This window comes from Amycolatopsis sp. NPDC058278 (assembly GCF_042881395.1).
Taxonomy (GTDB): domain Bacteria; phylum Actinomycetota; class Actinomycetes; order Mycobacteriales; family Pseudonocardiaceae; genus Amycolatopsis.
Genome location: NZ_JBHVXZ010000021.1, coordinates 1 through 57671 on the forward strand (window position 1 = coordinate 1; position 57671 = coordinate 57671).

Below are 57671 nucleotides of genomic sequence, written 5' to 3' on the forward strand. Positions count from 1 at the left end.
GAACTGGAGACCATCGACAAGAAGATCAAGGCCGCCGCCCAGCCTACCCCCGCCAGGATCGCCCCTTGACATAAAGGGGAGCCATGACAGCGCGTTCTGGCCGCCCGCTGCCGACCGGCTCGCAGCATGAGCGGAAGTCGCCCGTCAGTCCGTCGACGCAATGGCGTCTTTGATCGCTTGCGCGTCGCTGTCGAGGAGCGACCTCTCGCGTTTCAGAGACTTGGCTTTGACGGTCCAGCCGTCTCCTGCGTAGCGAGGGATGACGTGAAGGTGGAAGTGGAAGACCGTCTGGAAGGCGGCTTCGCCGTCACAGAGGAGGACGTTGATTCCCTCGCAGCCCATGCGTGAGCGTCGCAGGGCCTGTGCCATGTCATGACCGACCGACCAGACATGGGCGCTCGTGACTCGATCGAGGTCTTCGAGGCCCACGGCGTGCTTGCGTGGCACGACGAGAAGATGGCCGGGCGTGACGGGGTTCAGGTCCATGAAGACGACAATGGTCTCGTCCTCGTGCACCACGCTGGCCTCGGCCTGCCGCACCGCAATGGCACAGAAGATGCACCCCTGCGCCGCCGACCTCGCGTTCCGGGCCATGCCCGCGATAGTGCCAATCCGTCCGGACACGTGCAATTCAGTTGTTGCTGCAGCCTGACCTCCACCGACCGCTCGTCGGCATGAGCGGGCATCGGCGCGTCGATTACCGGCAGTCTGTCGCAGCCGATGGTGGCCGCAGGCGGATCATCGGTGATCCATCAGCCGCAGAAACGTTGGAGGGATCCGATGACTGTCGGAAGTGAGCAACGCCGTCAGGCACGCACACCCCGCATTGAGGCACAATTCTCGTCTGCAGACGTCGAGGCGGCGCTCGATCTGCTGCACCTGGCGGACATGGCGTGGCATGACTGCTGCGGCCCGCGCGAGCTGGAGCTACCGTCGCAGGTTCTCGAGGATGTGCTGCTGCTGGCACAGGGTGATCTCGCGAGCTTGATCCGCATCTCTCGAGCGGCCGTCTTGGATTTCCGAGACGTCCGAGTGGCCGCGGACGACGAGCGTGCAAGGAGCCGGTAAGAACCTTCCCGCCGCGGGCTCGGTATCTCCTCGGTCATCAACTGGCCAATCCGGTCATTCACATCGCCCCGGCCTGGGGGGCGCTCGCCGGTCGAGGTGCTGCCAGAGTGGTCCGCCGGGGATACGCGCTCTCTGCGGCATGTGAGGACGTTGCAACGCTCGGTCAGCGGCATGAGAGTGCGTTCACGCAGAGCGATCGGATATGTAACGGTGAGGAGTTCGAGGCCACTACTCACACGCCGAAGCTGAGGGTGGAGCCCACAGTCATGATCGACGAACTATGACATGGGAACTCGAAGGCTTCATGCATCGCAGGGGCGAACGGATGCTGAACCGGGTAACCCACCTCGGAGGTAGCCGACTCCGAGGTGCGAATCTAGTATAGTAAGAAGAATGACCACCGAGCCTGCGCCACATCGACGTCTGAAGTTCTTTGGTCCCGCGGACGTCGGAAACTATTTCCAGGCGGGACGCGCAGCTGAGGTTCTTAGTCGATTCGACGCATCAGTCACAACGTACACTGCTTCTGACGTTCTCGAACTATATAATTGCCGACTCTTCGTGGAGAACGGGTACTTTCCCGCATCCTCTTCCGAGGAGCAGCGCGCGGCATTTAAGGCGCTCATTCCCGGATTGCATGAAGTCGAGTCCAAATTCTTTGGCTCTCTGACCGACGAAACGCTGAGTTGCCGGATCGCAGGGGTCAGTCATGAGTATCACGCGGACTTGCTGGAACTCCTGTCACGACACAAGGTCTACCGCCGTTGCTCCGCCGCGAGCGTGCTGGCAATCCTAGACAGCCTGAATGTCAGTACGGGCACGATGCTCTCGTGTGGAAGCCTTGTGCGGGTTTACGATGAAGAGATACGTACGCGTCTTGTTTCGAACGTGGCCAACGCCGAGCATGTGATTCGGCTATATCTCAGCGGTGATGATCGCTCGCAGATGTACTTGCCGCAGAGCTTGAAGAGTTCGGACAAGCGCGCACTGCTTGACGCATACATAGATAGCGAGGAGGCGCATCCGAATCTTCTCGAGCTGATCTCTGTCGCGCGCGTCAACACAGCTGCTGGAATCGACGAGAAGATGAAGCTCAAAGCGAAGCGCAAGCATGAACGATGGACGAAGGAGTTCTTTGAGTCTAACGGTGGCGGAATGGTGATCGGCTGCGAGGTTACTGTTAGCAAGGGGCAAGATGAGCCTGTGGAGGAATCAAGGGACGGGCTCGTGACGAAGTACTCCTACAGTCGCGAGTGGTTCGATGAGAACCTCGATTACCCTACGGTCCTCAACAACTTTCTCTATGTGTTTGAGTTCGTAGATCGTCACATGCTGTTGACGCTGCCCTCGTATCAGGCGGAACGCGGAGCGCTTGAGCGTGCGATGGGACCCGTAGGAAAGGATGCTTATCCAGCGGGTTTCGCCTTTCGCCTTAAGGAGCAGAGTTCCTTCCTGCAGGTCTCTATGTATGAGCGACTTCTCAGACACAACGATGTTGAACTTGAGTCGGTAATCGCGTGGTTCTTCGCGGACTACTTGAGAGGTAGCTTTGGTGTGACGAATCTACGGTTCGCGCCTTCAAGTAGGACTGCAACATACCTTGAGAAGAGTCGTCATCTGTTCGCCGAGATGGAAAGTATCGTCATGCAGTTCTCGCTCTACGTGGAGAACGGCGAGTTTGATCCTGAGCTGCTGGCTATGATGTCTTCCCAGGTCAAGTATCGAGACGTACCGAGCTGCTTGGTCGGCAAGTATGTCTATGTAGGCGAGAGCCCAAACATCCACAACGTCATGCACCTACTCTTCTCGGATCAGTCCGGCTTGGGGTACATAAATGAAAGGATCAGGGCTGACAACGGTGCTCGACTACTCATCGAGCACGATGTTTCTTACGGTGACTTCCATGACTACCAGAAGGGTCAAGTCGACTACCTAATCGCGCACGGCGTAGCCGAGAACACTGGAGGCCATATCCGGCTAGCAAGTGCCGACCAGTTCGTGGTGCTGCGCGATCTCTACGAGTTGGAAGCGGCAAGTTACTACCATCACCGCAAAGGTGCGCGCGAAGCAATCGATGAGATGGTCACAAAGGGTTGGCTTGTGCGGGCCGAGTCACTGTTGTCTAAGCCTGAAACAAACTACTTCAACTACTGCCTCAATCATCAGGACTTCAGCGATGGCCTGAACCTGCGCAACAGGTACCTGCATGGCGCAATTCTTGACGTCGCGGATGAAGAGGAGCACTACCGTACCTACATCACCGCGCTCAAACTACTGGTTGCGCTTGTGATTAAGATGAACGATGATCTCTGGCTGCGCGAGAGTGAGGAGCTCGCTAACGGAACCGAGGCGACTCCGTCTGAGCAGGGCTGTTAGCCCGGATCTTTCGCGTGGGTGACGGCCTGGCTTGAGACTGCGGTCGGTGGTTGTTGCGTGTCGCCCTGCCGGTGCTCGGGATGGTTGAAGTGGCCCGTTGTCGGGTCGGGTTGCCGCGTGGTTCCATGCCCCAACCGAAGACCCGGCCGCGGCCACCGTGTCGTGGTGGCCTGTACCTCCCCGGCGACCGCGGACCTGGCCGCGGCGCGCGGGTTGCCGATGCTGCTGGGCCTGCACATGACCGATGAGCAGAAGGCCGCGATGATCCAGCGGTGCGCCGCGACGGCGCACGCGGCCGGTCACGACCCCGCCGGCGTCGACCACGTCTCGGCCATGCTGGCGCACACGGCCGAGACCCGGGAGCAGGCTCGCTCCGATTTCCGCACCGCGCTGCCCGGCTGGCTCGCCGACGGCCTCGCCGGTTACCGGCCGGCTGACGGCAAGCCCCACCAACCGCGCGATCCCCTGGCGTACGCAGATTTCCTCAGCGATGTGCACGGGGACTGTTCCAAGATCGGTGTTTCCGGCCCGACACGCCGGGCTGAGGTCCGGCGGGATGGGCACTGTGAGTGATGACATCGGACCTTGTGAGTCCACGCAAGAGTGAGTCCAAGCCGGCGCGGGAGCTGTCGCCGGAGCAGGCCGCTGCGGCGGCGATGGTGGCCGAGGCGAAGGCCCGCGGGCTGGTGTTGACCGGGCCGGACGGGTTGCTGAAGCTGTTCACCAAGAACGTGCTGGAGACTGCGCTCAACGAGGAGATGACCGAGCACCTCGGGCATGAGAAGAACCAGGTCGACCCGGATCGTGAGTCGACGAATGTGCGCAACGGCACCCGGCCGAAAACGGTGATCTCGGACGCCGCGGGCGAAGTCGGAATCAACGTGCCACGGGATCGGGAGAGCACGTTCGAACCGCAGATTGTGAAGAAGCGGCAGCGTCGGCTCACCGAAGTGGATGAGATCGTGCTGTCGTTGTATGCGAAGGGAATGACGAGCGGGGATATCTCGGCGCATTTCGCCGAGATCTACGGGTCCTCGGTGAGCAAGGAAACGATCTCGCGGATCACCGACAAGGTCGTCGCCGAGATGCAGGAATGGGCCAGCCGGCCCCTCGATGCGGTGTACGTGGCTGTGTTCATCGACGCGATCCACGTCAAGATCCGTGACGGCCAGGTCGCCAATCGGCCCGTCTACGCCGCCATCGGCGTGACCATCGACGGTCACAAGGACGTCCTGGGCCTGTGGATGGGCACCGGTGGCGAGGGCGCGAAGTTCTGGATGAGTGTGCTGATCGACCTGAAGAACCGCGGCGTCGGGGACGTGTTCTTCCTCGTCTGCGACGGACTCAAAGGCCTGCCCGACGTCGTGACGAACGTGTGGCCGAAAACTATTGTTCAGACCTGCATTGTTCATCTGATCCGCAACACCTTCCGGCTCGTGTCCCGGCGGGACTGGGAGGCAGTGAAACGCGACATTAAACCCATCTACACCGCACCCAGTCCGGACGCCGCCGCGGCGGCTCTCGACGAATTCGAAGAGAAATGGGGAGCGAAGCATGGGGCGGTGATTCGTTTGTGGCGCAACGCTTGGAATGAGTTCACTCCGTTCCTCGACTACGACGTCGAGATCCGGACGATGATCTGCTCCACGAACGCGATCGAGTCGTTGAACGCCCGCTACCGGCGGGCGGTCCGCGCACGCGGGCATTTCCCGACCGAGCAGTCCGCGATGAAGTGCCTGTACCTTGTGACCCGCAGCCTGGACCCGACCGGGACAGGCCGCGCTCGATGGACGATGCGTTGGAAGCCAGTGATCAACGCGTTCGCCATCACGTTCGGTGACCGCTGGCCGGGAGCCGAGACCTACTGATCAACAACGCCGGAAACACCGATCACGGGATAGACCCCTCGTGTTGACCGGCCTGGCTGTGTGGTGCTGAGGTTCGTCGCGGGTTCCGCCGCGATGGGCGGTTGCAGCAGCAGGAGAGATGCGTGCCGGTTGAGTTTCTGCCCGAAGATCAGGCGTCGCCGTAGTATCCGCCGAAAATCGGGCGGATATCCCTGACCTGCCGTTATGTGTTGGTCAGGATCAATTCTGATCGCCGTGATGCTGGGCTTGGGCTCCCTGTGGAAGTGAGCTTTTCCGAGTAACTGTCAGTTGCTGTGTGTGATCATGTGGTGCGGTCGTGGTTGGTGTGGAGCAGGACGAGGGCTGCGGCGGCGATCTTGCCGATGTGCCAGGGACAGAATCTGATGTTGCGCAGGGCGGCGGCCGTTCAGTTCCTGGTCAGAGCATTGACCGGGGGGTTCGTGCGATCCGCCAGTGGTTCAACCACCCAGATCACCGATCTCCAGCCCAACCCTCTCCACCTCTGCAGCAGCATCGAGGACGAGTCGCGAGAACTCGGCGGTGTGGGTCAGTGGCAGGTAGTGCCCGGCGCCCGGCACGATGAGCAGCCGTCCGTCGATGCAGGCCTCGAGAAAGCGGCGCTCGTGGCGCCGGAAGTGGTCGCGGGCGCCGTTGATCAGCCAGGCCGGGCCGGGATACTGCGCGAGTTCCGTGAGAACGTCGAAGTCGTCGAAGGCCTTCGCCACATCCGGGATCACCTCGGTCGCGATCCCGCCTGCCACGACCGCGTCCGCGACCGGTCGCGGCAGAGCGGCGTTGAACTGCCAACGGCTGATCCGCTCACCGCGGTCCGGAAGCCGCATGAACGCGCGGTGCGCCAGCCGGAATGGCGTTTCCAGTGTCCGCCCGGGAATGAAACTCGAACCGGCGACGACCAGTCCGGCCACGCGTTCGGGGTACCGGGCGGCCGCGGCGATGGCGACGTAGCCGCCGAGCGAGTGGCCCACGACGAGGGCCGGCTCGTCGATGGCGTCGACGACTGCTTGTACCGCATCGGGAAGCGTGAACGGCGAGCCGCGATGGGCGCCGTGGCCAGGTAGGTCGATCGCCCTCGCGGGATGCCGCGTACCCACTCTCTCCACCTGCTCGACCCAAGCCGAGCCGCTGATGCGGATGCCATGAACGAACACGACGGGAACCATAGAACCTCCAGACGCAACGCACCGTTGCGTTGCAAAGTACCCTGTCGATCCGACACAACGCAACGGTGCGTTGTATTGTTGGCTGGTGAGCACACGGAGCGGTCCCCGCAAGGAAGAGGCGATCTTCGCCGCGACCCTCGAACTGCTGGCCGAGCACGGCTACGACAGGTTGGCCATCGAATCCGTCGCCGCTCGATCCGGGGTCAACAAGACCACCCTGTACCGATGGTGGCCGTCGAAGGACGCGCTCCTGGCCGCGGCGCTGACCAACTCCGGGCTGCTCAGTATCGACGTACCGGACACCGGCGGCCTGCGCACCGATCTTCTCGCAGTGGCTCGGCATATCGCCAGGCTGCTCACATCCGAGCGCACCGCGCCCATCGTCACGGCGGCACTCACCGCGGCACCGCGCCGACCGGAACTCGCCGAGGTCGCGCGATCGTTCTTCGCCGACCGGATGGCCCGCGAACAGCCGATCTTCCAGCGGGCGCAGGAACGTGGCGAACTCCGTCCCGGCATCGACCCGGTTTCGATCATGGACCTGCTCGCCGGAGCGATCTGGTTCCGCCTGCTCCTGCGCGGCGGTGAGGCGTCACCGGCTTTCCTGGCGGAAACCGTGGACATCGTGTTGGAGGGCGCGACCGATCGCTGACATCTCCGGACCCGCTTCCTACGGACCCGTAGGCAGAACACGAACAGCGCACCGGCGGCGAGCACCGCGTCGCGCAGGACCAGGGTCAGTGCGGCGAGGAGCAGGACGTTCAGCGGCGACGTCGCGGTGTTCGACGTCTCCGTCGCGATCAGCCCCCAGTGTCCTGGAAGGCGAGGTTGCGGGCGTAGGCCAGCGTGATGAACGTGTCGTCGACGAGGTGCCGGCGCACCACCGCGAAGACGACGGCGGACACCACGGCGACGGCGCCGGGCAGCACCCAGCGCCGCGGCCGGGACTCCCGGGCCGCGATCCCGGCTGCGGGGTCCGCGCCGCTGTGCCACGGTTACGGTTCGCGGGTGAGGGTGAAGTGTCCGACGCCCCTGGCTGCGGAGTGCACCTGCCAGCTGTCCGGCCCGGCCGCCGGCCCCGAGCCGTAGTGCAGCCGGTAAGCCGGTTTGCGCGGGGTGATCGAGCGGTCCAGCCAGTGGTAGTTCACCCGCAGCGCAAGGCTCATCAGCGGGCTCGCCGTCGCGATCCGCTGCTCGACCAGCTCCTTCGCGTGGCCGCGGTCGGAGAACTCGTCGATGATGGCGCACTCGCAGTAGTACGCGAGGGTGCCGATCTCCCCGGGACTGGCCACGCTCGCGCCGGCCAGCCGCGCGCCCAGTTCCGTGCCGACCCGCGCGTAGTCCTGCGCGCTGGCCCAGTTCCCGAAGATGACCGGCGACTTCCACGGGATGCCCTGGGCGGCGTCGACGGCCGCCGCGCTCAGCGCCAGCAGCCCGGTCAGCCCGAGCGCGAGCAGCGGGGGAACGGTGCGCAGCGCCGTCCGCTCACGTGCCTGCCCGAACCACGCACCGAAGGCCGCGACGGCGAAACTGGCCAGCGTTGTCGTCGGAGCCACGTAGTACCAATGGAACGGGCCGACGCCGATGAACGAATAGGCGACGAAGTAGAGGACTCCGCCGGCACCCAGCGCCGCCACCGCGCCGAGCGCGGGGAACTCCGGCCGGCGCCGAGAGAACCGCGCCGCGGCCCACACGGCGAGCGCGACCACGCCGATCAGTGCCGGGATGAACGCCACCAGCACGGTCACCGGGTAAACGTTGTAGTACATCACCGGCCCGGTGCGGTAGGTCCACGGTGCGAACAGCCCCGCCTGTGTCTGCTTGATCGCCAGCGTGTCGGGCACGAACGAGCCGAAGGCGACCCAGCTGAAGACGAATACGAGCTGCGCCAGGCGCCGTGGTGAGTGGTCAGCAACACGGCCGCGAACACGGCGACGATGAGGGCGTTGGCGGCGGCGATGACGATCGCGCCGACACGCAAGGCGGTGCTCGGGTGGTTGCGGTTGATGATCAAGGACGTGACGGCAAGCCCGATGGCGCCGACGGGACAGCACAGGAGGGTGGCGACCGCCGCGGCGATACCCCAGGCCGGCTGGCTTCCGGAGAGCCGATCGAACCATGCCCTGGCCGCGGTGCGATACGCCGCTTGCATGCGCGGTTGCGACACCAAATGCCAGGTCGCCGGATCGCGCACGCCGGCGAACCGGTCGATCGAGCCGGTGCGCCCGTCCAGGGTGATGACCGGCCACAGTTGCAGCCAGCTGTCCTTAAGCTTGTGCCGTAGCGAGGCGATCACCTGCTGGACCGTCGATGTAGCGGATGTCGACCGTAACGGTCAGATCGCCACGCACAGCGTCGACAATGGTCGAGGTGGTCGGCTCTCGGCGTTCATCCGAGGTATCGGTTGCGGACGAAGCGGCGGTCATGGGTGGGGAGCCGACCGGTCATCGCCATCTTCCATTCCGTCCTGTCTAGCCCTACCGGTCGGTAGTTGTGACGATCTCGATGTTGTTGATCTAGCGCTACTATCTGCCGCGTCTGGTCCGGAGCGGCTGGGACCGTTCGGAAACAGGACACCGATCATCAAGGGTTTGGAGGCGGGGCTTGGCTCAACCACTTCCCTGGTGACCAGCGTCTGTGGATCCCAGGATGTGTTCGGCGTTGTTCGTGGTGATGGGTGGGAGGACATCTCCGCATGAGGTGGAGGTTCAGGGTCAGGTTTCCGGTCAAGGGAACGTCTCTGATCAGGCAGTTGACAGTTGCCGGTACCGTCGCTCTGGCTGCGGCCACGGTGCTGATGGTCGTGCTGGGCGTGATTGCGGACGCCACCTCGATTCTGGACCGGATAGGATGGTTAGGCCTCGTTTCGATCGCCGTGGCGGTGTTCGGTGTGAGTTGGCTGGCCGGGCAACTACGCGCGAAGGCAACGGACCGCAGCCGACCCCAGGTGATAAGCGCAGTCGTCGTTTTCGTCGTTGGCATAGTCGGCGTAGTCCTGTGCGGACAGCCTTTGCTGACACCGAAAGCTCCGGAGGCCGTCGTAGTGCCCTCGCCAACTCCGGGACCGCCGGACAGCCGTACCGCCAACAGTGGGCCGACATCTGGTGCTGGTAGAGCGGGGCCATCGGAGCCTCCGGTCGCTGCGGTGACGTCGTACGCGGCCATAGGCGGCCGGTCCGGTTGGGTGGTGCCCGACCGAGGTGACGATCCAATTCCCTACCGTTCACCTTCTGCCCCGCCTTCGGCCGAGGCCGTGTTCAGCAGCGGTGGCGAGCTCACCGTGACAGTGCAAGGCCTGGTCGGGAGGTCGGTGGTGCTTCAGTCGATGACGGTCGATGTCGTCCGCCGTTCCCCGGCAATGACCGGTGTGTTTCTGCCGGTCGGCGTCCAGGGAGGGGTGCCGCCCAGGAAGTTCCTGCTCAACCTCGATGCGACTGCGCCCAAGATTGTGCCGGAACCCGACACCGTCTCGTTTCCGTACAAGGTCAACGAAGTGGAACCGGAGCAATTCGTCATCACTCCCGAAGTCACAACAGGCGATATCGAGTGGCGGTTGCTCCTCAGGTGGACCTCCGGCTCTGACGAAGGGACGTTGGTGCTGCCCGAAGCCGGGAAGCCACCCTTCCGCACCACCGCGACCACTGCCGTACGGCCGTTCTGCTTCGACTTCAACCATCGGACGTGGAAGCCATCATGCTGAGAAGGCTGGTTATGCCCCTGGTGCTTGTGGTCGCGACATCCTGCGCCGCCGGTCCCGCACCATCTACACCACTCCAGACGACCTCACCATCCGCACCTCTGGCATCACCCACAGCGTCTGGACAACCGCAACCATTCGAGCCTCCGAAGTGGATCAAATCGCCGCCCAGCACGGCGATCACCGCTAAGTCGGGGCAACAGCTGGCGGGATGGGACGGTGGCGTTCTCCTAGTCAGCAGCTCCTGGGATGGACCCTTCACGGTCTTCACGTCCAAGGACGGCAATGACTGGCGCTCTGCGGCACCGGAAGGCGTAATGCACCCCACCTCGTGTTGTAGTCGCGAGGCAACGGGGTACGGCGCAGCTGGCTATCTCCTCGGCTGGAACTCCCGAGGACTTACCGTGTGGCGCACCGAAGACGGCGCACGGTGGGAAGCGATCCCGCTGGAACTCGGTGACCTCAAGGTCAAATTGTGGCTGGACCTCGACGTCACGATCACGGCGGGACCGCGGGGTGTGCTCGTCGTCGGCAACTACAACAACGGCGTCTATGTCTGGCACTCGGCTGACGGCCGGTCCTTTGGGGCCATGGTGCGAGTCCCCAAGCCAGCCAATGAGTTGCCCTTTCGTGCTGAAGCGTCGGCGACCCCGAACGGCTTCCTCCTCGGCATGAACGACAACAGCGGGACGATGCTGCTCTCGTCTGAAGATGGCGTGCACTGGCAGAACATCAGCGCAGGGCTTCCAAAGATCAACGGCATCGATCACGTAAGCGGCAACGCATCGACCTTGGTGCTGTTCACCTACTACCCGCAACCTGACCAACCGCACGGAAAACCACGGGCCTGGCACCGACGTGACGGCACATGGCAGCCCGCCACGATAGACCCAGGTCGGCTCCCCGACGCCGGCGTGGTTCCGGCCGACGAGCTACGTGTCAACGCGGTACACAACTGGGGTACTGGATACATTGCTGTCGGCAACACGTTCGGTGGCGACGGTCGGGAGACCGCCGGGTTGGTCTGGTATTCAGCCGATGGCTCCGCGTGGACCCGGATGCCGGTCCGTGACAACGGTTTCGATACCGCCTCGGAACTCAACGATGTCGCGGTCAGCCAGGAAAAAGCAGTGCTGGTGGGCTACCCGTCAGACAGCTCGGCCAAACTTCTGACCTGGCAAGCCAAAGCCCCTTCGCTGCCGAATCGCTAACCGCGGACATCACTCTCGGCCAGGACGGCATCAAGGCCGGCGCGTTCCCCGCCGACGTCCTCGACCGTGCCTCACTGACGGATGCCCTGGACGGTGTGAAGGCCCGCTTCGGCGGCATCGACGTACTGGAGTACTCGCCGGCCCCGCATTCCCCGGTACCCGGCTTCACCATGGCCGCTTCCTCGGAGGTCACGGTGGAGAACCTGCAGCCGCAGGTCGAGTACAGCTTCTACGGCGCCGTCGCCGCGGCCCAGGCCATACTGCCCGCCATGCGGGAGGCCGACGCCGGGACGCGTGTGCGCGGCCTTCTGCGGTTGTCCGGAACCGTGAGGTGGCGAACGGTCGCGGGTCTGTGTGTCACCGTGCGCAGTTGTGTGTTCGCGTACAACATCCCGCACGCGTCGCAGAAAACGCTTCAGTGCCCGGGCCGACCTGCTTTCGGAGCCACTGCGCGATCCGCTCTTGCCGAGGCGACAGGGCTTCGGCGGGCGCCATCGGATTCACCAACGTCATCGGATCTCCGTCCGGTGGTTGCCCGAAGGAGCATCACAGTGCCGGCTGTACCCAAGGTGAACGAGCCAGGCCCGGGATCCGCCGGTTGGTCCGGGCGGGCGCCAAAATGCCTTCGTGGATTCGCCCGTTAGGACGCCCGGCTGGAGCAGTCCCCGGCGGTGAAGCGAAATGGGGTCACGGCCTGCTCCAGGTTTGCTCCAGGTACCAGCCGGTAGCTGAAGTTGTTCTTGATAAAACTCAAGATCTGGCACAACGAAAAAACCGCCCTACCTGGATCTTTCGACCCGGCGGGCGGTGTTTCGTCAGGGTGGAGCTAAGGGGACTCGAACCCCTGACCCCCTCACTGCCAGTGAGGGTCGATCATGGCGCTGACCTGCAACGATAGAGAATCGCCTAGTGAAATGATGCGCTTCGGTGCTGTTGCTTGCAACCGTGTGTTGTTCAGAGCAGTTGTAACAGGGGGTTTGCCCCAGCTATGCCCCAGTAAAATTGGTGAGAGGACTGCGGTGCCCTCGTTTCGAACATGTGGCGCATCTGCAGCCAACGGGAGTTCGATGCAGCCGATCAGGATCAGCCGGGGCCGTGTAGTCCGGCCGGACGAGCGTCATGATCGGCTTTGTGAAGGGGGCCTCCCGCATTGAGGCCGCTAAGGGCAGCTCGTGGGACGCACGCTGTGCGTTGGCCGCAGACGTCGTCGCATGGTCATCTCATACCGATACCACCAACAAAGGGGTCGGCTGCTTTCGTGAACGAGGTGCCAGCCGAAGGTGACCGACGCACACCCAGCCTTCGCGAAATCGAGAGCAGACTGCTGGGCTGGAAGACGTTCGGATCCTCGGTGCCGGTGCCCCACCCGCGGTCGGTGAAGGTGTTCACGCCGAAGTGGATGAACGCCATCCGCTCCAGTCGCTGCCAGGCCAGCTGCCGCGGAGAGGGTACGACGTTCGCCGCGTTCGCGATGATCGTGGCGGGCGAGTCGGTCGCCGCCACGGGATGACCGGCGCCGGATTCGCCGCGAATGCGGTACCCGTGGTGAGCGCGGCCACGGCGAGGCACACCACCGCCAGCACGGCCTCGGCGAGAGCTTCGTCGGTGGTGTCGGCAACGACGGGCGTGAAGCCTTCGCCGAGTTCTCCCTGACCCTCGCGCAGGGTGTCGGCGTCGCGGGCGATACTGACGACGTGGGTGCCCGCGGCGACGAGCGCGGCGGCGATTGCGCGCCCGAGGCCGCGGCTGGCGCCGGTGACGACGGCGGTCTGGATGGGACTCAGCGGCTGCTGAACCCGGCGGTATGAGACGAGGGCGCGGCGATGGCCGAGATCCGGCGGTCGCGGTCTCCGGGCCGGTGCTTGCGCAGCGGGGCTGTGCAGGCGGTCAGCTCGTCCCGCAATCGTCCGGGGCGGCGGTCGCCGACTGGAGCAGGGCGATGGCGATAGGGCGGTGGGTGCGCAGTGCGGTCCAGCAGGCCGTGACGTGCTCGCGGATCGGGTCGTCGCCGGCCGGGCATCGCTGTCCCGGCGAGTTCGCTGCGCAGGACGGCGAGGAAGCCGACGGCGCGGCAGGCCGCGGCGGCAATGTCGATGATCTTGGTGTCGAGGTAGCCGCGTTCACCGAACAGTCGCTTCGCCGCGGCCAGCAGCTCGGTACGGGGTCCGGCTCCTGTGTTCGTTCCGCGTGCTCATCGGCCCGCGAGGTGGGGGAGCAGCCGGGCCGAGGATTCGTGGAGCTCGTCTCGCACGGTGTCGAGGTCGACGTCGAGGAGGGGTGTGGTCGCGTTTGCGCCAGTGCCGGCGATTATAACCGCTTCGATGTCGCCGGCGGTGGCGTGCAAGGCTGCGGCGACCGGGTTTCAGCCCCGGTGCGTCGATGACGATGAGGTCGGCCTTCCAGGGGCTAGCCGCCGGCGGTGATCTCGGTGGCTTGTCGAGGGCGCCCGGGCACTCGGCCTCGCCGACCGTATCGGCCGACTCGACGCCGCCTGCAAGTCACGATGAGCTGATGACCGCCGCGACCTCCGGGCACCGCAGGTAAGACGCGACCGTGTGGAAGTCGTTCTTGCCGATGACCACGTCCACATCCCGCTCCACACCGACGAAGTAACCCGACAGCCCGGTCCGCGGGATCGCGACGATGTCACCGACGTCCGCGATGTTCACCCAGCGCCGGACCCGCGGCGGCTTCGACGCGCGGTCCGGCAGGAGACGCGGGAACACGACACTCGGCATGGCGAGCGGGCTGCCCAGCGTGACGAGCAGGTCGACGTCGTGATCCTGGTGCGCCCACAGCGTTTCGTACGCCACGACGCTGCCGAGCGAGTGCGCGACAACGACATCGGGCCGGTGCGCACCGATCGCCTCGGCGACGGTCTGCCGGGCGGCGAGACGGCGTGGCGAGTCCGGCTTGCGCAGGTAGGTGTGCACCTCGCGGCAGAACGCCATCGCCAGCAGCCGCACCGCCTCGCCGAAGTGCCGGGTGAGCCAGTCCGCGGCCGCCCGCACACCCGCCGTCCGCTCCCCGTGCGCGAAGGCGGGCTGCCCACGCAACTGGTCGACCCACGCGACGAACATCTCCTGCGCCTCGGGTTCCAGGTGACCGTCCCCGTGGCTGGTGCCGCGGCGGAGGTGATGCGCGTAGTAGGACACCAGGAGGTCGACGCCGGGCAGGTTCGCCCGCCACCGCTCGGTCAACGCGGCCGCCGCGTCCGACGGGGAGCCGGACTCGTAGTTGCCGATCCCGTGCACACCAACGACTCGCCTCATTCACTCGCTCCAGTACTCGAACGCGATCAGCTCGCCACCCGCGTGAACTAGGAGGCGATTGCTCTTCTGCCACATGGTGATCTGCCACACGGGCCGGCCGACTGGGATCGTGTGGGTCAACGAGCGCGTCACGAGGTCCCACACCCGCACCGTCCCGTCCGTGCCACCGGTGAACACGACCGACCGCCCCTGGAGGTAGGCACCTGTGGCGACCGTGCACCCCTGGTGGCGGCCGAGCTGAGTCCAACTCGGTGTGCCCTCGGAAAGCCCCTTCAACAGGACCAGGTTGGTGTCCTGGTTGGTCACCACGACAACGAGGCCCTCCGGCGCGACGACATGAGCGGACAAGGTGTTCGGCGGCCGGAGCCAGTTACGGCTCACCTCGAGCACGCGGTTGTCTGAGTAACCGGCCCACAACCAGCAACTCGCATCCGCGGACTCGACCAGCACGCTCGGGGCGCCCCCGATCACCGTGCCGGCTATCCCCGTCACCGGTCCCGGCACAGTGAAGTGACGAGTTAGCCTGCCGTCCTCGGGCTCGACGAACCACACGGAACCGTCACCCCAGCCGACGGCCACCTCCTCGTCGACCGATCCGACGGCGGTGACGAGGTTCGGCCGCTCGTCGGGCGCACCGAGCAGCTCTGCCGGTCCGATCACCGCGAGTTCGCCTCCGACCTCGACGATCGCGTCTTCGTCGGCCGCGATCCGCAGCAGCACACCAGCGCACGGAGACGGCATCTCGGTGTCCACCTTGTCCGTCGATACCTCCAACAACGGCTCATCCACCTCGACGCGATCACCGACCTGCTTCAGCCACCGCATCACAACGCCTTCCGTGACAGTTTCCCCCAAAGAGTCCAAGCGCATAATGCTCGGCGACGACAGCACCGCGGGCGTCACCACATCGCGGATCTGGGCGTAGACCTCGACGTTTTCGGCGATCGCGCAGAGCTGCCCGCCGACAGGCACCTCCTTGCCCTCGCCCACGAGGATCCGCGCCACTACCCCGGCCATGGCGGACGGGATCTCGACGTCCACCTTGTCCGTCGATACCTCCAGCAACGGCTCATCCACCTCGACGCGATCACCGACCTGCTTCAACCACCGCGTCACCGTGCCCTCGGTGGTCTGCTCGCCCAGCTCCGGCAAGGTGACAGGCTTGAAGTTCGTGTGCTCGGGCGTCGGCTGCTCCGGGCCGGGATCGCCCAGCACCCACCTCGGCCGCCACACCAGCCCCGCCTGGTCGGCGGCGTGTTGGGCCAACTGCAGTAGGCCGGCCCGCACGGCGATCAGGGCCGCGTCCTCCGGAGAGGCGCCTTCGGCCACCAGCCGCCCCAGGAATGCCAGCTCGTACGAGGCCCGGGACTCGTCGGCGTTCTCCGCGAACCGCTGAAAGGTGGGGTGCAGCAACAGCGCGAAGTCACGTTCGATCTCGGCCAGCCGGCCGGCGACCTGCGCGTGGTCGGCGACGAACCGGAAGACGTAAGGCTCCGCCGCGTCCCAGCAGCGGTGACTGGCCGACCCGAGTGGAGCGATCAGCGCGTCGAAGTACTCCCCCGCCTGGGGAAAGGGATCGAGCGCCAGTGCCTCCGCGAGCCCCTGGTGGAACAGGCGGTAGAGGTTGCTGCGGTCGGTGTCCATGCCCTGCCGCAGGTAGAAGCTGGCGTCGTGCAGGGCGCCGCGGATGTCGGCGACGGTCGGCGGCGGCTGGTGCGGCGCGAAGACCCGCGCCACGCGCATGAGGACGGAGACCGGCATGCCGGCGCCCTGGGCGTAGGCGAGCGCGGTCATCACGGGACGCAGCCAGGGCCGGCCTGCCTGCATCTCCAGGTCCAGCTCGAGGATGTCCCCCAGCTCCACACGTACCTTGGCGCCGAGCTGGGCGGCCACCTCCGGGTCGGTCAGCGGCTCGTCCTTGTGCTTGTGGATCACATGACGGGTGTAGAGGCCGGCCATCAGGTACGGCCCCCACGGCCGCTCGGCGTCGCCGACCGGCACGAGGCGTTCGGCGACGTTGTGCGCGAACGGCCCGATCACCGCGGCCGCCGCGGCCGTGCAGTAATCCTGGACGCTGCGCATGAGCTTGATGACGTAGTGGAGGATCTCTTCGCGCAGCGCGGTGTGGTCGACGTCGTCGAGATCCACCACGCGGGCGTCGGCGAACAGCGATTCGAAGACGTCGTAGGGCCGCGTGCCGACCAGCAGCCGCACCGGCTCGCCCGGCTCGTCGCGGGAGACGAGCGGCAGAAGCAACTCGTTCGTGATCCGCACGGGGTTGTCGGCCTCGTCAAGCGCGTCGAGCACGATAACCGGTCTGCGTTGCCGCTGCCGCAACACCGTGATGACGTCCTCCGTGGACAGTGCCTCGGGCAGGTTGTACTGGCGGGCGATCGACGCGACGATGGTGGATACGCCACGTTGCCGTGCGTGCACAGCGGCCAGGTCGGGGTTGCGCATCGGCGCCTGCGCGACCTGCCGCCAGATTGGTTTGGTCGGCTCCCGCAGGTCCGGGCTGGCCGCGCAGACGAGCACCCCGAGCAGTGCGGACTTGCCGGCGCCGGGACTGCCGGTGACGATCAGCAGCGGTTCGTCGCCGTCGGACAGCCACGGCGCCACGTCCCGCAGCTGCTCCTCCCGACCGGTGAAGCAGCCGACCAGTGTGGTGCCGTCGGTGAGCCTGCCGAGCCCGGTCGCGCGCTCGAGGAAGTGCCGCACGTCTAGTCCCTCGTCGAGATCGTCGAGGAACGGCAGCACGCCGGGGTCGATGCCGGCGCGTAGCCGGGGCCGCGCACCGGCGTCGAAACCGCGGTTGGGGAAGAACGGCGGGTCGTCGTCGGCGCTGATATCCAGCATCGTCGCGGTGACGTGCTGCTCGTAGGCGTCGTCGGCCTGGACGAGCCGCTCGACCTCGTGTCGGATCGCCCTGGCCACGATGGGCAGCGGAATGTGCGCGAGGCCGCTGTGCACGTCCAACTCGCCGCGGTCGATCGCCTCGAGGACGTTGACCACGGCCTGGCTGAACCGGCCGTCAAACGTCGGCGCGCCCGGCCGGCCGCCGGCGATCACCCAGCCGCGGAACGGCGTCTCTAGCTGCTGTAGCCACGGCAGCCGCGCGACCGTGCCCGCGAAGCACAGGTCGAGCAGGAAAAGGGTGCGAGGCCGCCCGGCCGCCTCCTGCATGGTGAGCCAGTGCCCGATGCTCGCGCCGTCCGCGACCGCGCAGTCACACCCGAGCGCGAAGACGGTCGAGTCGCCGGCGCCCGCACGGCCGTGGGTAGTCAGGTGCACGATCGCGAGGTCGTCGGGCCCGCCCGACGCGAGGAACCCGGTCACACCGGCGCCGAGCTCCGCACTGGAGGCATTCTGGTCCACGACGTGTTCGACCTGGTAGCCGAACCGGGACAGGAGAGCACCAACCCGGTCGGCCAGCTCCGGCGCGTAGCCGAGGCTCTCGTGCCCGTCGAACTGGGCGAGTCCGATCACCGTGGCGCGTTGTGCGGGCACCTCTGCGCTGTCCTCTCGCTCTCGACTCCGTGGCTGGTTCATCGATCAACGGTCGGGGGCTCGTTACGTTTCGGCGCTAACGATTCGCGTCGAGGCCGTCCCGCACGCGTTCGCGCAGCGATCGCGACGAACGTCGGCGTGGACCGCAGTGCAGCGGTTGCGCGTCGACCTGGTTGCCTCGCCAAACGCAGATTCTGTCGTAGCGGGCGTTAAGTCCTGAGCCGGTGCGGAGCTGTGACGATTTGAGCATCTGACGACGCTGTGTAACGCCAGAAGCTGACTACGTATTTAGTAGCCTAATTTTCAGATCTTTTTAAAATTCGGTGCGACCAGGGCGGCCAGGGCGGCTCCTGTGACCATGCTTACGAGCTGGAAGAGGTTGGGTGGCTCGTGGAAGCCTGCACACGCCGCCGCGATCGCGACGAACGCTCCGATGATCGCAGGCGCGAACGGCCGAGCAATCGCGTTGGCTCGGATCAATCGTCTGCCCACACCCCAATTCTGCGATAGAAGGCGTTCAGCACGATAAAGCACTGGAAGCGGGTCTTCGACGTCGACTGACCTTGTAGGTGCGGCCCTGCGCTGTTCGGAGCCGCACGAAACTTGACGGTAGATCTTGGTACGTTTGGGGTACTGAGCGATCATGACTGTCGCGTCGTTCGTACTATCGGCTGTTGCCCTCCTGGTGTCGGGTTCAGCGTTCGGCTGGCAGGTTCTCTCCTGGTTCCTATCCGGTGGGCGCGTGAAGGTAAACCTCCTTCAAGGCGCTGTGGGTCGCGAAGGGATGTTGATCGCACCCAGGATGACAGCCGAAACGATGGGACAGCTTCGCCGCCAAGGGTACGAGGACCCCGCTGTCATCGTTGAGGTACACAACGCGGGACGTCTACCCGTCTACGTGCAGCAGTGGAAGCTCTCGACTGATCAGACCGACTACCTTCCTACAGGTGGCTTCCTCCACGGTCCGCCCCTTCCTCACAAGATCGAGGCCGGGGAACGAGTGTCCTGGGCACTGCACGGCTGGCAGGTTGATCAGCTTATTGCTGCGACACGGCTACTGGCGTCCAACGACGAGTTGCCGGAGATCGTGGCCGATGTAACTCTCGCGTCGGGCGTGACGAAGCAGGGGCGTGGTCGTATCGATCTACGTGGAGCCCTCGGGCAACGCGACCGAGGAGACGCCGATGAACCGCCACGCTAGATACACTGCGTAAGTAGTGGACGACAACCAATCGCAGAGCTCGATCAGGGTAGGCTGCAGGACGGCTTGCCGAACTGATGATTGAGGTCTTCTGCGAGCTGCCGAGCCGTGTCCCGCAGAGCAGCAAAATCGCTGTCCGCGGCGAACGTGGCCTCCACCGCGGCAGGCGCCCGTACGGGCGCAGAACCACCGACGCGCTCAAGGAGGCTGCTTCCCGGAGCCGCCCGCTCGGCGGCGATGAGGTGCCGCTGAGGCGTTGATCCGCCTGTAAGCAGGCCGGCACGCGCCACGATCGTGCCAGTGCCACCCAGCTCGCGAATATGCGACGAGGCCAGGGCAACGCCCGCGCTAACCAGCAGGTCCATCGCCCTGACCGGCACCCAGTGCACGTCAGGGTCCTCCACGGCGTAGAGGTTCGACCTGCGAATGGTGCCGGTCAGTTCAACCGCGAAAGCGATCCCGCCGTTGTGATGTAACTCCACCAAAGGCCACTCGGCCGACACCTGGAGATTGGCCTCGGCGCGATAGGAGCGGAACCGCCATCGCCGCAGTCCAATACGAGGGTTCGCCACCACCCCGTCGGGAAGCCCAAGCAGCTCCTGGAACCACGAAGCCTCACCGGCGATCTCCTCGGCCAGAGGCATGGCATCAAGGATCGCCCTGGTGGCGCTCCAAGGATCAGGCCTCGTTACGGTTTTGATACTGCGAACGGAGCTCGCGATGCGCCACCTCGACACAGCTACGACTGCACAAGTGGGTGTCGACCGGGTTTCCCTCGCCGATCGTGAAGAACTCGGCTGGCTGTTCCGCGGACAGCCGATCGACGACTACGGTATCGACGCGCAGGTGGAGATCGTCGAGGCCGGTGAAGTCGTCCCCCGGCTGCTGGCGCTCCAGATCAAATCGGGTGCGAGCTTCTTCTCGGAGCCGAGTCCGGACGGCGGCTGGTGGTTCCGGCCGAACGCCGAGCACGTCCGCTACTGGACAAACCACGTCCTTCCCGTCGTGGTTCTACTGGTCAACCCGGAAACGAAGCGCTGTCACTGGCGGGTCATCACGCCGGAGAGCCTCGAACGCAGCTCGCGAGGTGGTTGGAAGGTGCGTATCCCCGAAGACCAGGTCATCGACGAGTCTGCTCGGATTCCGTGGCGGAAGCTGGCCGAAGGTGACCAGTCGGTAGCCCGCATGCGCGAACTACGCCTGGCGGCTCCCTGGATGCGGTTGCTTGAGTCCGGATGTCAGCTCGTTGTCGACGACAGCACGGGAACACCTGTTCGTACGCGGTCGTAGTAATGCCGTTCGACGTAGGGTCCTGCCAGTCGTAGGTCGTATAGAGTGCCGCGAGTGCCGCCGGAGGACTCAATCCCAAGCTTCGCCGCTCACTCGGGCTCTGAGGTCACGGTGACGGCGACAGCTTCGGAGTTCCTTCGCGAATGGGTGCTGCCTACCCGCTCGGACGACCTCGACGGTCTCGCGGCTGTCGCACAGCTCGATGATGCGGGCGCCAACACGTTTGACTTGTACCAATGGCAGGCTGGCATGGCCGCCGCAGACGGGCTCGCGCTATACCGCGACGCGCTCGATGGGCAAGGTGTTCTCGACCCCGACTGTGACGACTACGTCTTGTGCGAGTGGCACGAAGACTGGGTTGTAGGCAGCGGTGATCTCATGGAACTTGTTTCGGGCAAACATCGAAGCGCAGATGTCGGCGCGTACACCACGGTCAACACGTTGGCCGACGATGGCGGGTTGGCTCACTTGTTCAACCGGTGGTTCGCCCTGGGGCAGAAACCCATGTGCCGCCTTGTGACGACAGGCGGTCTCAAAGCGGGGGTCGCGCGCGAGCTGAAGAAACTGGCATCTCGGCTACGGACGTCCGAGATCGATACGCAAGAGCTGGCGTTCACGCCGGATGAGGCAACGGTTATCAAGCAGCTACGCACGGCGATCATGACTCACGACAAAGCCACGGCTAAACGCTGGAAGGGCACCACGACACCTCCCGGGGTTTCGGAAGCGGACCAAGATCGCGAGGTCGTAGCTTTTCTGGCTTCCTTGACCATCGTCACCGTTGAAGTGAGCCAAGGGGTGATCGGCGATGCTGCGCCCACCAAGTACGTCAAACCTGTTCTGGAGAGGATGGGGCACGACGTAGCTGACTGCGTGGCGGTGTGGAAGGCGGTGTGGGGACTGTTCCGCCAGCGGATGCACTCGCGCGGGGAGACGACCCATGGAGATCTTCCCTTGGTGCTGCAGCGGGACCGTAGCGGAGGTCCGGATCCGGATGTGCGGCGGCGAATTGCTCGCCGATTGGTCACGTTGGCGGACATTCAGACCGCGATCGCGACCGCCCTCGCCATCCCCAGCGCTTATCGACCTCTGCCTCCTGTGCCTGCCATCTCCCGGGTCGAGATCAAGATGACCGAGGGTGGGTGCTCCTCGAACGCGGTCAGCCGGGCCACTGCTCTGCGGATCGAGTACGAGGAGTATTGGCGTGAACAGGAGAGCAGCGATCCAGGGGCCCGGGCGGCGCGCAGAAACCTAGAGCGGCTGCTGCGTCGGGTCGGCGACCGCACGATGGGAGATTCCGACCGTTCCGGTCACGAGTTGTGGGCCGCCGTGGACGACAAGCTGGTTGAGCTGCAGGAGGCAGGCAAGCTTCCAGCAGGTGTGGACAGTGAGATCGCCCTGGGCGGGCTCTGCGACCTGTCGAACCGGTGCCAGATCTGGTTTGGCCCGAAGTTCGACGTCGATGCCGTCATCGCCAACCGTCGTTCAGCGGAGGTGACGCAACCGTGATCGATCTGGAGAAGTCCGAACTGGCGTTACTCCGCGAAGATCTCGCGTACCACCAGGCGAGGGTCCTGTTGCTGGTCGCGGCGGTGGCCGGCGCGGAGGGGCATAGCAAGAAGCTCGACGGTTTGACCAAACTAGCCAAGCTCGACTTCCTGGTGCGATACCCGGCGCTCGGTCCCATTGTGCTCGACGAACTAGATCAGACCGATCCGCGCCTACATCTTCCCTCGGACCCCGAAGCCTCCCCGACCGACGTGGAAGCGCCCATGATCAGGTACAAGTACGGGCCTTGGGACGACCGCTACTACGCCATCCTCGGTGCACTGATCGGCCGAGGTCTGCTGCGCTACGTCAAGGCCCGGAAAGGCAGCATTGCAGTCGCTCCCACTGCCGCAGGTCGAAGGGCAGCACAGCGCCTCGCAGGCAGCGGCGAGTGGGTCGGCGTCGCGGAGCGCAGCGCTGCCATCGCGGAGGCCTCGTCCGGATTGACCGGCCACGACCTCAAAGAACGGATCTACGACCGATTGGCTGACTTGATGGACCGCCCACACCGGCAGGAGATCCGGTGACGACACGCTTCCGACTCGACCTGGTCCGCCTCGACACCACCGAGGGCGAGGTCGAGTACGGCTTCCCTTCGGACCTGACCGTGCTCGCAGGCCCCACCGGGGTCGGGAAAACCACCCTGCTCGAACTGATCAAGTTCGGGTTCGGCCTCGACTCCACGCTGGCGCCGGTCGCCGTGGAGCACATCAACTCGATGACCCTCCATGTCCAAATCGGTGACGCGCGACTTCAGCTTGCCCGCAGCCTCGACCGCGCCAAACAGCGCACGGTCCGCGTCACCGACCTGATCGCTCAAGATCGCCTGCCCGACCACAGTGTCAGCCTTGACGCCGAGTATTCACTGAACTCGCTGCTGATGAAGTCGTTGGGCTTACGTGACGACCTTCGCGCCAGTGTCGAAAAAGGCAAGAAAGCGGGAAACCGCGTCACGTTCGCCGACATCCTGACGTATCTCTACATCCCGCAGCGGCAGATCAACGTCGACATCGCCTACAGTCAAGACACCTTTCGGAACATCAAACGCCGCACAGTCTTCGAGCTCCTCTTCGGACTTACCGAAGCTGCGATACTCGACTTGCGTGCCCAAGTCAATACGCTTACCAGCGAGATCGCCGCAGCTGAGGCGCGGTACGCCGCTGTCGTCGATTTCTTGCGGGAGAGCGGCACCAGGCAGCGAGAGGAAGCCGAGAGCCAACTCCGCGCCGCCGAGGCGAGCGAAGGCGCAGCGCAACAGCGCCTTGACCAGCTTCGAGACGAACTGGACCCGGTGATCGACAGCAACACTCGCGCCCTACGGGACTTGCTCGCCGACGCTGAGCGCGGCTCCGCGGACCTCGCTGCGACCATCGCCGACATCAACCGCCGGCAGTCTCAGCTCGCCGCCGAACGCCGACGGGTCGAAGCCGACCTGGACAGGCTAGGCCGGATGCGCGAGGCAAACCTTGTTCTCGCCAATATCGAGTTTCAGGTATGCCCACGGTGCATGCAATCGCTGGAAAAGCGAGAGATCCCCGCAGGTGCCTGCAGGGTGTGTCTCCAGCCTGACCCGGTCAGCAACGACACCTCCGACGACCAGTACGAGACGAGGCAGTTGCGAGACCAGATTCAGGAGATGAGCGAGCAAATCGTCGCCCTGAGCAGCCAGAAGGCAGCAGTCGAGCACGCTGCGGCTGAGAAGAAACGTTTGATCGACCTGCTTAACGGCAGGATCGAGCAGCGGACCGCCGAACGTATCAGCCCTCGCCTGCAAGCGTTCAGTGATGCCGCACAGGCGTTGGCAAGCGCACGCAGCGAGCAAGAGCGTTGGGAAGCCATCCTCCGCCAGTGGGACGTAGTGGCCGACCTTCATCGACACGTGCGTACCCTCAGCTCCCAGCGAGCACAGTTGGAAGCCGACATCAACCTGGCGCAGCAGGCACTGAACGAGCGTCGCGCCGAGATCATCGACGCGCTCAGCGAAGAATTCGAGGCCACCGTTCGAGCGATCGGAATCCCCGGTGTCAAATCTGCGGCTATCGATCCCAAGAATTATCTACCAGTCATCAACGGCAACGTGTTCTCGAAGAAGAATCAGTTGGCCGGTGGACTGACAACTGCCACCCAAATCGCCTATTGGAGCTCGCTTGTCGCGGTCGCGCTGCGCACGCCCGACAGCCTCTATCCGCTTTTCCTCTTGATCGACAGCCCGCGTATGGCGCTCAACACAGCCACTGAGCTCACCGAGGCGATGTACCGACGGCTCACCACCCTCGTTGGCACGTTGCCTGGTCGACTCCAGGTAATTATCGCGGACAACGAGTTGCCCAAGGAGTATCGGGCCAGCTACGCGCAGATCAACTTCACATACGCTCACCCGACGGTCTCGACCGTCTCGCACCCCGGTCGCGACGCAGTTCAGACCATTGAGGAAGCAGTTGGCGTTTGACGGGGAGCGAGGTGTCTCCACGGTATAGAGGCACTCCGCTCCCCGCCTCAGCCGCGGTGTTCAGCTGACGGAGTACCACCCGTGCTTGCCGACGTCGTGCGCGTAGTCTCAGGCGCCGCCGTCGCAGGTACCGCCGCCGTAGCGGCGTAGCACGACAGGGTCGGCCGGTTGACCGACCTCGACTAATACGACCATGTCCAGCAGTGCCACGCCTTGTCGGGTCGTTGATGGCGCACATCTCCCAGGTTTGGTGCCGCTCGGCGCAGATCGCCGTGTGCGGGCACCGGTCGTAGCCGTGAAAGACGGGTTTCTTGGTGCCCGGCCAGAGCGGGACGATGTACCAGCCGCGCGCCACGCAAGCCAGCGCGGCGGCCAGGAATGGGTTGTCTGCGGTCGTAGTCGTAGTGCGGCAAGAGCAGCCAGGTGAGGCTGGCGGAGGCGAACGGCGCCGCGGGGAGTTCCACCTCACCAAGGCGGCGGCCTGAGCCGGAGCAGTGCCGCCGGAGCGCTTCCCGAGCGGTGCGGGTCACCGCTCGACGGCCCGACGGAGCGGTGGTCGGTCATGGCGCGGCCAGGACTGTAAGCCGGTCGCGGGCGCGCCGGAACCGGGCCGCCAGATCGCGCCGACCGTGTGAGATCAGGCCGTCCAAATCCGCGTTTTCCCGGTCGAGGACGCGGCGTAGTAGCACCGCCCGGCCCTGCTCCAATGCGGCGACCGCGTCGGTGGGCCGCCCGGCTCGGGTATGGACGTATCCGGCATCTTGATAGAGCGTGGCAGCCTGCCGTAGGGCCGTCTCGGTGCTGTCGCGACGGAGCTGACGTTCCACGCGTTGCACGTCGGCCGCCAGCGCCATCCGGTATGCTTCGCTGGCTTCGGCCCAGCGGTGCTCCCTGGCTTCCCACGCTCCCCATGCGGCAGCGGCACGCACCGCCCAGCGCAGGTCGACGGTGACACCGATGGTCGTGGCGCGGCGCAAGGCTTCGACACCGCCCTCCCGATCACCGGGACGACCGTCGCGTTGGTATCGGTGCTTGAGGCTAATGCCGAGGTTGTTCAGCCGCATTGGCAGATACGGCGATGCAGGCGGCGTCTCGGCAGAGACGTCTGAGAAGATGGCGACGGCGCGGTCGAGGGCGTCGGCGTCGCCGGTATCCAGGTACCAGTCGAGCAGGGCGGTACCGAGGTTGGTCAGGCACCGCGGTCGCTCCGGCGAGCCGGGCCGCAGTTCGTCGACGGCTTCGCGGTACCGCGCGATCGCCAGCTCCAGATCGGCCCGGTCGCGGCTAACGGTGTACCGGTCAGACAGGCCGTTGCCGAGGTTGTCCAGGTAGGTACCGTAATCGGGTGAGCCGGGGTTGGTCTGTTCCACCGCGCGTTCAAACGCCTCGATCGCCTTATCCAGGTCGGCCCGGTCGCGGGTGTGCTCGTACCGTGTGCGCAGCCGATTTCCGAGGTTGTTGAGCATTCCGGCCGCGGCGACCGCCTGCTCTCGGGTCGCTTCCACGGCCTGGCCCGACAGGTGAACGGACTCGTTGAGATCGTCGACGCTGCCGGTGCGTTCGTGCCGAGCGAGCAGGGCCGCGGCGTGGTTGTCGAGGTAGGTGGCGCGAGCTCCCGCGGTCGGGCTGACGAGTGACAAAGCGCGCTGATAGGCGATCACCGCCTTGTCCAGCCGGTCGACGTCGCCGGTGATGTCGTACTCCGCGGACCAAGCGTTCGCCAGCGACGCCAGATGCCGGGCCAGGGCTGGCGTGCCGGCCGGCGTCGCGGCCACCGCCGCTTCCAGCGCGCGCAAGGCCGCCGCTAGGTCTTGAGGGTCACCCTGAGCGCGGTAGCGCTCGTGCCGAACCGCTCCCAGGCTATGCTGGCGCATCGCCAACAGTAAGAACACGCCGGACGGATCGTCCGGCGGCGGGGTCAGCGCGACGCATTCGTCCAACGCTTTGATCGCCCGATCCAGGTCGCCTTCTTGACCATCGACTCCGTACCGCACGTCAAGGGCGTCACCCAGGCCGGACAGGAAGATCGCCCGGGCCGGCGCGGTGGGGGCCACCGACTCGACAGCGTCGACGAACATCGCGACCGCGTCGTGGAGGTCGGCGCGGGCTCCCAGCTGTTCGAAGCGTTCGAGCAGCCCTTGGGCCAGGTTGTATCGCCAGCCGGCGAGGGAGGGGCCAGGTGGGGCCAGCGCGACGGCGGTGCGGAAGGCGTCGATCGCTTCGCCGAGGTCCCGCAGTTCATTGCTGCGTTGGTACTGCGCATAGACCGCCTGGCCCAGCACGGACCACTGGCGTGCCTGCTCGGCCTGGTCAGCTTCCCCGCCCTCGTTGGCATGTTCGAAGGCCACCGGCGTGACCGCTTGGCGCGCCGCGGTCACCGTGCGGTCGAGCCAGTCGACGTCACCTGTGTTGTGAAAGCGGGCCAGCAGACTGGTCGAGAGGTTGGCCAGACGCATCGACCGGCCTGGTGAGTCCGGCGGGGTGGCGCGGAGCGCCTCGTCGAACCGGGCGACCGCCTCGTCGAGGTCGGCGACGTCGTTGCCGGCCCGGTACAGCTGCCACCCGACCTCACCGAGCCCGTCTAGGGCCGCCAACCGATCCCCTGATCCGGCCGACGGAGCATCGGCCGCCGCCTGGTAGGCCGCCCGGGCTCGGCGCAAATCTGCCGGGTCACCGTGGTCGCGATAGCGCGCCAGCAGCTCCTTGCCATACGCGATGGACCGCTCCGGTTCGCCTCTGGCCGCGCCGACCGTCATGCCTCACGATTCTCCGCCGAGGCCGGCGGATCGGCCACTGCCCCGGATCGGACACCCGCCCTTCTTGACATCCTGACGAAAGCTCGGCGTGGCTCGCACTCCTTGTCCGCGACCCGGGCACGTCCGCCCACCACGGCCGGTCGTGCACAGCACCCCGGGGAGGACGACGGCACGAAACAGGTCGGTAGAGCGGTGCGGCAACTGGTCTATCCACCCTAGTGTCTCCTGGTGGACGAATCGCAGATCCTCGTCGAAGCCCTCGCCACCGCGTGGTCGGACGAGCCTGGCCGCGAGTTGATCACCATAGAACCGGACCTGATCGACGCGCTGCGCGAACTGGACGGCTTCGAGCTGATACGCGGGATACGGGAGCTCGACGAGCGGGTGCAGGACGAGATCGAGTCGAGGTTGCTCACCGAGCGCGGCGTCGAGGCTCGCTGCGCAGTTCCTGAGCTGCGACGCAAGTAGCGTCGCCATCCTGTACGCCACAAACCGCGGCCGCAACGAGGCTTCGGACGGTCCTCGGTACGGCGCGACTCGGGACGGCGAGATGCGCTACGGCGTGGCCCAGGTCGCCATTCCCGACGACCACCGGATGGGCTGGCTGCCCCGCCCTCGCCGCTGGCGTCTGCGTTGGTATGGCCTCGCGGCGTTCTCTACGCCGTCCGCCGAACACGTGCGCCGGGACGTCCGGGAGGGGTTGGACGCGCTGAAGCGACGGAATGCCTTCAGGTCGACGGCGTCACCTTCATCAACTCGGCCAAGCAACTGGTCTCGGCATTGCCCTAGCCGCGAAACACGTCCCCGACAACCGAGCCCGACACTGCGCCTCGTTGGCGGCAACACTCCAAGACCCGCAGCTCAGACCAGGCACCCCACTGCTAACCCACTGCCGGCGCCACGCGCACCACATCGCCAGCCACGACCTGCCTATGCCAGCTCCTCAGCCCACCGAGGACGACCCGGTCTCCCTCGCCAGCTGGTACTGGCAGCAGACAACTCTCGGCTGTCGATCCGACCCCGAAGCCCTTCGCGAAGTGGGCGGACGCCTGCTCCGCAACAGCCTCCTCCACCTACCCGACCACCTCACTCCACCGAGGCCGCTCTGGTCCTGCGTGGCATCTAACGGGTCGTCACCACCGACGTGGACGCGCTGGCCCACTCACCCAACAACGTCGCGGCCATGCTCGGCGAGTTCGAAAACGCCATCCGGCAATGGCGCTACGACGGCGATGGCGCCGGAGCCGCGATGTGGCTCAACGCCTCCCGCAGTGACCTGTGCCCGCCGCCACACGATCGTGGCAAGTATCCTCAGCTGTGATGCGGCGGAGGAAGCTGGCGCGGCTCCTGGAACGATTCGCCGAGGCTCCGAGCTGGGATCGGTCTCGGCGCCTCTTGGCGCGCCACCCGGAACTCGCCGGTCAGGAGGCGGAAGAACTGCTCTCCGACCTCGTCACGGTCGCGCGCAGGGTCGGCGACCATGACACGGCCGATCACTACGACTACTACAGGGCGGTGCTGCGGCGTTGCCGCGAGATCGGGTCGGATCAGGTCTTCCTCGAACTGACTGCCGACGAGGACGACGATGAGCTGGTCGCACTGGCCAACGAGGCCGCGGCGGCGCTCCAACGGTACGAACGCGATGGCCACACCGGAGATCTCGACACCTCCATCGAGGTCGGCGAAGCGGTCGTCGACCGTGCCATCGCCGTTCCGACCCGGACCACCGCTCTCGCCAACCTCGGTCTCGCTCTGCTAGCGCGGGCCGATCGCCACGGCGCCGCGGACGATGTCCACCGCGCCGTCACCGTTCTGCGCGAAGCCGTCTCGCACACGCCCCCGGGTGTCCCCGAGCGGCTCTCGTACATGACTAATCTCGCCATCGCACTGCGCCAACACCACGCTCTCGGCAACGCCAACCCCGCCCCCAGCGCCACCGCCCCCACCCTCGGCAGCGCCACCCTCGTCCTCGGCGATGGCAACCCCGCCCCCGGCGGCGACTCTGTCTTCGGCGGTGGCTCCGTCCTTGACGGCGCGATTGGCCTGCTTGAACGGGTCGAGGCACAGATCGAGGCGACGGACGGTCGCCGGCTCGCCGTGCTGACCAATCTGGGCGGGGCACTCATCACGCGCTTCGAACGCCTCGGCGCACGGCTGGATCTCGAACGGGCCGTCACCGCCCTCAGCGAGGCGGCGGGAACAACGCCGGTCGACGAAGTCCAGCACCCGCGCGCGTTGGGCAATCTCTCTATCGCCTTGTCGGAACGTCATATCCGCACCGGTGATGACGACGACTTTCAAGGCGCGGTCGCGGCAGCCGGACGAGCCGTCGATCTCAGCCCCGGCTCCTCACCGGAACTACCGTCCCTGCTCGCTCATCTGGGCGGCCTGCTCGTTCTCAAGTACGACCGGTACGGCATCCCAGACGATCTCGACCAGGGAATCGCCAGGCTGAGGGAGGCGGGCGAGGCCACCCCACCCGATTCCCCCGAAGCGCCGTCGCGCGACTGTGACCTCGGAACCGCACTGCTCGGACGCTTCCAATACACCGGAGACCTGGCCGATCTGGACCTCGCCATCGCCGCCCACGAACGGGCGGTGGCGGCCCTGCCGCCCTCATCTCCGGAGCTTCCGCTATTCCTGGACCAGCTTGGCACCGGCCTGCGCGTTCGCGCCGTTCGTTACCGCACCGAAGCCGACGCGGCGCGGGCCGCCGAGGCGCACGACCGTGCTCTGGCGCTCACTGCGGACGACGCCCCCGACCGTGTCGCCCGGCTCAGCCATCTGGGAGGCGCGCTGCGGACGCTCGCCGAGTTGTCGGGGAATCCGCACATGCTGGAACAGGCGCTCGCCGCCTATCGCCAGGCCGTAGCGATCGTTCCCGACAGTTCTCCGTGGCGGCCCTCGGTGATGGCGAACCTCGGCAACGGCCTGCTCGACCACGCCTCGGTCGCGGACGACGCCGCGGAGCTCGACGAGGCCGTCCGCATGTTCCGGCAAGCGGTCGAGGCCACGCGCCATGACTCCCCTGAGCTCGTGGGCCACCTCTACAACCTGGCGCGTGCGCTCAGCACCTGCCACGAGTTGACACAAGAACCGGCGGATCTCACCGAGGCCATCGACATCTACCGGCGAACCTGCCGGCTCGCCCTGAACACGAAGACCGAAGTCCGGCTGATGGCCGGCAGGTCCTGGGGGCTATGGGCCAGCGAGAGAGAGGCCTACGGCGAAGCGGCCGAAGCATACGATCACGCGATCGAGGCGACCGAACATCTGGTCCGCGCTCAGATCACCCGGGATGGAGCCGAGACCTGGCTGGCAACGGTGACCGACGTGTCCATGGGGGCCGCGCACGCGCTGATGTCCCTGGGGAAGCCGGGTGAGGCGGCCGTCCGTCTGGAACGTGGACGGGCGCGTCTGCTTTCGATCGCACTCGAACGCGACCGGGCGGATCTGAGCCGCCTGGCCGCCGTACGTCCCGACCTGGCGGACCGCTACCGGCTGGCCGCCCACCAAGTACGTACTTTGGAATCGACCCTGGAGATCTGATGCCTGACTTCCGGCAGCTGGTGGAAGTGGCGCTCGCAGCGGACAAGGAGGCCGAGGAAACTGAACGAACATCCGCCTGCGATCGTGCCGTCACCGCATGGTCGGCCGTCGTGGATGAAATTCAGCGGATGCAAGTCGATACCGGCGAACGCGCGGACGCGTTGAGCCGGGCGGCGGGGGCGCTGCTGCGTCGCTTTCGCGTGACGCACGAACGTTCTGATGATCTGGCGACTGCGACGTCCTGGCTGAACGAGGGCGTCGAGGCGGCGGCGGACGCGCCGGAGCGGGCGATGTATCTCAGCAACCTCGGCACGGTCCTCCAGGAGCGTTACCTCGCGGACGGCTCTCCAGAGATGCTGGACGAGGCCGTTGAACGCTTCGAGAACGCGATCTCCTTGGCCGAAGACGACGATCCGGACCTGCCGATGTATCTCAACAATCTCGGCAACGCGCTCGCCGACCGCTGTGCCCGTGGCAGTGTCGAGGAATTGCCACGAGCGGTCGCGTTGGCGCATCAGGCCGTCGCCCTCCTACCTGAGGGATCGCCGGACGCCCCGCTCTACTTGAACAACCTCGGGAACGCCCTCGTCCAGTCGTTTGAGGTGTCGGGCGACCGCGACGATCTAGACGCCGCGGTGGCGGCTCTCCGAACGGCGGTGCAGCGGGCGGAACACGGCACCGACGACCATGCGATGTTCCTGGCGAACCTGGGCAACGCCCTCCAAACCCGAGCCATGGAGACCGGTCGGCCAGGTGACCTTAAGGCCGCGCTGAGCGCCTACCGCCGAGCCTCCCGCGCGACTCATAACGCATCGCCTGACCTGCCATCGCGCCTGGCAGGCCGGGCAGACGTCCTGCGCGAGCAATATGTGAGACGCGGGCGCATCGCCACACTCGACCATGCGATCGCCATCTACGAACGGGTCCTGGAGTCCGAACCCAACGCAAATGCGCTGCCCGCCCACTGGAACAACCTTGCCAACTGCCTCCGCGATCGGTACCTGGCGACGGGCCGCCGCGCGGATGTGGAACGTGCTGTCGATCTTTCCCGCCAAGCCGTCGCGAGAGCCGTTCCGGAAGGCAGTCCGTCCTGGAGGCGCTACATGGGCAACCTCGGCAGTGGCCTTCGCCTGCTCTACCTGCTGGACGGCCGCGAAAGCGACTTGGAAGAGGCGATCGTCTGCTGCAGGAGATCGCTGACAACCGACGCAGGCCGCGCGGCCACCCGAGCCCAGCGGCTCGGCAACCTGGCCAACGCACTCCACGACCGCTATACGCGGACCGGCGAATTGGCTGATCTCGAAGGAGCCATCGCCACGCAGCAGCAGGCGGCCCGCCTCGTTCCCGACGACAATGATGAACGGCCTCGCATCCTGGGCAACCTCGCAGCCATACTCGCCGAACGCCACGACGTCATCGGCGATCGCGCCGATCTCGACGAAGCGATCACCTACTCCCGCACCGCCGCTGAGGCGCCGAGTTCACCGAGCCGCGCCACATACCTGGACAATCTAGGGACCGTACTGACCGCCCGCTACCGCCTCAACCACGACGCCCACGCCCGTGACGCCGACGCCCGCGATCGTGACAGCGGTGACCTTGCTGAGGCTATGTCCGCGCAGCGGCGGGCGCTCTGGCTCACACCGCGCAACTCCGACGACCACGTCTCCAGGCTCAGTAACTACGGTGCCGGCCTTCTGGCACGGAACCGGACCCTGCTGGACGTCCTTCGCGCCGTTCACCACCTGCGTCGAGCGGTGCGGCGCGCGCACCCCGACGACCCGGACCTCCCTCGCTACCGCGCGAACCTCGCCAACGCATTGCGGCAACGCCATGCACGGCTATCGCGCCCCGCCGACCTGCGCGAAGCCGCGGAGATCTATCACCTCGCGTGCGAGAGCAGCCTCAAAAGCGCCACAGCGGTCGCGCTGTACGCCGCCCGCGACTGGTCCACGTGGGCGGATGCCCGCCGCTCCTGGTCCGAGTCGGCGTTGGCTCACGAGTTGGCGCTCCAAGCGATGGAACGCCTGTTCCGCGTGCAGATCGTCCGCGGGCACAGCGAGACCTGGCTCCGCGAGGCGGCCGGGCAAGCGGCGGCGGCGGGCTACGCACACGCCAAGATCGGCTCCCTCGCGGCCGCCGTGACCACGATCGAACGCGGCCGCGCGCTGCTCCTGTCCGACGCGCTGGACCGCGGCCGAGCCGATCTCCACCAGCTGGAGACCGGCGGCCATGTTGAGCTGGCCGAAAAGTACAGACGACTCGCGAGACAGGTGGGCCAAGCTCGGCAATAGCTGTACCCGATCGCCTCCGACCTGACCGTCAGATGTGTCGGTTCGCTCAGTTACAGTCTGCTTTGACGGATGATGACACGCCCGAGGTGCCGATTATGAGGAGCTCACGCCCGCGCGTCGGCCTCACGTTCTCTGGCGGTGGATTACGTGCGACCGCGTTCGGGCTCGGCGTCCTCCGGGCTCTGCATGAACGGGACGTCCTGCGCGACATCACCGTCGTGTCCGGCATCAGTGGCGGCAGCCTTCTCGTCGCCATGTGGGCATACGGCCCAGAGAGCTTCGATGGCTTCGAAACGAACGTCACCGATCTGCTGACCGCCGGTCTGCAAGGGGAGCTCCTCCGGCGTGCGTTCGCGCCGCGGGCCGTTCTGGCCGGCGTCGCCAGCCTCACCACGGCGGTCGCCGGGAGGCCGTTCGGCGGGCGGCGGACCAGCACACGCACCGAGGCCCTGGTCCAGGCCCTTGCCGCCCGACCGTTCGGGCGACGCAAGCTCGGCGACGTCACACATCCCGGCCTCGCGACCGTCATCTCGGCCACTGACCTGGCCACCGGCAACGCGGTCAGGTTCGGCAGCCGGGTGAGCTCGCTGTCCCCGGTCGGAGACATAGCGGACCCCATCCCCGTCGCCGACGCGGTCGCCGCGTCGGCGGCGTTCCCCGCCCTGCTCCCGCATCTGAAGCGCACCTACACCTTTTCCAGACGTGACGGCACGACGGAACGCCGGGCACTGCTGATGATCGACGGCGGGGTCTACGACAACCTCGGCCTCACCCCGCTGCTTCCGGGGCGGTCGGCCGCCCACACCAGCCATGTCTACGACGTTGACTACATCATCGCCGTGGACGCGGGGCAGGGCCGGACGATCCGCACCGCGCCGACCTTCATGGCAGGCCGGCTCAAGCGAAGCTTCGAGATCGCCTACAGCAAGGCCCAGGACGGGACCAGGGCACGGCTTCACCAGGCCGCTGAAGCGGGCACCATCCAGGGCTTCGTCAACCCGTACCTCGCGACCCGGGATGACCGTCTACCGCGTCTGGTCCCGGATCTGGTCCCACAGGAAGCGGTCGTGTCCTATCCGACGAACTTCGCCCGCATGACACCGCGGAACCTGCACCTGATCGCGACGCGCGGCAAACAGCTAACGCGAGTCCTCATCGATCACTATTGCCCCCGGCTCGGCTCGCCCTAGTCTCCTGTCCGTGCCGATTCGGGTGGGGGCCGGGTACTGCTGGGGCGATCCGGCTGCGGCCGTTGCAGTGCAGGGCGTAGGCAAGGCCCAGCAGGTTGTGATGCCGGTCGACGAAGTGCCGGGTCACGCGGAACGCGGCGTCCGCCACAGGGACGCCGTCGAGCAGGTCCTGGAAGAACTCCGTCGCCCAGGCCGCGGCGAAGACGGCGGGGATCTCCACCTCGGTACCGATGACGCCGCGTGCGCCCTTCGCCATGAGCCACGGTGTGAACGCGGCGTAGACCTGGTCCGGCGGAACGGCGGTGGCGCAGGCGTTCAGCACGATCAGCGGCGCGAGGTCGAGTTCCTGATCGGGAGTCCATCTCGTCAGGAGATCCCGGAGGGACACCTTGTGCGGGCTGGTGAGGCCCAGCGCGGCGGTCACCGGATGAATCCCCAGGGGGTCTTCATCCAGTTCGGCGTGACAGAAGAAGTAGACGAGTTCGGCAGGCGGCAGGCCGCCCAGCAGCACGTTCACGACATCGCCCTCGGCGGGCACGGCCACGGTGAGAGCACCGTCGGCTGCCCTCTCACGGCTGAGCCAATTCGTGAGCTGGAGCTCGGTCAGGTCACGGCGGACGCCCCGCCAGGTGTCGATGTCCCGGTTGAGGGCGAGGACGACACGCAACGGGCCGTCCGCCAGCCGGAGATTCTCCGATGGCGGTGGGCGGCGGGTACCCGAACGGCGCGGAACGTAGGCGATCCGGTGCCTCAGCCCGAAGATCTGTGACGGGTCGGCGACGGTGCCTTCGGCGCGCGGGAACCCGAGCAGGTGCCACGGGATGACGGGATCCCGCGCCGTGATCTCCACCCTGAGCGGCCCATGGTCGGCAGGGAGCATGGCGAGTGCCTTCCCGATGGCCGCGAGGTCCGGAGCCGCCCCGAAGAGGCTGTTGAACATCAGGGTTCCGGCGTCGACGAGCGTGGTCATCGCCCGCTCGTACTCGGCCTGCGGGATCCCGATGTCGCGTTGGTGCACCGGATCGCCGTCATCCTCTTCGAGCAGGCCGCGCACGATCGCCCGGAGGGCACGCCGCGGTACCTCGCCGAACTTCAAAAGATCGTCCCGGGAGGCTGGCAGCCACGCGCTGAGACCGTGGGGCACGAGCAGGAGCTCTCTGTCGGTCACCACGAGCGTGGCATCGGCGCCGTCGGTGCCGAACGCCTCGTCCAGCGGCCACCCGATAGCCCGCTCGCGGAGACCGCGAACAGACACCGGAGGCGACAGGTCATCCGGAACGATCGTGACGTCCAGTGTGATCACCTGGATGAACGCGCGGGTGTCCTTCCTGGTCACCACGGCCGTGAGGATCAGGCGCGTCACGCCCGGATGCGGCGTCACCCGAAACCGGGCGCGGTCCGGTGAGGGCCCCGCCGGAGGCAGGACGAGATCCGCCTGGAGCGTCTCGATGTCGGCGTCGCCGCGGAGTTCGACGGTGAGGACAGCGCCGTCCTCACCCGTTCCGGACAACGCGTGGTCCGGGATGTCCGGCGCGTCCGGCGGACGGTCGTCTCCCGCGGCGACGGCGATCGTCAGCACCTGCGCGACGCCGACGCGCCACGGCGTCGCGGGCGGGTGGTTCTGCACCTCGGCCGTGAGCCACCGTTCACCGCCGGGCCGGGCGGACCGTGCGAGGCTGGTGGCAACCTCGTGCGCCGTCTGTTTCCACGGGACAACGGGAGTCTCGGTGTCGGTGCGGTAGTCATGGCGCGCATACGCGGTGGCCAGCGCGGCCCTCAGGGAGGGGTACGGCAGGCACAGCCGCATGATCTCCCCGGCGAGCCGGTGGCTGTCGCCGTCCGTGCCCGCCTTTCGCAGTGCCTCCAGCGCGTCGGTCAGCAGCGGTTCGAGTTCGTCCCACGGCCCCCCGACCAGCATCGGCAGCAGGTCCCACAAACGAGCCAGCTCAGCGACCGCGTCCTGTTCGCTCATCGGCGTTCCTCCCCGTTCAGCGGGCGTTCCTCCTCCCCATTCAACCGACAGGCTCCACGCGGCCGCGGCCGACGGCCAACGCGATCCCCGGGCGTTCGACAGGCGGATGGACTGCGGTGAAGCCGTAGCGACCGCCGAGCTCCGGGTCGGCGTACTCCTCCGTGGTCGGCGAGTGGTAGTTGAACCACACGGTCGCGGGCTCCGGCCGGCACACGATCCGGGCCATCGCCTCACGACCCGGATGACCGAAGCGGGCGCCGCTTGTGGAGATCAGCCAGTGCCGGCAGTCGAGGAGGTCGAGCAGCTCGGAACTCATGTTGTGCCGACTCCCGTGATGCGGCACCTTGCACAGGTCGACCGGGTACCGGCCGCCGCCGTCGCCCGCCAGCCTGCGCAGCGCGGCGGCGAGCGTCGCGGCGTCGGCGTCGCCGGCGAGCAGGACGCGGCCGCCGTCATCGTCCTCGGCCACGAACGCGATGCTCGAAGCGTTGGCGACCGACCGATCGGGCTCAAACACCCGGCGGACCAGCCGGTGCAGGCCGATCGACCGGTCATCCCGCTCGCCACGGAGAGTGTCTGGCGGCGGCCGCTCGACCGACAGATCGGCGTCCACCTCGGCCAGGATCCGCGGCCACCTGGTCCCGAGCTTCGCCAACTGCGCGCGGGCGGGGGACAGGAGTGTGATCCGCAGGCCCGGCAGTTCGACCACGGGCAGGTCGCCACCGCGCGGAACGACGACGGCACTGCCGCCGAACGCGCCGTTCCAGGGCACCGACGTGTTCCGCAACCCGGCCGAAAGATGGTCTCCCTGCACTGGGCCGAGGACGTCAACGTGGTCGCGCCCGTTGAACCAGAAATCGGCGGCGTGAAAGCCGGGCGGCGGATCGTCGACGAGGGCCAGCAGCCCGCCGATGTGGTCGGCGTCGATATGGGTGCACACCACGACGTCAAAGGCGCGCCGATCCTCGGGCTGCCGGTCCACCCGTTCCGCGAGCGCCTTCGGCAGGCGGTTCGGCCGGCCGCGGCCGCCGTCCACGAGCATCCGGCGGGTAATGCCGTCGCGGTCGTTCCATTCGAGCCAGAGGCAGTCGCCGTCCTGCGCGGGCAGCGCCTCCACCCGGATCACCTCACGCTCCCACATACGCGAAGGCGCCCCAGGACCCGAGCGTGTCTTGCTCGCGTCGATCCGGCGGCAGGAATTGCAGGACCAGCATCAGATCGTCCGCCGCGCGCGGCGGCAGCCAGCCGGCGCCCGCGTCGAGCGCCTGCCGGTAAGCCTCGACCTTCTCCCCGTTCGTCGTATCGCGAAGCCACTGCTGCGCCCGGCGCAACGCGGTGACCGGAGCACACCCCTCGTGCCGCCAGAGCCGATGGAACTCGACCATGAGCATCGCGGTCGGCCGGTCGGGCACCTCCCACATCGAGGCCACCACGCCGCCGACGCCAGCCTGCAGCAGCCCTGTGGGCAGCGAGACGACTTCGTCGGGCAGGTCGGTGCCGGGTGGCAGCGTCTCGCATGCGGACAGCACCGCTAGCCGGAGCCGCAACCGCATGGTCAGGAGGTCACGCAACCGCAGGTCGTCGGTCCCGGCCAGGAGAATGCGGCTGTCGAGCGGGCTGCCGAGCTCCGCGATCCCGTGGCAGGCGAAGTGCGCCACATCGGCCTGCTCCAGTGCCGTCCGGACGGCGTCCGCCGTCGCGGCGCTGCCCGTGATGGGCGGCGCGGAGCCGGGGAAACCCGCGACGGCCGCCTCGACCTCGACCTGCGAACGCGTGAGGGGCCGGCCGGGCCTGTCCCGTGGTGGGTCGATGACTGTGACCAAGCGGTCGTCCCGGATCGGCGTTCGCTCGACGTTCGAGCGGGCGGCGGTGAGCGCCCGGGCGTTGGGGATGTAGCTGACCTCGACGTCGTCGAGAACGTAGCGATAACCGGTCGGCCGGGTGCCGTCGGCCGTTCGCGCCGCGTGGATCGGGAGTAGGCCGAGCAGACCGCCCGCCACGAGCACGGCGCTCGAACGGCCATCGAGCGCGGTCACCACCGGTCCCATCACCTCGTCGTAGAGCCACGCCGAGGTCTTCGCCAAGCAGTCCTCCCAGGCCGACCCCTCGGCCTCCGGGCCCGGACGATAGACAGCATGCGCCGAGAGGAACTCCGAAGTGACATCCGAGAGCGCCGCCGTCGTCAGCCCGTCGAGCGGAACGTGTGTGACATCGCCCCCGGACACGATCAGTGCGAGGCCGCCCGGCTCGGCGGCGGTGAGGTACACGAGCGGGTCCTGATCCGCCGCCGCGGCGACATCGTCCATCGTCGGCGTCGCGAGGAAGGTCTCGAACCCGGGGACGCGCTGGATCTCCTCGATGACCTGGTCAAGCTCGTCACGCGCCCGCCGAATCTCGTCCACCGTGGGATCGGTCACGGTTTCACCATAAACCGTGACCACGGCACCTTTCCGCCCGCCTTGCGAGCCGACCGTTACCGCAGGAGCGGCGAAGCCGACGTCCTCACGCGAGCGCTTGCGCTGGTGAGGCTCGCGGTGAGGAAGACATCGCCCGGCGCCCCCCACCGGCCGCGCATGCTGAGCTGGCTCGCGGAGCTGCTGCTGTCGCGCTACGACGCCACAGACCGAGTCGCGGACCTCGACGAGGCCGTCGAGGTGCTTCGCAAAGCGGTCGCCGGCACCGACCCCCGAAGCGCAGTTCGCCCTCCGCTTCGGCGCCGACGAGACGACAGCCTGGATCTGGCCCCCTCATCGGCGACGGCATCCTCACCATCGCCACCGTCGAGCTCTGGAAACCGGCGAGAAGGAAGCGAATGGCAGGCCTGGCTCGCCTTCGTGTTCGGGGTTTCGCTCTCGCTCTGCGCCAACATCGCCTCGGCCGCCGCGCTGAACGCCTTCGGTATCATGGTCGCTGCTGCCCACCCTTGGCCCTACTTCTGGCGGTCGAGCTGCTCAACCGGACCCCCAAACGCCATCGCGCGACGTCTTTTCCCATCACCGCGGGCGCCGAAGAACCTGCCCACAATGAGTCACCCACGGGGTGGATCAACCTGTGGAACAGACCGCCGAGCAGCGGATGTGGGCCTTCTACGAAACCGAGTACCGGCAAGACCGCACACCTACCGGCGCGGACCTTGACCGCGTCGCAGGCACGCACAACTGCGGCCGCCGCATCCTCCGCACGTGGCGAGCAGCGGGTCAGCTGACTTCGCATGCGGAGGCAGCAGCACCGCGGGAGCCAGTTCGGTCGTCGGCGGCGGCGACGGACGAGGTATGAGCAGCTGGCATGCTGGCCGCATGCCGGTCGACGATGCCCATCTCGCGCCGGAGCCAGGACTTCCGGCCCGGACGTGCCGCGCGCTGCGCCAAGCCGAGCTGGACTACCTGCACAGCGGACGGCCCGCGGCGCTGGTCGAGGCCGACGCCCTGCTCAACGGGTATAGCGGCGCGGTCGCCGATGCCACCCGCTGGTGGCTCACGCTGGTGCGGTCGGACGGCCTCGACGGCCAAGGCGACGGCGCAGCCACGGACAGGTGCATCGCGGATGTCGGTCCCCTCGCGGATCGCCACACCGCCTACCGGCAGGTCCTGGCGGCCGCGCTGGTCCGGCGGTGTGCCCGTGACGGCGACCTCGGCGACCTGGACCGGGCGATCGATCTCTGGTTGACGATGAATGCGGACGGCGATGGGAGTTCGCCGCTCCCCGTGTGGCTCGGTCCGGGTTGGCGGGCGATCGAGCTGGGCACGGCCTTGCTCGAACGGTTCCGGCTGCGCGCGACGGTGGCCGATCTCGAAGCGGCGGCCGAACTCCTGGGTCGGGCATCGAAGCGATCCGTCCCACCGGTCGTGCGCGCGTTGCGCATGGCCCGGCTGGCCGCCTGCGACCATGAGGAGTACGGGCAGACCAGGCGACGACAAGCACTGCGCAGGGCCGAGCGCCGCTATCGCAGGGCCGTCAAAGAACTGGGCGCCGGCGCGCCCGCGCTCCCACTCCTGCTCACGGAGCTCGGCACGGTCCTGCAGGACCGTTTCGAGGACGAAGAGCTCCCCGCAGACCTACAGGAAGCCATTTACCTGGCTGAGTCGGCCGTGAAGCTCGAACCGGGCACCGGCTCTGCTCTTGCCTGTCACCTGGCGAACCTGGGCACTGCCTGGGAGATGCTGCACGCGGAGGACATCGAGAACCACCATGCCTTGCTGAAGGCAGTCGACTGCTGGAGGCGAGCTTTACAGCACCTTCCGGCCGGTTCGCCCTACCGACCGGCGTTTCTCGACCGGCTTGCGCACGGCCTGATCGGCTGCGTGAACCGCGGCCTCGCGGACTCCGAAGAGCTCGAGGAGGCGCTCATGGCCGCGCGTGAGGCCGCGGAGAAAGGTGCCTGCTCGCCGCACGGCGCGGCGTATGCCGGCAATCTGGCCGACAAGCTCAACACGCGGTGGAAGTTCCACCGCGATATCTCCGACCTGCACGAGGCGGTCGCCGTCCTGCACGCGGCGATCACTCCTTCCTCGCTGCTGTCCGCCGCAGGTCCCTACCTGGTCATGAATTTGGTGCAGGTGCGCATCACCCGGTACGCCGAGCTCGGGGACCCGGCGGATCTGGAGCGCGCCATCGCCGAGCTCGATCAGCTGGCCGAGGTCCCAACGAGCCGGGGGCAGCGCGACTGGTGGCACGGCGCCCGCGCGCACCTCGAGCTCATGCGCTACGCCCGCGAGGGCCGGTCGGCGCAGCTTGCGGCCGCGATCAGCCATGCCCGCCGGTCGCTGGCAGGCACGCCTCCCGGCTCCGAGGAGTACCTGGCCCGGTCCGGCTACCTCGCCTCGGGCCTGCACTGGCGCTACCTGGTCACCGGCCGCAAGCGGGACCTCGACGCGGCCGTCGCCGCGCTGCGCGGCCGCCGCGATGACCAGGCCACGAACCCCGACCGGCTGGCGGCCTTCCTCCAAGAACGACATGAGCGCTACGGCGATCCGGCCGACGGCCGGGCCGCACTGCACTGGGCCGAGGTCGCTGCGGGCAACGGCGAGCTCACCCTGCCGAGTTCTGCTCCTCTCCACGGTCTGGCGCTCGTGCTGCACGGCCGTTTCGAGATTGCGGGCCGCCTGGCCGACCTGGACGAGGCCGTGCAGCGCTACCGAGACGCGCTTGCCGAGTTGCATCCGAACGCCCCCGTACGGCCGGTGGTGCTGAGCAATCTCGGTATCACCCTGCAGCAGCGGTACATCTACGGCGGCGACGACGAGGATCTCGTCGATGCCATCCTGAATCACGAGGAAGCCTTGGCCGCAGCACCAGCCCGCGCGCCCGACCGCGCGGGACTGCTACACTCGCTGGCCGCGGCCGTCCAGGTACGCGCCGAACAGAACGGGAGTGCGGCGGACGCGGAACGGACAGTTCAGCTCGACGAGCAAGCGCTGGCGGCGTTGCCGGCGGACTCGCCCGAACGCGCGGAGTTCCTCACCAACCTCGCTGCCTCGCGCAGTCTGCGCGCACGTCGCACTTGCCGCCGCGATCACGCCGACCAAGCGGTCGCCGCCTTCCGGGCCGCGCTGGCCCGGCTGCCTGCCGGGCGGCCGCTGCGTTCCCATGTCCTGCACGGCTACGCCCGCGCCTTGGCCGCGCGGTACGACCAGTTCGGCTTGCCCGGCGACCGTCAGCGTGCCGCTATCACCCACCGGCGCGCAGTGACTGCGGCGAGCGCCAACCCTGTTCTCTTGATCGACGCGGCGAGCGACTGGGCCGAATGGTCATCCAGCCAGCGGCGATGGAGCGACGCGGCGGATGGCTGGCTTGCCGCGGGTGCCGCGCGGTGGCAGCTGTTCGGCGTCCAGGCCGATCCCGCACGCGGCGCCAGCTGGCTGAATCGTGCCGAGGAGGCCGCGAGCGCGGGCAGCCTGGCACTGGTGCGGTGTGACCGGCTCCGGGAAGCGGTCGTCATGCTGGACTCGGGCCGGGCACTGCGCCTGAACCAGGCGATAGATCATCGCCTCACGATCGAGCGCCTTCGCCAGTCCGGCCATCCGGAACTCGGCGCGCGCCTCGAACAGGCATTGTCCCGGGTGACAGCGGAAGTCCGGCAGCCGGGCCGTCGTTGACAGCGCCGAAACCCGTCGAGCCGAGGCGAAGCACTCAATCGCCGTCGGCAGCACGGAGCGCACGTGAAAGAAGCACAGCACGGCCGCCTTCAAGCACAGCCACAGCCGCAGCCAGCCGGTTCAGCTTGCTCAAGGCGTAGGCGCCGCTCGCCGGTAGCGCCTGCGCGTCACGCAGCCAGCCCTCGCGATGGGGCCGGGCCTGCTGATCGTCGACCAGGGTCGCGACGACGCCGAGTCCGCGGACAGCTGCTTCGGCCACAGACGGCCACTCGCATCGGCGGATCGCGGCGGTGCACCAGTTGCGCGCGGCGGCCACGGCCGTTGCTGGATCTGTGGCCTCCGAAAGGACCCCCCTCAGCAAGTTCACGCCGTCCGGGTGGTCGTCGTCCCGGTTCCGCACGCAGAGAGCATCGCCGAGGTTTTGCCGGAAGCGGAACCGGGCCGGGTCGTCCGCGCCGAGCGCAGCCAGCGCCCGGCGATGCATCGCGACCGCTTCGTCGACCAGGCTCGGATCTGCCCGGCGGCGACCGCTCTCGAGGAGACAGGCACCGAGCAGGCCGAGCCTGCTCGGCAGGTCAGGCGCCTCTGGTTCCGTGCTGCCGAGCGCGGCGCGGGCGGCCTGCACTGCTGTCTCGAGCCACTCCGCCTTCCCGGCCCACCGCACCTGCTCCAAGGCGACGAGGGCGAGGGCCGCCCGGCGCCGCCCGGCGTCCGGGGATTCCTGCGGTTCCGCGTCGGCCGCCGCGGTCAGGAGGTCGACGGCCTCATGGAGGTCATCGGGACGGTTGAGCCGGCGAGCCCGCTCTCGAAGGGCCGACGCGAGATCCGCCAGCCGGTCGGGAAAACGCGGAGAGCGCGTCGGCGTGACCTCGACCGCAGCGCGGTAGTCCGTGATGGCCTGTTCCAAACACGCGACGCGGCCGGTGGCGTCGTAGACCTCCAACGCTTCGGCGGCGCGATTGACCAGCGCGGCCGATCGCCGCATGGTCGCGCGGACCGGCGCTGCCGATGCGAACGCCCTCAGGTCGCTCGCATCGCCTCCGAAGACTTCGGCTCTCCGCGCCAGGACCGCCCGCAGGTTGCCGTCGAGGTCGTCCGGCTCCGCAGCGCGGCGCTCCAGCAAGAGCGCCGCCGCGCGGTCGAGGACCTGCTTGTCCCCTGTCACCTCGAACAGTTCCCGCAGCGCGACTGCCAGATTGGTTAGCACGACAGGCTCCCGACCTCCCGGCCCTTTCCGAGCAGCCTCGAGCAGCGCAATACTCCCAGCCAGGTGGTCCTTGCCGGCGCCGGCAAGGAAGCGTTCGATCCCGACCACAGCGAGGTGAGCACGTCTCCGTCCCAGGCTCTCGGCCTTGACCTCAGTCAACTCGACGGCCTTCCCGTAGGCCGCTTCGACAGTGTCGAGCCGCCGGATTTCGCCGTCGATGCAGTACCGATCGACCGCCGCATGTCCGAGGTTCGTCGCGGCCATGGCGAGAAGGTCACGGGGCAGACTCGCCGTAGCCACTACCGGAACCAGCAGGTCGCAAGCGTCGGCGAGATCAATCGGTTCGCCACGCTCGCGGAGGGCAGCTCCCAGATTCGTCGCAGCCCGGGCATGCGACGCCACGTCCGGTGCGAGGTCGACTGCATGACGGAGACCGGCCACTGCCTCGGCCAGCAGGTGCGGCACTTCGGCTGCCGAGCGGTCGTGCTGGGCAAGGCGCAACGCCGCAGTGCCGGCCTCGATGCGGATGGCGACCAGATAGCGGAGGTTGATGCCCGGTTCGCTCTTCCTCAGCGCTTCCCGCCATTCGGCCAGAGCCCCCGAGATCGACGCGCGGTCGCCGGTCTTGGCGTAGGCACCGCGAAGCGCGAGGGCACGCTGCACATGCGCCGCGACGACCGCATCCGGTTCGCTCATCGCCGCAAACGCCAAGCCGTGCGGGTGTTCTGCGCACTCTCGAGCCGGGTGACGCCCTCGACCGCTGCCTGGTAACGATCGGCCAGGTCGGGGCGCGCGGCGCGCAAGGCGTCGACCGCGACCTGCTCGGCGGCGATGACCTCGGACAGCAACCGCGCCCTCCCCCATTCGAGCCGGACGACCACGTCCGCCGCCCGTCCCGTGCGGTGCAGCGCGATCGCCGCGGCGGATCGGCTGACGGCCTGGCCGGCCCAGTCGTGCCGGCTCGAGGCCCACTCGGCCCAGGCGTTCGCCGCACGCAGGGTGACTTCGGGACTGCACGTGCGCGCCGCCCGGCACGCAGCGCGGTATGCCTCGGCCGCCTCGGTGCTGGTGATCCCCAAAATCCCGTCGGCGCAGGTCGATGGCCAATCGCAGGGTGTCCGCCGTACGGTGCGATCGTACTCGCCGACCAGGTGCGCGGCGAGGTTCGACGCGGCCGCGGCCAGCTCCATGCGGTTGCTCGTCGTGCCCGGGGAGCACCCGTACGCGGCGCCGATCTCGGCGTCGCCGGCGTGGACGAGCGGAAGTTCGACGGACCAGCCATCCCGGTCCGGCTCGACGGTGGGCTGCTCATGGGGTGCGTAGCTCGGACCAGCGTCCGGTCCACTGAACACGAAAGAGGTGTCGGGTGGTTGGTGACCCCGCGCGGGACCCGGCGCGTTGGTCGCGGGGGCGTTGGTGTCACGGAAAGTGACGAACAAGGCGCTGACGTCATCCGGACTTCGACATGAGTGTGCGTCTGGCTGTCTGCTGTCGACTGCCCGGAGGCGCATATTTCTACGGTGCCACCCGGGATTTATTTTAATTGAAGCGGCTGACAATTTCCTCTACCTCGGCGCCAGTCAATATCTCACTCCTATCAAATTCTTCAGCCACGGCTCGAATTGCGGACCAGTTGGCAACGATGAGATCAGCTGCTGCACGCCGTGCGTTAAGTAAGGTCTTGCCGGCATGTTCGGCGCACTTTTTCGCTCTATCCCAGTCCGATCCTGATCCGGTCTCATGGTATAATCTATCTGTTGCGAAGGTGTCTTCTTCTGCAACGCTGGCAGCTTCTGCAGTGTCGATGTAGTGGTCTCCGGCCAGCGGGCCTGCCGCATAGGCAACCGCATGTTTGTAATAATCTGCACAGCCTCCTGCGACAGGCTTTACTCCGCCGTGGCCGCCCTCTTCGAATTTTTCGAGACTCATCCGCTCGATTGGTATACCGAGCTTGACCATCGCCACCGCATGGCCTGATTCGTGGTGTGCAAAATACTTGAGCATGACTCAAATATACAGGATTAGCAAGAGTCAGAGGTCGGACGCGCCGCCTGCATCGAGTCTCACCGAAGACGGCTGTGTGCACGCGCTCGTATTGGCCTGAGCGTGCGCTCACCGGAGCTGCAGATTTCGCCTACCGAGTGGTGGGTGGTATGGGGCAGGCGATCCCGCTGTACGAGGCGACCCTCGCCGATAGCGAGCGGGTGCTAGGACCGACCACTCCACAACCAGGACCATCTGTTCGAACCTCGAGAGGGCGCGATCGACCTGAGCAGCCACCGTGGTCATTACAGAACCGGTCGACAGTGGCGCCGAACATCCGCTCATCGTCTTATGAGATTGCGTTCCGGCGATCACCGAGTTCAGGCGACTCGTCTGGTCAGGGCTACGCAAACCTCTGTGTGGCCCTGACCTGCGGATTAGGCAGGCCAGGGCCGGAGATTGTGGGCCGGCGCTCCCTTTGATCCCACGGGGGAGGCGCCGGCCCACCGGTTACCGATCCGTCAGTGCCAGAGTGATTCGAACGGGCTTCAGCCTGGGCGTCGTGGCAAGGCCCGGCAGGACCATGGAGATCGCCAGCGACCCGTCGGGCTGACGGATGGCCGTGGCTTGCTGCGGCCAGGGAGCGATGGCGTAGGCGGTCTTGCCCGTGGCGACCTCGACGATCGTCACCTGCCCCATCAGCGGCAGCACTCCGTTGATCCGCTGAAGGTCGACCTTGACCCGGTAGGTGGTTCCGTTGCCGGGAACCGTCGCCGTGCCGGTGACTTTGGTCAGCGCTCTGCCGGCCTGGCAGCGGGGGCCTTGATAAGTCGCTAGGGTGACGTCGAAACCTCAGTCTGCACGAGCGGCGACGCTAGTCACGGTCTTGTCGTGCGCCCCGCCTGGTGGAGCGGAGCAGCTAGACCAAGGCGGTGCATTCACCTTGGCACTGGACTGAGAGTGACTGCTGCGGGTTCGAGTCTGATGGTTACCGGTCTTGTCGTGGTTTCGTCAACTAAAGGGCAGAACGACGTTAATTCGTGGTATGTCACGATCTCTGGGCGCATTGCTACGGATGGTGACGTCGTCACGACTTGTTGTTCAGAGGTGGCCGCGTTGCTGTGTGAGGTCGTTCGTAGCGTTTACTCCTGTCCGGAAGTGTTATGTGTTATTCCCAGTTCCAGATTATCCCCATTCGAGCACCCGGCGGCAAGTTCTGGGCCTCCAATTCGACATAGCCGGCCGAAGAAATGTGTAGTATCTGGCGCGAACCTGGTCTTGGCTCGTCAAACATGTCTACATCGGATCCGCCAATATATCCCCAACATTTTTTTGGGACACTATCAGCTGCAAACTGCACGCGAAAAATTAGCTCGCGAGCCCCTTGGGATGTAATTGTCACCTGGGAGTAGTCGGTAAATCCAGGAGCGTGATCATAGTTATTTCTGGTGGCGAAGAACCCAACCTCGCCGTTGTTCAGAGGCGACGCCAACAGTACTTCTACCAGGAGTGCAGCGCCTTCTTCGGGGAGTTTTACTTGCTTGACTTTGCCGATTGAGCAGTTGAGGTATGGCTCCACGTTGACTGCGCCGCCGCCGTGCTCATTGGCTAGCCCGGCACTTGTCGAAGCTCTGACAATATAATGATCTACCGAATCTCGTGTCGCCCTAACCCATCGCTCAATCGTCCGAAGTTCGCGAGCGCCCCGGTTGCCGATAAAAGAGGTCACTACCATGCGTTCGAGATAAACCGGATCCCAGAGGTCACTGCTGTTTTCTTCATCTCGTTTCGCTGAGATTCTCTGTGTCGCCACCCACAAGCTTCGCACTTCTTCCAAGTTCCCCGAAAGGAAACGGCAGACTTTCTCGACAATATCCCACGCCGGAACGCGAGCCCCTCTGAGCAACTCGCTGACAGTAGTATGACTGACGCCGCCGACCGCTTGGGCGATCTTGCGGGAACTGGGCTTCCCTGCGAGAAGGTGCAACTCGCGCAGAGTCAACGCCAACGACTCCTCGGGTGTCACATGATCACCTCTTCCAAGCCATGGGCCGCATTGTAACAATCGTAAGACCGTTGGATTGTTGTAAGATTCCGTACTTTACGTGATCTTACAACGATGGCATCGTGGACGCTATCCGTCGCTGCGGACGAGGGGAGCCTCCGATGCCTAGATCGACCCAACCGTCACCGCACAGCAAACTGCCTCGAGCGTTGGTCACTTTTGGTGGCGTAGCTGTACTGTCCCTAGGTTCGACGGTGTGCCTACTGGCATCGATGGGCGGCGAGCCGCTGACGATGGTCGTTCTGGCGTCGCTGGCAGCGATGGCGACGTTGATGAACACTTTGGTCGCGGTTGCGACGTTTCTCGCAAGTCATCCACGCAACGCACAGTCGCGAGATGTCAGCCGCACGGAAGAAGCACAACGAGGCGACTAGAGCCTGTTTAGATGTGCTGACCAGCGGAGCTTCTTGCTGGCGTTGTGGGTGTGGGTTACGGCCGCACGCTCGTCGCGGCAGCGGTCGCTCGCGCCCCGACCTACGGGTGGACGGCCCTGCTGCCCACGGGGCCGGTGGCGCAGTCATTCCGCGCGCGGATTGCCATGCGCCGCGCCGGAATGCCCTGCTTCCGACGCGGCGGGCGTGGGTGACCGATGGGCCTGGCCGTGCGGGGTGCGCGACTGGGCGACAACTTGACGACGCGAGCGAGCTCGCTGTGGCCTCTGAGGCTCTTGAACGACCGGCCGGGACCCGGACGGTGGTCCGGGCGTCCACAGCGGCAAGGTCGCCGGAAAGGTCAAGCCCCAAGGACGAGCCCAAAGACGGCGGCAAGGAGAAGCGCCGCGTCGGGCGGTGAACCCCCGGGCAGCTAGGTGGTCCTGAGGTGTTCGGGGAGCTCGCCCCGGTTCCAGCGCATCGCCGTGTGCAGCGCGGCGATCAGGGCTTCGTCGTCGGCGAGGGTCGGCGTCTCGCCCATCGGCAGCCATACCTCGTGGTCCACCACGCCGTCTTGAAGGTGCGACACGAGGATCCCGGGATAGGAAAGCTCGTCGACGCGGTGGCTCGGCTGCGGGTCACCAGGAGACGCGGCGGTGTGGCCGAGGGTGACGGTGCGGGGTTCGACCTGCACCAGAACCCGGCGTGAACGACCGTTCATCACGGTGGGCCTCCCGCGACGTGCCAACGAATGCATTCGGCGGGCTGCTTCACCGGTACGTGATAAATCGCCGGAACGCCGCGGCCGATTACACCTGGCTGCTGTGAGCCGCGCCATGGGACCGTAGTCCGGCCACCCGCTTTGCTGTCAATCCAGGCAGAACTCGTTGCCTTCGGGGTCGGTCATCACGATGAACCCGGCGCTGAGCGGCGGTTCGGGCTCGAAGCGGCGTACCCGGGTGGCGCCGATGGCGATCAGTCGTTGGCACTCTGCTTCGAGTGCCGCCATCCGCTCGGCGCCCTGCAGGCCGGGGGCGGCCCGGACGTCGAGGTGGACTCGATTTTTCGCGGTCTTGCCTTCCGGGACCTGCTGGAAGAACAGGCGCGGGCCCTGACCGTCGGGGTCTTCGATCGCGGAGCTGCTGTTGCGCTTATCTTCCGGCACACCGGCCCGGTCGAGGAACTCGTCCCACGCGGCGAACGGGTCGGCGCCCTCGGGCAGCTCGACCCCGGGCGGCGCCGGGTGGACGTAGTCCAGCACCTCGCGCCAGAACGCCGAAAGCGCTCGCGGGTCGTGAGCGTCGAACGTGACCTGGACGTGTCGGCTCATCGGGGTTCTCCGTTGATCGTCGGGCTGACGTCGCCACCTTGCCACCGGAACCGGACAGGAACGGTCCTCAATTCTTTCGTGGTCTGGAGAAAACGATCGAGCACTCTCGGCTGGCGACTCCCTGCGGTGACCAGAGCGTGTGCGCCGGCTCGGACCAGGGCCGCGGGTGTCTCCATCGCAGGGTGACGTCGGCTGGCTCGGCTTGACAGCGGCCGCGCCGTCTCGCAGGATCCGAACAAGTGTTCGATGAATTCGGGTTCGCTCGCGGCTTCCCCTCGTGGGCGTCTCCGGTGCGTGTTCGTGGTGCTGGAGGTGCGTGGTGGTGGCGGTGCCGGACGCGGTGGCCGGGCTTGCGGCGATCCCCGGCGTCCGCATCGCCGCACAGCTCGGCGAGCCGAGCCCGGATCCCTCGCCGTCCGTCGGGTCGCTGCCAGTAACGCCCGCGCTGGCCAAGCTGGTACCAGACGGTCTGCGACGCGGCACAACCGTGTCGGTCTCCGGCTCGACCGCGCTGGTACTGGCGTTGCTCGCCGAGGCAACCCGGGAGGGATCGTGGGCAGCGATCGCCGGCATGCCCGAGGTGGGCGTGGTAGCCGCCGCCGAGCTCGGCGTCGAGCTGGAGCGGCTCGCGCTCATTCCCGACGCCGGGGCTGAGGTCGCCGCCGTGCTGTCTGCGCTGATCGACGGGTTCGACCTCGTCGTGCTCGGCCCGGCGATTGCTCGCGGCATGCAGGCGCCGCTAGCGCGTCGGCTGGCCGGACGGGTTCGCAACCGAGGTGCGGTGCTGCTGGCCGCCGGTGCGGGGCCGGGCGCGGACGTTGAGCTGGGCGTGTCGAACCGCCGGTGGCGCGGTCTCACCGATGACGGCTTCGGCCACCTGGAGTTCCGTGACGTCGTCGCGACTCGCCGCGGCCGCGGTGCCGCGACTCGCCCGAGCACCGTCGCCCTGCGGCTTCCGGGCTCCGGCGGCGCCGTCGCCGCTGGCGAGGAGTCGGCCGGCCATGGACTGCGTGAGGTCGCTGGATGATGCGCCCGTCGATCGGGGCGGGACCGGTACGAGGTGCTCGATGATCGGCGAAGCCGTCCGCTCGGGCGCGCGCGGGGAGTTCGGTGCGCTGGTCCCGGTCCGGCCAGCGGTCAAGGAGATCAAGACATGCCTACGTGGCCACTGGCTCACCCTGGATCTCTACGCCAAGCTCGCGCCGTTCAGCCAGCGCTACCGGCTGCACGGCTGGCTGTGCGAGGTGCGCCGCGGGCAGGAAGCGTGCGAGCCGAATGCTCGGCGCCTCGCTGAGTGGGCGCTCCTCGACGTCACCGTCCAGCACCCGCCCGACGCGGCGCCGACCGGAGGGCTCGTCCTGGTCGCCCATTCGCCGGCCGCGGGAACGCTGGCCGGTCGAATCGCACTCCACCTGGACGGCGCCGAGGTCGGCTCGGTGAGGGCGAGCCCGTGCGGGAAGTGCCGGACGGCGACCCTCGACTACGTCCACGTCGCCGCGGGATGCCGGCGCCTCGGTTTCGGTCGCACGTTGGTGGCGTCCGCGGAGGCTCGGGCGGCGTCCTACCGGTGGACGGCTCCGCTGCCGGACGGCCCGGTGGCGCAGTCCTTCCGGGCCCGGATCGCCATGCGCCGGGCAGGTCCGCCGTGCGCCCACGTCGGAGGCGCGGAGTTCAGGCGATGAGCGCCAGGGGAGCGAGCGGGAAGCGATCGTCGAGCACAGCCTGCAGGAGATTCGGCAGCTCGGCGGGCAGGAGCTTGTCGCGGCACGTCGAGACCGCGGCGGCCGACCACCAGCGGCGCTCGATCAGGCCGGCGCGTTCGTTGGCGGTGTGGCGGAGGGCGACCTGCGGTGCGTCGTGGTCGGTGCGGGCGAGGTAGACGTGGTCGAGGCGGTGGTGTTCGCGGCCGCGGTAGGTGAAGCGGCTTTCGCGGGTCCAGAGCTTGCGGCCGATCTCGTCCAGGACGAGCCCGGTCTCCTCGGCGATCTCGCGTCGAGCGGTGTCCTCGAGTTTCTCGCCGGGGTCCTGGCCGCCGCCGGGGAGTTCCCACCAGTGGTGGCCTGGGTCGTCGGGGTCGCGGGCGTGGATGAGCAGGACTTCGTCGTCGCGGTTGAGGAGCAGGACGCGGGCGCCGACCCGCAGGGCCGGTTCGCTGGCGACGGTCATCCGGTGGTCCTCGTGCTCGGCGGCTCGGTGGCGGCCGGGCACGAGTACCTCGGTCAGAACAGCGTTGCCTCGCGGTCCGCGGCCGGGTCGGACGTTATCAGCGGCGCGGTCGCGGTCAGCGTCAGCGCGACGGCGAGTCCCGAATGGTCCGTGAGAGCCGGGTCGCCGCGACGGGTGTCGTGGACGTACGAGCAGCTGGTGAGGTGGGTGAGGAGCGAGGTGCTGGCGTGGGCGTGGTCGTAGCGGTAGCCGAGGTCGGCGCGGCGGGCCCAGCTGTGCTCGACTGCCGTCGGGTGCAGGGTGCGGAAGAGGTCGGTGAGGCCATGCTGTTGGGTCAGTCCGGTGTAGAACGCGGTCTCGAAGGGCGCGAACTGCCCCGGATGCGGGGGCACGTGACCGGGTTCGAGGACGTTCAAATCGCCCAGGAGCAGGGTGGGGGTGGCGTCGGCGGTGGCCTCGTAGGCCTGGTGGAAGGCGTCGATCCACGCGCGCTTGCGGGTGGTCTTCGCCTCGGTGGCGTCGCGGGAGGGAACGTAAGCGCCGAGGATGCGCACCGGGCCGCGGTTAGTGCCCACGACGATGCCGGCCAGCCGAGCAGGGAGGTAAGCCATCGCGGCCCCGATGGGGTCTACCGCGGCCTCCAGCTTGGCCAGGAGCATGACGCCGCGTTCCTTATCGGGGTGCTCGGGGTAGATGACCGACCAGCCGGCGTCGCGGTAGGACTCGGTGATCAGCTGGGTGCCGGGCCCGGAGCCGGTCTCAGTGAGCACGAAGACGTCCTCGTGGCGGCGGGCGAGCCAGTCGCGTTGGCGGCGGGCTCGTTCGATGGCGGGGTTGCCGACGTTGAGGGTGAGGACGGTCAGGGGCATGCCGGGCTCTCCGTGCGGGTGCGGTGGATCAGGTCGACGATGGTGCCAGCCGTGGCGCGGGGATCGTCGGCGCACTCGATCATCTCGACGGGCCAGCCCTGGTCGCGCAGGAACGTCATGGCCGCCAGGTAGCCGAGGGTTTCTCGGAAGCTGCTTCCTGGGGTGCGCTCGAAGCGGCTGTGTCCGCCGCGGGCGCGGAGGCGCTGTTCGACGTCCGCGGGTGGAGCTTTGAGCGCGCACACGAGGTCGGGGCGGTAAACATCGTGGTTGAGCGCCCAGACGACATCGAGCGGGATGTCGTCGAGCCCCTGTAGGACCAGCGATGATGCCGCGTACCGGTCGCAGAGCACGATCTTGCCCTCGGTCAGGGCCGGGAGGATCTCGCTGGCCAGCTGGTGGTGACGGTCGGCCGCGCAGAGGCAGGCCAGAGCCATGTCGCGGTAGGTGTCGGTGCCACGCCGAGCCAGCTCACCCAGCGGGGAGCGCGACGGCTGGACGGCGGCGTGCACGGGAACGCCGTCCGCTCCGAGGAGCTCGGCAACCAGTGCCGTGATCGTCGTCTTGCCGACGCCGCCGGGACCTTCGAAGGCGACCAGCTTGCCCGGCAGCCGCGGCGCGCTCATGCGACGTCCAGGGGCAGCAGGCGGCGGGCCTCGGCGGTGACGGGGCACTGCTCGGCGTCGACGTCGCCGATGCGTCCGCCCGCGGCGACGACCGCGGCGGGGCAGCCTTTGCCGCACCGGCGTTCGAGGCTGCAGGACGTACAGGTCGGATTTGCGCCGACCTGGAACCGCTCGTGGAAGCGGTACGCGTCGAGGCGGGCGGCGATGTCGCGGTCGGTGAAGATGTTGCCGACGATGAAGTCGGTGTCGGGGTGGCGGGAGACCGGGGTGCGGGCGGCAAAGACGAGGTAGGGGCAGACGGTGACCTCGCCCGGCGTGAAGACGTAGATGATCGTTCCGGCTTCGCAGCCGGCGAGGGGTTTGCCGTCGGTGTTGGGGAAGCGGATGTGGGCGATGTCGAGGTCGGGCCCGTCGAAGGGCGCGGTCAGTTCGAAGATCTCCTGCATGTGCATGGTGGTCTTCGCGAGCTTCCGCTGGGACTTCACGCCGCGGCCCATGCTGCCCAGCGGGTTGAGCAGCACGTAGCGGGCGCCGTTCTCGCGGGCGAACGCGCACAGCTGCACGTACTCCTCGTTGGCGGCCAGAGAGTTCGGCGTGCACAGCAACCCTTGCAGGAGTCCGGCCGCGGCGAGTTTGCGGACGTTGGCCACGGTCACGTCGAAGGAGGCGCGGTCGCCGCGGAACAGGCCGTGGGAGTCGGCAGCGAACCCGTCGAGCGAGACGTTGACGTGCACCGCGGCCGTGGCGAGCTGCCGGATCAGTTTGTCGTCGAGCTCGGTGGCGTTCGTGCAGATGCCGACGTCGATTCCGGCGTTGCGGAAGGCGTGCACGATGCCGAGGAAGTCCGGGTGAACGGTCGGCTCGCCGCCGGTCAGCGTCACCCGGCGTACCCGGGCGTCGGCCAGCCGAGGGACGACCTTCTTCACGACCTCGGTCAGCGGCATGTCCTTGCCGTGCTTGGTCGCGGAGACGAAGCAGTGCGCGCAACGCAGGTTGCACCGCTCGGTGATTTGGACGAGTGCCTTGCGGTACGGGGTGTCGACGGTGGTGCGGAAGTAGCAGCTCGACGCCTGCTCGTCGACGGCGATCGGACGGACGGTCATCGTTGACTCCTTTTGGAGATGATATGGACGGCTGTGGTAAGAAAAGTCAGTTGCGCCCCACTCTTTGTTGCCACAGTGGAATGCCGCGCTGTTGCCGGACGATCGCGTCGCAACGTTCGCACTGCCGGGGGATGCTGTGATGCTGTCGCTGGCTCAACGGCAGGAATGCCGCGAAGCCTGTGACACCGCAAAGCATGGTGATCGCCTCGCCCGCGGCGGGGATGCCTTCAAGGCGTGCGTGGTGCCACACGCCGTCCATCACCGGGTGGATCATGAGGGGATCGATGTAGATCACCGCGGCTGTCATGACACTTGGTCCCACGAGAAGCTGCCCAGCGCGTCGGCTGTGGCTGACTTGCTGAGAGCCTCGTGCTGAAGGGCTTCTGCGGTACCCGAGTACTTATCGAGCAGCGGCTTCTCGGTGAGGTAGGCGTTGCAATGAACGTTCTTGAACGCTACCGCCATCGACGTTCGTCGGCTCTCGTAGAGAGTGAAAGCGTGAGACGGGTTCAGTCCTTTCGCCTTCGTTGGCACGATTCGGACGCTGACGTGGTGCAGACTCGCCACCGTTCGGAGGTGTCGAACCTGCCCTTCTGAGTCAGCTTCGCTGCTCGCCGCACGTACGGCTTCCTCGCCGATGAGGAAGAGGTAGCGGCGGGGACCGTTCAGCATCGCTTGCTGGCGAACGGCACGCTCAAGTGGTTCAAGTTCTCCGCTGCCGGGCGGCTCCTCGCCCGTGCTCGGGTCGCGATCGAAGTGTTGCCGAAGCCGAAGTTGATCGGGAAGGTAGAAAGGGGACCATTCCACCACGCGGTCCGACAATTGCTCGTATGTCCACATCAGACTAAAAGCCTGCATGTCTTCATGTGTGATGAGGTTGTCGTCGCGAACCTGTTTGGCCAGCTTGATGAGTTTCTCGTACTCGGCGCCGCTGATCCCGAGGAAGCCGAGAATGTGGGCGACGTCGGGTGCATGGGGGACGTGGGTTCCCAGCTCCAAGCCAGACAGGCGCGCCGGTGACATGCTGAGCTTGTCAGCGAGTCGGCGCAGTCCGATCTTCCGCCGTTCGCGTTCCTCGCGGAGGCTGGCGCTGACGAGCAGCGCAGCGGGGCGGCGGATGGTTGGCAAAGACATGGTTGATCTTTCTGCAGGTGGTCGTGGTAGTTCTGCGGTCGCAAGCGAGGGTGTGGCCCGGTTATCGCCAGCGCTCCGGTAGTTGTCGCGGAGTGCCGAACTTCGGCCAGAAGGCTTCGAGTACCAGCCTCGCCGCTTGGAGGTCCATCTCGGTCAGCTGCTCGCCGTGTTCGCGCGGTCGCCTGAGCTGCCGGAACGCGGCCCCTAGACGGGTCGCGGCCTCCGGTCGGGGAGCTGTAGGCAGCGACGTTCGCTCCGACGCGGTAACCCGGACTCCGGGCATGGCACCTGATTCGTGGGGGACCTTATTGTCACTGTGTGCCACTGCTGTTGCTTGCATAGGTTGAGCGTGCAGCGGAAGGTTTCGGCCGCAAACGACGTCGACGTATGAGTTTCAGCAGGTAGGAGTCGTGTGGCACCGGATTCCATACATCCGGAGGATGAAATCCGGCACTGTGTTGTGTTCGATCGAATACACTGCGTGTCAGGTAGTGGGTAGGAAGGGAACGACCGTGCAGATGCCGACGAGAAGGTGCGAGAAATGCGGCGCGCGCCTGGCTCGTGACCGCGTGAGCAACCACTGCGGACCCTGCATCCGCTTGTTGATCGCGAACGAGGCGCCACCCCAGACGGACACTTTCTGGGCTGCGGAAAGCATCAGCGCTGCGCTGAAGGCTCGTCACTTTGGCCGGCTTTTCGCCGCCTACCGCAAGGAATCCAACCCGCACGTGTCCCAAGCCGCGCTCGGCCGGTGGCTCGGTCTGACGCAAGCGCAAGTCAGTCGCCTGGAAGCGCCGGGCGCCCGCCCTCCGAGCAACCTGGTGAACCTCGAACGCTGGGCGAAGGCCCTGCAGGTTCCCCCGGAACTGCTGTGGTTCAACGTTTCCCATACCGTCGAGGAATTGGCCGGCGCAGGCGACGACATTAGCCTCGGACGCGTGCAAAGGCGACAGTTCTTCAAGACCGCAGGTGTCGGTGCCACGGCGCTCGGCGCGTCATTGCTCGGTGCCGGGCCGGCCGTCGCGGCCAGTCTGCCCAAGCCCCGCAGCACGGACGTCGAGATCGTGCGCGACATGACAGCGACGTTCCGCCGTCTGGACAATCGATTCGGAGGCGGACACAGCCGCGCGACGACGACCATCACGAACTATCTGACATCGACCGTCACGCCGATGCTGAGGGACACGACCAGAAGAGCTGGGGCACGGGAAGAACTGCTCGGTGCGGCCGCCGAACTGCACCAGGTTGCCGGCTGGATCGCGTTCGACGTCGGCAACGCCGCGGAAGGACAGCGGCGCCTGCGCGATGCGTTGAAGCTGTCGCAGGACGCGGGCGACGATGCGCTCGAGGCCGAGATGCTCGCGGCGATGAGCCATCACGCCGCATTCAATGGTGCTCGCGAGGTCGCCGTCGACATGGCGCTCGCCGCGAGGCGTACGTCGAAGAGGTCGGGTTTGGCCGCTCTGCAGGCGGAGGCTGCGGTGCTCGAAGCGCACGGCCATGCGCTGCAGGCCAACCCCTCAGCTTGCTTCGCGGCTCTTCATGAGGCCGAACGCGCCTTCGAACGCTTCTCGCCCGGCGCTGGACCGGCGTGGCTCAACTACTTCGACAGCGCGTATCTCTCGGCTAAGTTCGCTCACGTGTTCCGAGACCTCGGTTCCGCGGCTGAAGCCGAGCAGTTCGCTCGCCGGGCACTGGGAATGGACGACGGGTACGAGCGAGGGAGGTTGTTCAACACCGCGTTGCTTGCGTCGACGTTGGCCGACCAGGGCCGTGTTGACGAAGCGTGCGCGGAGGCCACCGCCGCGGTGCGCATGAGCGAGCAGGTCCGGTCGATCCGAGGTGGTGCCTACCTCGCCGACGTCGGTCGTCGACTCAGCCCCTATCGCGCCGATCGGCGGGTGCGTGCGCTCTACGCGCAAATGGAGGACGCCGGCGTGCCGACCCCGGTTCAGCGGTAGAACGCGAGGACGTGGAGCAAGGCGACCTGTGACGCCGCGCCGACGATCTCACCCTTGGTGATGCGGTCACGGACCGAGTCGAGCGGTATCCAGGCCACGCGCTCGGCCTCGTTGATGTCTTCGGGCTCGCCGACATACTCCGCTCCGTGGGCCACGAACAGCAGGTTCTCGGCGTCGGCGCTGCCGACGGTGGGCTGCATCGATCCGAGCGGCTCGACGTTCAGTGGCCGCCAACCGGTCTCTTCCTCGACCTCGCGGATAGCGGTCGCCGCGGGGTCCTCGCCTGGGTCGACGTAGCCGCCAGGCAGCTCCCAGACCCACCGGTCGATGATGAA

The 57671-nt window shown here is 66.8% G+C and carries 50 protein-coding genes and 4 pseudogenes (1 of these 54 running past the window's edge); 23 read left to right on the forward strand and 31 right to left on the reverse strand.

The features are described from left to right. Positions 1-144 precede the first annotated feature (144 nt). Positions 145-594, reverse strand: coding sequence for an HIT family protein (locus ACFVYA_RS13415; protein WP_387044867.1), 450 nt, complete (start codon positions 592-594; stop codon positions 145-147). 186 nt (positions 595-780) lie between these two features. On the opposite strand from ACFVYA_RS13415, the gene ACFVYA_RS13420 reads away from it, so the two are divergent. The 4 genes from ACFVYA_RS13420 (at position 781) to ACFVYA_RS13435 (ending at position 5312) form a co-directional block, all read left to right on the forward strand. Further along, positions 781-1068, forward strand: coding sequence for a hypothetical protein (locus tag ACFVYA_RS13420; protein ID WP_387044868.1), 288 nt, complete (start codon positions 781-783; stop codon positions 1066-1068). 393 nt (positions 1069-1461) lie between these two features. Then, positions 1462-3444 (forward strand): hypothetical protein, encoded by a 1983-nt coding sequence (locus ACFVYA_RS13425; RefSeq protein WP_387044869.1) that lies wholly within the window; start codon positions 1462-1464, stop codon positions 3442-3444. A 117-nt stretch (positions 3445-3561) separates the two neighbouring features. Continuing rightward, positions 3562-4017: an LLM class flavin-dependent oxidoreductase gene (locus ACFVYA_RS13430; RefSeq protein WP_387044870.1), complete on the forward strand. Its 456-nt coding sequence runs from the start codon at positions 3562-3564 to the stop codon at positions 4015-4017. After that, positions 4017-5312, forward strand: a complete 1296-nt coding sequence (locus ACFVYA_RS13435; protein ID WP_387044871.1) for an IS256 family transposase — start codon at positions 4017-4019, stop codon at positions 5310-5312. Before ACFVYA_RS13430 ends, ACFVYA_RS13435 begins: the two co-directional genes overlap by 1 nt. Before the next feature lie 301 nt (positions 5313-5613). On the opposite strand, the pseudogene ACFVYA_RS13440 reads toward ACFVYA_RS13435, so the two are convergent. Together ACFVYA_RS13440 and ACFVYA_RS13445 are read right to left on the reverse strand one after the other, a co-directional pair. Continuing rightward, positions 5614-5718 (reverse strand): annotated as a pseudogene (locus ACFVYA_RS13440) (IS5/IS1182 family transposase); the annotation flags it as partial. A 52-nt stretch (positions 5719-5770) separates the two neighbouring features. Continuing rightward, positions 5771-6493: an alpha/beta fold hydrolase gene (locus tag ACFVYA_RS13445; protein ID WP_387044872.1), complete on the reverse strand. Its 723-nt coding sequence runs from the start codon at positions 6491-6493 to the stop codon at positions 5771-5773. An 85-nt stretch (positions 6494-6578) separates the two neighbouring features. Here ACFVYA_RS13445 and ACFVYA_RS13450 point away from each other — a divergent pair, with 85 nt between their 5' ends. Beyond that, positions 6579-7145 (forward strand): TetR/AcrR family transcriptional regulator, encoded by a 567-nt coding sequence (locus ACFVYA_RS13450; protein ID WP_387044873.1) that lies wholly within the window; start codon positions 6579-6581, stop codon positions 7143-7145. A gap of 38 nt (positions 7146-7183) precedes the next feature. Here ACFVYA_RS13450 and ACFVYA_RS13455 read toward each other — a convergent pair. The 3 genes and pseudogenes from ACFVYA_RS13455 to ACFVYA_RS13465 all read right to left on the reverse strand — a co-directional run. Then, positions 7184-7455, reverse strand: a pseudogene (locus tag ACFVYA_RS13455) (hypothetical protein); the annotation flags it as partial. Between the two features lie 33 nt (positions 7456-7488). Next, positions 7489-8337, reverse strand: coding sequence for a hypothetical protein (locus tag ACFVYA_RS13460; RefSeq protein WP_387044874.1), 849 nt, complete (start codon positions 8335-8337; stop codon positions 7489-7491). Next, complete coding sequence (locus tag ACFVYA_RS13465; protein ID WP_387044875.1) at positions 8262-8789, reverse strand: hypothetical protein; 528 nt, start codon at positions 8787-8789, stop codon at positions 8262-8264. Before ACFVYA_RS13465 ends, ACFVYA_RS13460 begins: the two co-directional genes overlap by 76 nt. Positions 8790-9638: 849 nt before the next feature. Here ACFVYA_RS13465 and ACFVYA_RS13470 point away from each other — a divergent pair. The 3 genes from ACFVYA_RS13470 to ACFVYA_RS13480 all read left to right on the forward strand — a co-directional run bounded on the left by ACFVYA_RS13470 (position 9639) and on the right by ACFVYA_RS13480 (position 12045). Next, entirely contained in the window at positions 9639-10193 is a 555-nt protein-coding gene (locus ACFVYA_RS13470) for a hypothetical protein (protein WP_387044876.1), read from the forward strand. Between the two features lie 401 nt (positions 10194-10594). Then, on the forward strand, positions 10595-11401 hold the full coding sequence (locus ACFVYA_RS13475) for a hypothetical protein (RefSeq protein WP_387044877.1): 807 nt from the start codon (positions 10595-10597) through the stop codon (positions 11399-11401). Between the two features lie 29 nt (positions 11402-11430). Beyond that, positions 11431-12045 (forward strand): hypothetical protein, encoded by a 615-nt coding sequence (locus ACFVYA_RS13480; RefSeq protein WP_387044980.1) that lies wholly within the window; start codon positions 11431-11433, stop codon positions 12043-12045. A gap of 571 nt (positions 12046-12616) precedes the next feature. Here ACFVYA_RS13480 and ACFVYA_RS13485 read toward each other — a convergent pair. Both ACFVYA_RS13485 and ACFVYA_RS13490 read right to left on the reverse strand, forming a co-directional pair. Next, positions 12617-12904, reverse strand: a complete 288-nt coding sequence (locus ACFVYA_RS13485) for a hypothetical protein (protein ID WP_387044878.1) — start codon at positions 12902-12904, stop codon at positions 12617-12619. Further along, positions 12787-13476 (reverse strand): SDR family NAD(P)-dependent oxidoreductase, encoded by a 690-nt coding sequence (locus tag ACFVYA_RS13490; RefSeq protein WP_387044981.1) that lies wholly within the window; start codon positions 13474-13476, stop codon positions 12787-12789. Before ACFVYA_RS13490 ends, ACFVYA_RS13485 begins: the two co-directional genes overlap by 118 nt. Here ACFVYA_RS13490 and ACFVYA_RS13495 point away from each other — a divergent pair. Continuing rightward, positions 13359-13784, forward strand: a complete 426-nt coding sequence (locus tag ACFVYA_RS13495; protein ID WP_387044879.1) for a hypothetical protein — start codon at positions 13359-13361, stop codon at positions 13782-13784. The two genes, ACFVYA_RS13490 and ACFVYA_RS13495, sit on opposite strands and share 118 nt — an antisense overlap. Before the next feature lie 115 nt (positions 13785-13899). Here the strand turns inward: ACFVYA_RS13495 and ACFVYA_RS13500 are convergent, their stop codons facing one another. From ACFVYA_RS13500 to ACFVYA_RS13515, 4 genes and pseudogenes are all read right to left on the reverse strand, one after another. Next, complete coding sequence (locus ACFVYA_RS13500; RefSeq protein WP_387044880.1) at positions 13900-14673, reverse strand: serine peptidase; 774 nt, start codon at positions 14671-14673, stop codon at positions 13900-13902. Positions 14674-15288: 615 nt separating this feature from the next. Then, positions 15289-15885, reverse strand: a pseudogene (locus ACFVYA_RS13505) (biotin/lipoyl-containing protein); the annotation flags it as partial. Between the two features lie 1035 nt (positions 15886-16920). Next, positions 16921-18222 (reverse strand): annotated as a pseudogene (locus ACFVYA_RS13510) (AAA family ATPase); the annotation flags it as partial. Positions 18223-18483: 261 nt separating this feature from the next. Next, positions 18484-18672 (reverse strand): hypothetical protein, encoded by a 189-nt coding sequence (locus ACFVYA_RS13515; RefSeq protein ID WP_387044881.1) that lies wholly within the window; start codon positions 18670-18672, stop codon positions 18484-18486. A 151-nt stretch (positions 18673-18823) separates the two neighbouring features. Between ACFVYA_RS13515 and ACFVYA_RS13520 the strand changes: the two genes are divergently transcribed. After that, positions 18824-19381, forward strand: coding sequence for a hypothetical protein (locus ACFVYA_RS13520; RefSeq protein WP_387044882.1), 558 nt, complete (start codon positions 18824-18826; stop codon positions 19379-19381). Positions 19382-19425: 44 nt separating this feature from the next. On the opposite strand, the gene ACFVYA_RS13525 is transcribed toward ACFVYA_RS13520, so the two are convergent. Further along, positions 19426-20025: a hypothetical protein gene (locus tag ACFVYA_RS13525; protein WP_387044884.1), complete on the reverse strand. Its 600-nt coding sequence runs from the start codon at positions 20023-20025 to the stop codon at positions 19426-19428. Positions 20026-20101: 76 nt separating this feature from the next. Here ACFVYA_RS13525 and ACFVYA_RS13530 point away from each other — a divergent pair, with 76 nt between their 5' ends. From ACFVYA_RS13530 to ACFVYA_RS13545, 4 genes are read left to right on the forward strand one after another with little or no spacing between them, the layout of a single operon-like run. Next, the gene (locus tag ACFVYA_RS13530; protein WP_387044885.1) at positions 20102-20671 is read left to right on the forward strand and encodes a DUF4365 domain-containing protein; all 570 of its coding nucleotides are present in this window, start codon (positions 20102-20104) and stop codon (positions 20669-20671) included. Between the two features lie 54 nt (positions 20672-20725). Next, positions 20726-22180, forward strand: coding sequence for a hypothetical protein (locus ACFVYA_RS13535; RefSeq protein WP_387044886.1), 1455 nt, complete (start codon positions 20726-20728; stop codon positions 22178-22180). After that, positions 22177-22746 carry a hypothetical protein gene (locus tag ACFVYA_RS13540; RefSeq protein WP_387044888.1) on the forward strand — a complete coding sequence of 190 codons (570 nt, stop codon included), beginning with the start codon at positions 22177-22179 and terminating at the stop codon, positions 22744-22746. Before ACFVYA_RS13535 ends, ACFVYA_RS13540 begins: the two co-directional genes overlap by 4 nt. Further along, entirely contained in the window at positions 22743-24668 is a 1926-nt protein-coding gene (locus ACFVYA_RS13545) for an AAA family ATPase (protein ID WP_387044889.1), read from the forward strand. Before ACFVYA_RS13540 ends, ACFVYA_RS13545 begins: the two co-directional genes overlap by 4 nt. Positions 24669-25228: 560 nt before the next feature. Here ACFVYA_RS13545 and ACFVYA_RS13550 read toward each other — a convergent pair. Then, complete coding sequence (locus ACFVYA_RS13550; protein ID WP_387044890.1) at positions 25229-27424, reverse strand: tetratricopeptide repeat protein; 2196 nt, start codon at positions 27422-27424, stop codon at positions 25229-25231. Between the two features lie 228 nt (positions 27425-27652). On the opposite strand from ACFVYA_RS13550, the gene ACFVYA_RS13555 reads away from it, so the two are divergent. From ACFVYA_RS13555 to ACFVYA_RS13575, 5 genes are all read left to right on the forward strand, one after another. Beyond that, positions 27653-27892 carry a hypothetical protein gene (locus tag ACFVYA_RS13555; RefSeq protein ID WP_387044892.1) on the forward strand — a complete coding sequence of 80 codons (240 nt, stop codon included), beginning with the start codon at positions 27653-27655 and terminating at the stop codon, positions 27890-27892. A 676-nt stretch (positions 27893-28568) separates the two neighbouring features. After that, positions 28569-28745 (forward strand): hypothetical protein, encoded by a 177-nt coding sequence (locus tag ACFVYA_RS13560; RefSeq protein WP_387044893.1) that lies wholly within the window; start codon positions 28569-28571, stop codon positions 28743-28745. Continuing rightward, positions 28745-30973: a hypothetical protein gene (locus ACFVYA_RS13565; RefSeq protein WP_387044894.1), complete on the forward strand. Its 2229-nt coding sequence runs from the start codon at positions 28745-28747 to the stop codon at positions 30971-30973. The genes ACFVYA_RS13560 and ACFVYA_RS13565 overlap by 1 nt, the downstream gene beginning before the upstream one ends. Then, positions 30973-33267 carry a hypothetical protein gene (locus tag ACFVYA_RS13570; RefSeq protein WP_387044895.1) on the forward strand — a complete coding sequence of 765 codons (2295 nt, stop codon included), beginning with the start codon at positions 30973-30975 and terminating at the stop codon, positions 33265-33267. Before ACFVYA_RS13565 ends, ACFVYA_RS13570 begins: the two co-directional genes overlap by 1 nt. Before the next feature lie 95 nt (positions 33268-33362). Continuing rightward, entirely contained in the window at positions 33363-34457 is a 1095-nt protein-coding gene (locus ACFVYA_RS13575; protein WP_387044897.1) for a patatin-like phospholipase family protein, read from the forward strand. Here ACFVYA_RS13575 and ACFVYA_RS13580 read toward each other — a convergent pair. The 3 genes from ACFVYA_RS13580 to ACFVYA_RS13590 are packed head-to-tail and all read right to left on the reverse strand — an operon-like array spanning position 34420 to position 38846. Further along, positions 34420-36429, reverse strand: a complete 2010-nt coding sequence (locus tag ACFVYA_RS13580; protein WP_387044898.1) for a CHAT domain-containing protein — start codon at positions 36427-36429, stop codon at positions 34420-34422. The genes ACFVYA_RS13575 and ACFVYA_RS13580 overlap by 38 nt on opposite strands. Before the next feature lie 40 nt (positions 36430-36469). After that, positions 36470-37555, reverse strand: coding sequence for an MBL fold metallo-hydrolase (locus ACFVYA_RS13585; protein WP_387044899.1), 1086 nt, complete (start codon positions 37553-37555; stop codon positions 36470-36472). A 1-nt stretch (position 37556) separates the two neighbouring features. Further along, the gene (locus ACFVYA_RS13590; protein WP_387044901.1) at positions 37557-38846 is read right to left on the reverse strand and encodes a CHAT domain-containing protein; all 1290 of its coding nucleotides are present in this window, start codon (positions 38844-38846) and stop codon (positions 37557-37559) included. A gap of 879 nt (positions 38847-39725) precedes the next feature. Between ACFVYA_RS13590 and ACFVYA_RS13595 the strand changes: the two genes are divergently transcribed. After that, positions 39726-42524 (forward strand): hypothetical protein, encoded by a 2799-nt coding sequence (locus ACFVYA_RS13595; protein WP_387044902.1) that lies wholly within the window; start codon positions 39726-39728, stop codon positions 42522-42524. 34 nt (positions 42525-42558) lie between these two features. On the opposite strand, the gene ACFVYA_RS13600 is transcribed toward ACFVYA_RS13595, so the two are convergent. From ACFVYA_RS13600 to ACFVYA_RS13630, 7 genes are all read right to left on the reverse strand, one after another. After that, positions 42559-44427 carry a hypothetical protein gene (locus ACFVYA_RS13600; RefSeq protein ID WP_387044903.1) on the reverse strand — a complete coding sequence of 623 codons (1869 nt, stop codon included), beginning with the start codon at positions 44425-44427 and terminating at the stop codon, positions 42559-42561. Further along, positions 44424-45083 (reverse strand): hypothetical protein, encoded by a 660-nt coding sequence (locus tag ACFVYA_RS13605; RefSeq protein WP_387044904.1) that lies wholly within the window; start codon positions 45081-45083, stop codon positions 44424-44426. The genes ACFVYA_RS13600 and ACFVYA_RS13605 overlap by 4 nt, the downstream gene beginning before the upstream one ends. A gap of 187 nt (positions 45084-45270) precedes the next feature. Continuing rightward, positions 45271-45735: a hypothetical protein gene (locus ACFVYA_RS13610; RefSeq protein WP_387044905.1), complete on the reverse strand. Its 465-nt coding sequence runs from the start codon at positions 45733-45735 to the stop codon at positions 45271-45273. A gap of 489 nt (positions 45736-46224) precedes the next feature. Further along, positions 46225-46425, reverse strand: coding sequence for a hypothetical protein (locus tag ACFVYA_RS13615; RefSeq protein WP_387044907.1), 201 nt, complete (start codon positions 46423-46425; stop codon positions 46225-46227). A gap of 457 nt (positions 46426-46882) precedes the next feature. Then, positions 46883-47740, reverse strand: coding sequence for a helix-turn-helix domain-containing protein (locus ACFVYA_RS13620; protein WP_387044908.1), 858 nt, complete (start codon positions 47738-47740; stop codon positions 46883-46885). 843 nt (positions 47741-48583) lie between these two features. Further along, positions 48584-48871 (reverse strand): hypothetical protein, encoded by a 288-nt coding sequence (locus tag ACFVYA_RS13625; RefSeq protein WP_387044909.1) that lies wholly within the window; start codon positions 48869-48871, stop codon positions 48584-48586. A 147-nt stretch (positions 48872-49018) separates the two neighbouring features. Then, on the reverse strand, positions 49019-49480 hold the full coding sequence (locus tag ACFVYA_RS13630; protein WP_387044910.1) for a VOC family protein: 462 nt from the start codon (positions 49478-49480) through the stop codon (positions 49019-49021). A 322-nt stretch (positions 49481-49802) separates the two neighbouring features. Between ACFVYA_RS13630 and ACFVYA_RS13635 the strand changes: the two genes are divergently transcribed. Continuing rightward, complete coding sequence (locus ACFVYA_RS13635) at positions 49803-50507, forward strand: hypothetical protein (RefSeq protein WP_387044911.1); 705 nt, start codon at positions 49803-49805, stop codon at positions 50505-50507. 40 nt (positions 50508-50547) lie between these two features. Next, positions 50548-51162, forward strand: a complete 615-nt coding sequence (locus tag ACFVYA_RS13640; RefSeq protein WP_387044912.1) for a GNAT family N-acetyltransferase — start codon at positions 50548-50550, stop codon at positions 51160-51162. On the opposite strand, the gene ACFVYA_RS13645 is transcribed toward ACFVYA_RS13640, so the two are convergent. From ACFVYA_RS13645 to ACFVYA_RS13670, 6 genes are read right to left on the reverse strand one after another with little or no spacing between them, the layout of a single operon-like run. Continuing rightward, positions 51152-51646, reverse strand: coding sequence for an NUDIX hydrolase (locus tag ACFVYA_RS13645; RefSeq protein WP_387044914.1), 495 nt, complete (start codon positions 51644-51646; stop codon positions 51152-51154). The two genes, ACFVYA_RS13640 and ACFVYA_RS13645, sit on opposite strands and share 11 nt — an antisense overlap. Positions 51647-51699: 53 nt before the next feature. Beyond that, positions 51700-52515, reverse strand: coding sequence for an endonuclease/exonuclease/phosphatase family protein (locus ACFVYA_RS13650; protein WP_387044915.1), 816 nt, complete (start codon positions 52513-52515; stop codon positions 51700-51702). Next, the gene (tmk, locus tag ACFVYA_RS13655; RefSeq protein ID WP_387044916.1) at positions 52506-53138 is read right to left on the reverse strand and encodes a dTMP kinase; all 633 of its coding nucleotides are present in this window, start codon (positions 53136-53138) and stop codon (positions 52506-52508) included. The genes ACFVYA_RS13650 and tmk overlap by 10 nt, the downstream gene beginning before the upstream one ends. Next, a complete protein-coding gene (locus ACFVYA_RS13660; protein WP_387044917.1) occupies positions 53135-54241 on the reverse strand; it encodes a radical SAM protein in 1107 nt (368 codons plus the stop codon). Before ACFVYA_RS13660 ends, tmk begins: the two co-directional genes overlap by 4 nt. Before the next feature lie 46 nt (positions 54242-54287). Continuing rightward, on the reverse strand, positions 54288-54536 hold the full coding sequence (locus ACFVYA_RS13665) for a hypothetical protein (protein ID WP_387044919.1): 249 nt from the start codon (positions 54534-54536) through the stop codon (positions 54288-54290). A gap of 8 nt (positions 54537-54544) precedes the next feature. Then, complete coding sequence (locus ACFVYA_RS13670) at positions 54545-55375, reverse strand: Scr1 family TA system antitoxin-like transcriptional regulator (RefSeq protein ID WP_387044921.1); 831 nt, start codon at positions 55373-55375, stop codon at positions 54545-54547. A 518-nt stretch (positions 55376-55893) separates the two neighbouring features. On the opposite strand from ACFVYA_RS13670, the gene ACFVYA_RS13675 reads away from it, so the two are divergent. Further along, positions 55894-57336 (forward strand): helix-turn-helix domain-containing protein, encoded by a 1443-nt coding sequence (locus ACFVYA_RS13675; RefSeq protein ID WP_387044982.1) that lies wholly within the window; start codon positions 55894-55896, stop codon positions 57334-57336. Here the strand turns inward: ACFVYA_RS13675 and ACFVYA_RS13680 are convergent. Then, positions 57327-57671: the 3' portion of an NUDIX hydrolase gene (locus ACFVYA_RS13680; RefSeq protein ID WP_387044923.1), read on the reverse strand. Its footprint extends 213 nt past the window's final position; only the last 345 of its 558 coding nucleotides appear in the window; its start codon lies off the right edge, out of view; it ends in the stop codon at positions 57327-57329. The genes ACFVYA_RS13675 and ACFVYA_RS13680 overlap by 10 nt on opposite strands.

Bases quoted from the DNA above. Each gene is read 5' to 3' on its own strand.
- ACFVYA_RS13415 (WP_387044867.1), bottom strand. From the start codon at position 594: ATGGCCCGGAACGCGAGGTCGGCGGCGCAGGGGTGCATCTTCTGTGCC.
- ACFVYA_RS13420 (WP_387044868.1), top strand. From the start codon at position 781: ATGACTGTCGGAAGTGAGCAACGCCGTCAGGCACGCACACCCCGCATT.
- ACFVYA_RS13425 (WP_387044869.1), top strand. From the start codon at position 1,462: ATGACCACCGAGCCTGCGCCACATCGACGTCTGAAGTTCTTTGGTCCC.
- ACFVYA_RS13435 (WP_387044871.1), top strand. From the start codon at position 4,017: ATGACATCGGACCTTGTGAGTCCACGCAAGAGTGAGTCCAAGCCGGCG.
- ACFVYA_RS13445 (WP_387044872.1), bottom strand. From the start codon at position 6,493: ATGGTTCCCGTCGTGTTCGTTCATGGCATCCGCATCAGCGGCTCGGCT.
- ACFVYA_RS13500 (WP_387044880.1), bottom strand. From the start codon at position 14,673: ATGAGGCGAGTCGTTGGTGTGCACGGGATCGGCAACTACGAGTCCGGC.
- ACFVYA_RS13520 (WP_387044882.1), top strand. From the start codon at position 18,824: ATGACTGTCGCGTCGTTCGTACTATCGGCTGTTGCCCTCCTGGTGTCG.
- ACFVYA_RS13525 (WP_387044884.1), bottom strand. From the start codon at position 20,025: ATGCCTCTGGCCGAGGAGATCGCCGGTGAGGCTTCGTGGTTCCAGGAG.
- ACFVYA_RS13530 (WP_387044885.1), top strand. From the start codon at position 20,102: ATGCGCCACCTCGACACAGCTACGACTGCACAAGTGGGTGTCGACCGG.
- ACFVYA_RS13550 (WP_387044890.1), bottom strand. From the start codon at position 27,424: ATGACGGTCGGCGCGGCCAGAGGCGAACCGGAGCGGTCCATCGCGTAT.
- ACFVYA_RS13565 (WP_387044894.1), top strand. From the start codon at position 28,745: ATGCGGCGGAGGAAGCTGGCGCGGCTCCTGGAACGATTCGCCGAGGCT.
- ACFVYA_RS13570 (WP_387044895.1), top strand. From the start codon at position 30,973: ATGCCTGACTTCCGGCAGCTGGTGGAAGTGGCGCTCGCAGCGGACAAG.
- ACFVYA_RS13575 (WP_387044897.1), top strand. From the start codon at position 33,363: ATGAGGAGCTCACGCCCGCGCGTCGGCCTCACGTTCTCTGGCGGTGGA.
- ACFVYA_RS13580 (WP_387044898.1), bottom strand. From the start codon at position 36,429: ATGAGCGAACAGGACGCGGTCGCTGAGCTGGCTCGTTTGTGGGACCTG.
- ACFVYA_RS13595 (WP_387044902.1), top strand. From the start codon at position 39,726: ATGCCGGTCGACGATGCCCATCTCGCGCCGGAGCCAGGACTTCCGGCC.
- ACFVYA_RS13600 (WP_387044903.1), bottom strand. From the start codon at position 44,427: ATGAGCGAACCGGATGCGGTCGTCGCGGCGCATGTGCAGCGTGCCCTC.
- ACFVYA_RS13610 (WP_387044905.1), bottom strand. From the start codon at position 45,735: ATGCTCAAGTATTTTGCACACCACGAATCAGGCCATGCGGTGGCGATG.
- ACFVYA_RS13625 (WP_387044909.1), bottom strand. From the start codon at position 48,871: ATGAACGGTCGTTCACGCCGGGTTCTGGTGCAGGTCGAACCCCGCACC.
- ACFVYA_RS13630 (WP_387044910.1), bottom strand. From the start codon at position 49,480: ATGAGCCGACACGTCCAGGTCACGTTCGACGCTCACGACCCGCGAGCG.
- ACFVYA_RS13640 (WP_387044912.1), top strand. From the start codon at position 50,548: ATGATCGGCGAAGCCGTCCGCTCGGGCGCGCGCGGGGAGTTCGGTGCG.
- ACFVYA_RS13645 (WP_387044914.1), bottom strand. From the start codon at position 51,646: ATGACCGTCGCCAGCGAACCGGCCCTGCGGGTCGGCGCCCGCGTCCTG.
- ACFVYA_RS13650 (WP_387044915.1), bottom strand. From the start codon at position 52,515: ATGCCCCTGACCGTCCTCACCCTCAACGTCGGCAACCCCGCCATCGAA.
- tmk (WP_387044916.1), bottom strand. From the start codon at position 53,138: ATGAGCGCGCCGCGGCTGCCGGGCAAGCTGGTCGCCTTCGAAGGTCCC.
- ACFVYA_RS13660 (WP_387044917.1), bottom strand. From the start codon at position 54,241: ATGACCGTCCGTCCGATCGCCGTCGACGAGCAGGCGTCGAGCTGCTAC.
- ACFVYA_RS13670 (WP_387044921.1), bottom strand. From the start codon at position 55,375: ATGTCTTTGCCAACCATCCGCCGCCCCGCTGCGCTGCTCGTCAGCGCC.
- ACFVYA_RS13675 (WP_387044982.1), top strand. From the start codon at position 55,894: ATGCCGACGAGAAGGTGCGAGAAATGCGGCGCGCGCCTGGCTCGTGAC.